This window comes from Planomonospora corallina (assembly GCF_042650625.1).
In the GTDB taxonomy this organism is placed as follows: Bacteria; Actinomycetota; Actinomycetes; order Streptosporangiales; family Streptosporangiaceae; genus Planomonospora_B; species Planomonospora_B corallina.
This window is the reverse complement of sequence record NZ_JBHSBM010000075.1, coordinates 55,096-110,620: the sequence shown is the minus strand read 5'-3', so window position 1 is coordinate 110,620 and position 55,525 is coordinate 55,096. Positions and strand designations below refer to the sequence as shown.

Here is a 55,525-nt window from a genome sequence, read left to right as displayed (position 1 = left end):
GCGGGGCCCCTGCCCCGGTCATGGCCGGTACGGCGACCCGGCCGGGCACGGGTGCGGGTGCGGGCGCGGCGGCGCGGGCGCTGCGGGTGCTGCGCGACGCCATGCGGACCGGGCCGTTCTGGCTGCTCGCGGGCGGGTTCGCGATCTGCGGCATGAGCACCAACGGGCTGGTCGGCACCCACTTCGTGCCCGCCGCCCACGACCACGGCATGCCGCAGACGACCGCCGCCGGGCTGCTCGCCCTGGTCGGGATCTTCGACATCGCCGGGACCGTGGCCTCCGGCTGGCTGAGCGACCGGGTCGACTCCCGGATCCTGCTCTGCGTCTACTACGCGCTGCGCGGCCTGTCGCTGCTGGTCCTGCCGAGCCTGTTCGCCGCGACCGCCGAGCCCAGCATGCTGGTCTTCATCATCTTCTACGGCCTGGACTGGGTGGCGACCGTACCGCCCACCGTGGCGCTCTGCCGCCAGATCTACGGCCCGGACGGCGGCGTGGTGTTCGGCTGGGTGTTCGCCTCCCACCAGGTCGGCGCGGCCGTCGCCGCCCTCGGCGCCGGTCTCGTCCGCGACCACGCCGGTGACTACGACCTCGCCTGGTACGGCGCGGGCGCCCTCTGCCTGGCCGCCGCGGTGATGTCGATCGCCATCGCCCGGCGCCGGCCGCGCTGACGACGGTGCTCGGCCACGCGCCGGGCACCGTGAACGCCGGCGAGCTGTGGGCCGCCGAGCATCCTGTCCACGGCGGCGAACAGGTCGTCCTGCTCTCGGGAGAGGTCTGCAACCGGCAAGCCGGAGCGGTGTCCGCGGCCCCGGTCCGAACCCTGGTGGACTCCCACGGGTACAGCGTCCCCCTGTCCGGTGGAGGATACGCGGCGATCGACAGCATGCGGACACCGGCACGCGAAGATTTGATCGAACAGGTCGGGCACCCGCACGAGATGGACGTGATGCAGATCGTCGTCCTCGCCGTGATCTCCGATCTGGACACCGATCGACCCCTGTCCCACGTGCCGGACCGAGCGATCCACCGCAACGGACGCTGTGGGTCCACGGATCCCACAGACCTACAGGAGGGCGCTCCCGCCGCGTAGAGTGGTGATCATGATGTCCAGCCGCGGGAAGGTCCTGAGCCGTCGCGAACTCAACCGGGCGTTCCTGGAGCGGCAGCTCCTGAGCGAGCGGGCGCAGTCCGGCGTGGAGGACGTCCTGCGCCACCTGGTCGGCCTGCAGGCGCAGCAGCCGGCGCCGCCGTACTTCGGGCTCTGGTCGCGGCTGAAGGGCTTCGAGCCGGACGACCTGGCCCGGCTGATCCTGGACCGCCGGGTGGTCCGGGCCAATCTCATGCGGTGCACCGTCCACCTCGTGACCGCCGACGACTGCCTGGTCCTGCGGCGGGTGACGGCGCCGATGATCGACCGCGCGCTCCGCGCGAACCCGGAGCGCGCCGCGGAGCTGGAGAAGATCCCCGACCTGGCCGGGTTCGCGGAGGCGGCCCGGGAACTGCTCGCCGAACCTCGCGGGATCAAGGAGCTGGGCGAGCTGCTCGCTCCGCGCTGGCCGGAGTGCGAGCCCGCGGAGCTCGCCCGCATCGCCCAGTTAGTCGTGCCCTCGCTGCAGACGCCGCCCCGGGGCGTCTGGGGCAGGAGCAGCCGGCCCGCCTGGGCCGCCATCGAGAGCTGGCTCGGCCGCCCGATCCCCGCCGAGGCGGATCCCGGCCCGCTGCTGCTGCGCTATCTGGCGGCCTTCGGTCCCGCGACGGTCGCCGACATGCAGCAGTGGTCGGGCCTGACCGGCCTGGCCGAGATCTGCGCCCGGCTGGAGCTGCGCACGTTCCGCGACGAGCGGGGCCGCACGCTCCTCGACCTGCCGGACGCGCCGCTGCCCGGTCCGGACGCGCCCGCCCCGGTCCGGTTCCTGGCGGAATACGACAACGCGATCCTGTCGCACGCCGACCGCTCCCGGATCATCGACAGGAGCCTGCTGGGCGCAGTCGTCACGAAGAACGGCATCGTCCGGGGCACGGTCCTGGTGGACGGCTTCGTCCGGGCGATGTGGAAGATCGAACGACCGGGCGCCGTGGTCGTCACCCCGTTCGCGAAGCTCTCCGGCGACGACGCCTCGGCGGTGGAGGAGGAGGGCATGCGCCTGCTCGCCTTCGCCGCCCCCGCGGCGCGCACGCACGACGTCCGCCTCGACCCGGTCGCGGACTGACCGGAGAAGCCTCCCGGAGCGTCCCGTCTCCGGCGGCAGAGCCTCCAGCGGTGGCGGGCCCGGTCGCCCCGGCCGGGGACGGGCTCACGGGTGGATCCGGCGGGTGAAGGCAGGGCCGGTGCTCGTGCGGCCCCATCGGGAGCACGGCCTCGCCGGAGAGGCACGGCGTCGCCCCCCTCCTCGATCCGTTGAGCTCACGGACCGGCAACCTGACCAGACGGCCGGAGGGCGGGCAAGGCCCGGTGCTTCCGCGCTATCCGATGGCCGCGACCCCCGGCAGGACCGGATCCGTGGGATTCGTGAGCGTGCCGGGGTAGCCGGCCAGCCGCCGGGCCTTGCCGGTCCTGACGTCGACCGCGTAGGTGCTCACTTCCTCGCCGTCGTAGACGATCGTGACCTCGGAGCCGCTCCGCCAGGTGGCGACGCCGGAGACGCCCCCACCCTTCGGCAGGCCGTGGATGGCGACCCTCCGCAGGATCCGCCCGCTCCGGGCGTCGAGGATGCTGAGCGTGCGCTTCTCCCGGCCCTTCGCCCTGAAGTCGAAGGCGGCCACCGTACGGCCGTCCGGGGCGAGCTCGCTGAACATGATGAACACGCCGTCGAAGCGCACCGGCGAGCCTCCACCGGTGACGGGCATCAGCCACAGGTCGGTCTTGACGTACCGGACCAGCGCGGCGACGCCGTCCTTGACGCTGACCACCTCGAACTTGCCGTTCACGGAGAGCTTCCTGCCGGTCCGCATGTCGATCAGCAGCCCGGGGTCCTTGGTGCCCTCCCGCGGGTCGAAGACCACGTAGCGGCCGTCGTCGGAGACCGCGAGCATGGAACCCCCGCCGATCCGTTCCTCCTTCACCGTCACGGGGGAGACCACCTCGGAACCGCTCACCAGGTCGCGGACCACGTGAGCCTGGGCCTGGCGGCTGTAGTAGGCGAGCATGCGCCCGTCCCTGCTGATCGCGACGGGCGCGCGCCAGCCCTTGGCGGTGCTGACGAGCGCCTGCGGCACCCGGTAGGTCGCCCCGGTGCCGGTGACCACCCGCCACTCGACGGCGCTGCAGTCCGGGGGCCGCAGCGGGTCCTCCTGGTCGACCTCGCACGGTGTCCGGTACGCGTGACTCAGCACTCCCACCCTGCCGCCGGGCAGGTCGGGCACCGCGTCCGCCCTCTGCACCCCGTCCGCCCTCTGCTGTGCGGCCGTTTCATCGCCACGCGGTCCCGGCAGCGCCACGGTCGTCGTCACCATGCCGATCATCGCGATCACCGCGGTCGCCGTGGCCGCCGCCGCGGTCGCCAGCGCCAGGGTGGTGCGCCGCCTGCGCCGGTGACCGGCGATGGCCCGGTCGGCCAGGTCCACCAGGGGAGCCTCGTCGGCGATGCCCCCCAGCGCCTCATGCAGTCTCGTCATCGGGCCACCTCCGTGATCTCGGGCTCGGACAGCAGGTGCACCAGCTCGGGCGCGAGCGCGCGCAGACGGGCCAGCGCGTGATGGGTCTGGCTCTTGACGGTGCCCACCGAGCAACCGAGGGCCTCGGCCGTCTGCGTCTCGGTGAGGTCCTCCCAGAAGCGCAGCACGACCACGGCGCGCTGCTTGGGCGTCAGCTTCGCCAACGCCTGGCGCAGCACGATCCGGTCGAGCACGGTCTCGTCGCAGGAGGTACCGCGGTCCGGCGGGTCGGCGCTCGGCGACTCGAGGCGTTGCCGGCGCCACCAGGAGATGTACTGGTTGACCAGCGCCTTGCGCGTGTAGGCCTCCGGATTGCCGTCCCTGGCCAGCTTGGGCCACTGCCCCACGACCTTGATCAGGACGCTCTGCAGCAGGTCCTCGGCGAGGTGGGCGTCTCCCGTGAGCAGATACGCGGTCCGCATCAGCGCCTGCTGGCGGGCGACCACGAACTCCCGGAAGCCGTCGTGACGATTCAATGTGATCTCCTCTCGCCCGGTCCCAACGCGACCCGTGGGGTGAATGGTTGTAGCCCTCCTCGTTTTTTCGCCGCGATCTCGTCTTTTTCGCCGCCGCCCTCGTCTCGCCGCCGTCTCGCCCTTCGCCACGGCGAGACCGTCCCCTGGCCCCTCAACACCCACCCGGGGGCGATCGGCCTGAAGCACCGTCACATGATCGGGTGAGCGGATGACCTGCGGAAAGGACCAGCACTCGTGCTTACATGACGACTCTGGGTAACGATCGCGGTGAGCGGGGGGACACATGACAGCAGTACGGACGGGCGGGACGATCGCCGCCCCGGCCGCCGGCCTCTTCGCGGCATCGGCCGTACCGGCGTCGGCCGACGCCTCCGGCTGGAGCGACACCTACGCCCACGGCAGAGTGAGCGTTCCCGCCGACCGGTCGGAGATCACGGTGTGCGACGGCAGGGCCGACGACCGCGCACCGCCCGGCGGCGCGCGCGGACACGATCCGGCGACCTCCCGTTCCCCAGGCAGGCCGCCGGAACATGTCCTGCTCAGGGCCGGCCGCCGCTCCCGCCGAGGGTGTTCTGGATGTCGGCCTGCTTCTGCTCCACCAGGGTTTTGATCAGGGCGGCCAGCCCCAGGGCGACGCCCGCGGTGACAGCGGTGATGATCACCCATTCGACGGCGGAGGCGCCGCGGGTCGGGGCCGTGCGCGCGCGGTGGGCCCGGACGGCCAGCCATGTCTGCAGGTAGACGATCCAAGGGTGGTTCACAGAGCTCGACATCCTCCGCTGCCGGGCGCGCGCGAGCCTGTGAGGCACGCTTCGCGTACCTTCACGGACCACGTCCATCCGTTACCGATAGAGACCGTGGATGCGCATATTGTGATCCGCCTTGCGGTGGGCCGCAGGGAGAACTGCTCCGGAATCCGGAGTTCCACATCGCCGTGACGGCCCGGTCCGGGTCGAGGCGCCACCGCCCGGCTCCCGAGGTCCTGCCCGGCTCGCCGTACCCGGCCTCCCACGACCCGCCGGATCCCGGGTCACCGATGAGGTGGATCGCCGCCGGCGGGTTGCGTCCACGGACATGGTGTAAGAGTTTCCCCAGCCCACAGGCGTGCCGCCGGAGTGACCGTGCCGGCCTGCCTCGCCGATCACATCGCCGTCACACGGAAGGCATCGAGATCATGCCCGTCCTCGCAGATGTCGTCGACGCGGCCGTCGGCGGTGACACCCACCGAGACGTCCATGCGCCCGAACTCGTCACCCCGGCCGACATCACCATCGTGACCTTGACCGTCGGCAACGACGAGAGGGGATACGCCGAGGCGCCGGTCCGGCAGCGCTGCCGGACCCACTACCTGCGGAATCCGCTGACGACCGTGCCGAAGTCGGCGCAGCCGTGGGTGGCCACCCTGGTGCGCACCATCTTCGACCAGCCGACGGCCGAGGCCGTGCGGGCCCAGCACGCCTGGGTCGTCGAGGCGCTGGAGGCGAAGCGTCCGGCCACCGCGACGCACCTGGACACGGCCCGGGAGGAGCTGCCGGCCTTCGCCGCCTTCCCCCACGAGGTCTGGCGGCAGATCTGGTCGAACAACCCGCAGGAGCGGTTGAACAAGGAGATCCGCCGCCGCACCGACGTGGTCGGCATCGACCAGGCGGCCGGGGAACGGACAGGCCCCGCCCCGTTCCGGTCCTCAGGGACGCGGCTCCCCGCCCCGGTCCGCCGTTCGCTGTCATGGGTGACATTGCTGCGAGTTGAGTGAAGAGTGTGGGTGCTGTTAGCTTCGTCCGGTGGACGACAGGCGTGCACGGGCGGAGGCGATCGAGGACTTCGCGGAGGTCCTGCGCGAACTGCGCCGGTCGGTCGGCGATCCGCCTTTCCGGGAGATGTCCGGCCGCTCAGGGGCGATCTCCCACACGACGCTGCACGAAGCCACGAAAGGCAACCGGCTCCCGAGCTGGGAGACCACCGTCGAGTTCGTCAGGGCGTGCGGCGCGGACCCGGCCGATTACCGCGAACGCTGGGAGAAGGCGAACCAGACGGTCAGGGGGACAGGCATCGGGGATCCTCCGGTCCTCGCGGACGCCTCCGTGGATCATCCGCCTGGTGCGGTCGCGACCTCCGCCGCAGGCGCCGCGGGACCCCGTACCGCGCACACCGCCATGACGCCGCAGGCGTCCGGACCGGCTGCCGAGACCCCGGCCTCCGTGTCCGCTTCGCGCCCCGGCGAGAGCACGGGCGGCATCCGGCCGGTCCTCCCCGCGCCGGGGGGCCGAGGGCGATTCCGGCGGACTCTCCCGACCGTGCTCACCGCGGTCGCGGCCGCGGCCGGCGTGGGCGCGGCGGTCCTCATCGTGACCGTCGCCGACCGCGTGTCCGGGCCCGCCGAACCCGGCCCGAGCCTGTCCGGAGGGCCACCGCCGTCCCCGGCCGGCTGCCCGGTGCAGCAGGCCAACCCGGCTTGGGCCCCGCCCGTGCACAAGGGCGACGCGGCCGAGTTCGTCGCGGACGTCACGCTGCCCGACTGCACGCGCGTCGGCGCAGGCGAGACCATGCCGAAGGTGTGGCGGCTCAAGAACGCCGGGACCGTGCCCTGGAAGGGGTACTCACTGCGCCGCCTCGACCCCCCGCAGCGAACCGGCCGGTGCCGGACCGCTTCCGCCGTACCGATCGGGGAGACGCGCCCCGGCGAGACGGTCGACGTCCGGATCGACATCACCACACCGCGGGAACCGGGCCTGTGCTACGTGCGGTTCAAGATGATGGACGCCTCGGGAAAGATCGCGTTCCCCGGAAGCCGGCCGATCAACTTCCAGATCATCGTCGACGCACCCTGATTCCCCGACGTGCCGTGCACGGCGGGGAATCGGAGCCGGACGGCCGGCGGGGTGTCAGGACTTGACGGCGATCCCCCTGTAGTAGGACTTGAGGATCCTGGAGTGGCTCCAGCCGGCCTTCGCCTTGTCGCGGGAGCCCGTCTGCGACATCCAGTCACCGTCGACCCACATGCCGCACTCCGTCGTCGTCGCGCAGTACTGGGCCTGGAAGATCTTCCCGTTGCGGGTCAGCCGGGTGCGCCACGTCGCGTCCACCGCGGCGTTCGTCGCCGCCGTCGCGGAGCCGGGCTTGTACACCTGGCTGAACGTGTGGTCGTAGACGTCGAAGCACCGGCCGTCCGACGTCTTGCGCGTCGAGTGCAGCGCCCAGTACCAGCCGTAGTTCTTGACGGCGACCGCCCCCGCCCGGAGGGACTCCCTCGGCCAGTGCGACCGCCACTCGTTGGGCAGGACGTTCTTGACGTAGGTCTTGAAGTCGACCCTCTCCACCTGGTCGATGGACTTGCGGTACACCAGGATCGTCGTGGGCGGCCTGCTGTGCGTGCCGTCGGTCTTGCACTTGGTCGGCGACGCCGAGTTCATGAACCGGTGCGAGGCGTTCTGGTTCTTGAGGGCGGGCTTGAGGTTGCCCCTGGCGCCGGGCTTGAAGTCCTGGTAGACGCTGCCGCCGTAGTTGCTGTTGAAGTAGACCCGGACGGTCTTGCCGCTGCGGTTCCACACGGAGGCGGCGGAGTTCTTGATGCACTTGCCCTTGCCGTTGCCCGGGCCCTTGAAGTCGTAGCAGGTGGGCTGCTGGGTCGCGTAGTTGGCGACGGACCCGGTGAAGTCGGAGACCGACCCCTTGTTGTTGCTGTTGAAGTAGTAGCAGAACTCACCGCTCTGGCACACGCCGTCACGGCCGGCCGCCGAGGCCGGCGGAGCGGTGGCGAGCACCGCTCCACCGAGCGCCAGCACGGCGGCCGCCGCGGCGAGTCGCGAGACCGGCCGTGCGATTCGGGGAGACACGGTTACCTTCATCTTCGTCAGAGGCCGGCGCTATCGGAGGTTGTAGCCCTGGGAGGCCCAGAACGAGGCCGGGTTCGAGTTGCTCAGGACCGGGTCGCCGACACTCTTGGAGGCGAACCTCTGCCGTCCGGACCGCACCTCGACGTGGGTGTGCGCGGCCCCGCTGGACCCCACCCCGCGCCACGCCTCGTCGGCGATGACCTGGCCGCGCTTGACCGTCTGTCCCACGCGCAGGGAGGACCGCGGAGCGGTGTGCAGGTAGATCACCGTCTTGTTCGACGCGGCGTTGTAGATGGAGATCGTGGAGAGCCCTCCGCTGCCGTTGCGCCCGCGCGCGACGTAGATGACCTGACCGCTCACCAGGTTGTGGACGTCCGCGCCCACACCGCGGACGAAGTCGATGCCCTCGTGCCGGCCGGGGGTGTTGGTGTAGCCGTCGAAGCCGCAGCTGATCTGGCCGCCGGCCCTGTACAGCCCGTACGTGATGTTGACACGCCCCGGCGACGGCGACGGCGCCGACGACGGGCTGAACTGGTGCGAGGCGTTCTGGTTCTTGAGGGCGGGCTTGAGGTTGCCCCTGGCGCCGGGCTTGAAGTCCTGGTAGATGCTGCCGCCGTAGTTGCTGTTGAAGTAGACCCGGACGGTCTTGCCGCTGCGGTTCCACACGGAGGCGGCGGAGTTCTTGATGCACTTGCCCTTGCCGTTGCCCGGGCCCTTGAAGTCGTAGCAGGTCGGCTGCTGAGTCGCGTAGTTGGCGACGGACCCGGTGAAGTCGGAGACCGACCCCTTGTTGTTGCTGTTGAAGTAGTAGCAGAACTCACCGGCCTCGCACACGCCGTTGCGGCCGGCCGCCGACGCGGGCGAGGCCGGGGCGAGCGCCACTCCGCCGAGCGCCAGCGCGGCGGCCGCCGTGGCGAAGATCTTGCCAAGCGTTCCCATGGTGTTCTCCTGTATCAGTACGGCTTATCGGTACGGCTTATCGGTACGGCTTATCGGTACGGCTTATCGGTACGGCCTGGGTGCCGGATTTTCGGCGTCACCCTGTACGGCCTGGATTTCGGACGGTCAGCGGCGCCGGTACTCCTCCCAGGTGCGGATGGCCACCTTCGGACCGTCGTCCGGGCCGCGGCGGGCGAGCCCGTTCAGGCCGAGGTAGTAGTCGCCGACCTGGTGCTGGGACTGGCTGGAGAGGTCGGTGTCGCTGATGGCGACGGCGTGGATGTGCCACGGCCAGTCGGCCTGGCCGGGGGTGCGCACCCATGCCGCGAAGCCGACGCGTCGCAACGCGCGGACGGCCGCGGTGCGGGCGGCGGAGTTCATCCCCTTGACCGAGATGTCGAGGGCGCCGCCGCCGTCGTGGGTGCCCGCGGACGTGGGATCGCCGCCGGGGTTGTACGACCCCTGCAGCACCAGGAGGTCGCGGCCGAGCAACCGCTCCGCCTCGGCCAGCATGCTCCGCGTGCGGGTGTTGACGATCGTCTTGTCGACGGACACCCGGGCGCCCGGGGTGATGGCGTGGGTGACCCTGAAACGGCCGGCGCCGAGCTTGGTGAGCGATGTCCTGCCCGGCAGGCCGTTGGCGGCGAGCCTGGTGTAGCCGAGCGACTTCTGGAACTTCGCGTAGGCGGTGACGGTCGTGCTGCCGAAGTAACCGTCGACCCATTTCGCGTCGAGCAGCCTCCGGTCACGCAGCGCCCGCTCGACGAGGAGCACGCTGGCCTTGGCGCCCGGGGTCAGCGTCTCGTCAGACCGCCGGGGGTCGATCTGGGCCGCCTTGACGACGGCTTCCATGTTCACGGTCGGAAGGGTCCTGGTGTCGGCCGCCTGCGCCGCCGGCATCCCGGACGCTCCGGTCACACAAGCGACCAGGGCGGCCGTCAGAAGGCCCGTGGCGCATGAGGTCGGCTTCATCGTTTCTCCTGGTTTCGGACACTGTGGGGGGGATGTCTGCGGCACGGATCACGTTTCCGGGTCCGGCCGTGCGTCCGCAAGGAGATCCTGTTGTCAGCCTGTCCAGCAGGCTCCCCGTACAGGTGCGCTACAGGTGGACGGCCGCCTTACAGGTGCGCTACAGGTCGGCGGGCCGCCGTACAGGTCTCCGACGACGGGCGGGACGCACGGCCCGCGCCTCCAGGCCTCGCCCCGGAAGAGATCACTCCCGCTTCCGGAGCCCTATAGTCACAGCGCTGGGGTCGGTCGTCGTGCGACGGATCGACGGCCGGTCCTCCGGTGCCGGTGATCCGGGCGGTGGAACCGTCACGGCGATGTGCGCCGTGCTCTCCGGAGGAGAGGCCTCGATCACGGGTACGGTCATCCTGACCCACCGGAGTACCGTTGCCGGACGCTCCCGGAAGAGAGCCGTCCACGGTGGCGTACGGCTACGCACCCCGGAAACGGCCAATGGCGCCCGGTCCAGGGAAATCCCCTGGTCAGGCGCCCTTTCTCAAGTTCAGCGGAGAGCGTGGGACTCGAACCCACGAGAACCGTCACCGGCCCCGGCGGTTTCCAAGAGGGCTGCGGTTCCGACAGCGACATGCCTTCCCATCAGGGCGAAAGCACCTCATGCACCCTTGGCCATCAAAGATCATCCCGCATGTATCCCATGCCCCGCCCGCTATCTTGGTGCTGTGCCAGACGACGAGCGTCGCCTATCAGCCGAGGAGCAGGCTGTCATTCTGGCACTGCTCGTACAGGACTTGCCCGGCGTGCAAGAACTTCGATCCCAGGTCTCTTCGGCGGTCGTTGCCGGACGCTGCGGGTGCGGATGTGCGACCGTGGATCTCCGCCCGGGAGCAGGACCTCCCGCCCTCGACGCCCCGGTGCAGGACGGCGTGCTCGTCTCCGCCCACACACGAACACGCGGTGACGGCGTGCTGCTCTTCGTCGAACACGGGCATCTCTCGTATCTGGAGGTCTACGCCACCGAAGACGAGCCGGCCCCGCTTCCCCGGCCGGAAGACCTCGTCGTGGAGCCCGTAGGTTCCTGGTAGTGACGCCTGCCAAGACGGTCACGAGGGAACCGATGCGCGGCTCCACCAGCCTGTACCGGCATGCGAACGGTGTGATCCGGGCCTTCCCTTGGACCATCCAGACCGAGATCAGATCTCTAGCCTGATCCCGAAGCCCGATCCCGAGCGGCACTGGATGGACGCGGCTGTGAGCAGCGTCGTTTGCCTCTGCTGCAGTACCTCGACACCGCAGAGGCAGAGTGAGTCCCATGCTCGAGATCGACGGTCCCTTCTACCGGGTCAGTGAGCCCGGCTTCGAGATGCTGATCCCTCGATGGGAGGGGCACGGGCCCGAGAGCGTGGAGGAAGCCGACGCGACCATCGTCCTTCCCGACGGCACTCATCGTTACGCCACCTTCATGACTCTTGATGTCGTCGGCAGAGTCCTGGACCGCTGGAAGAGCACGGGCGAGAACCTCAACGGCCGGTACTTCTGGTGTTCCGATCTGATCATCATTCGCGAGCCGGGCTTCACCTCAATGGTCGATGCCGTGCGAGACATGATCACGACAGGAGAGATCGACAGCGCTTGCAGCATGCTCCCGCCTGACAACGAAGAACAACACGCGGATTGAAGGAGGAGGGCCTTCAATCGCTCCGTCAGCCTTCCGACCTGCCGCTTCATGTGGTTTCCCGGCCGAGTGCACCGCGGGCGATCCGTACATGTCCCGGAGCTCGGGGCGGTCCTCACGGCCGAAGCTCTCGGCGACTTGGCCCGTCCCCCTCCTGCCAGAGGACGCCTTGCCCACCACGATGCTCGATGGGCCAGGGCTGAGGAACGAGGTCCCGGGCCGCCGATCCCCCCAGCCCCGTACGGTGACCAGATCGTAAGGGCGCAACCCCGCCGTGGAGCGTCCTCTGCCGGTGGGTACGTTCACAGATCGAGTGAGGCGAGTCATGCGAGGTGGAGATGTCCGCTCGTGATCGCAGGTTGGCACGCGGGGCGTCATGGCCATTGACCCGGACAGATCTGAGGGAGATCTTGGAAGAGGACTTCCAGCACGTTCGGGAGCTGGAGTTCGTGGATAAGGTGCCTCGGGACGGCGTTTTGACGGTCAATTGGCGTCCGGGGCGTGCGGGCGGGATCCATCCGGACGTCTACGGGATTGAGCTGTCGGTTTATCCTGTCCGGTCCGAAGACCGCTCCGAGATCCGGGAGGCGCTCCGCGATGGGGTCTTGCCGGAACTACGCAGGTGGATCGCTCATGCGGTGACGGCTCCCGAGACGTGGAAGGCCGCTTCCCATTGGCGATGGTGGCAGTGGACGGAGCACCGGGCGTTCGAGGCGGAAGAGACGTCATAAGACGTTCGGCTGTGTGAGTGAAGCAGGCCGGCGCCGATCCGGCGGGTGTCGTAGGCGCTGTGCAGCGGTCAAGGCCGTGGTGGAGCGACCATGCGGGCGGTGGTACGGACCTCGCGCGGTGGCGTGATCTCCATCGCGACCCGCTGCGAGGCGTGAAGGCGGCGCGGAGATCGCCAACCGCAGGATCGAGGACGCGTTGGCCGCGTGACCGTCCACATCATGAAGGTGCCTCGGGAACACCGGGCCCCTTCTCTTTTCGCCTCACCACGAGTGCAGGCACCCGGCTCCCCGCGTCAGCCGGTCTCTGTGTTCCAGCCTTCGTCGAGTCTGGCCAGCAGCAGCCTCACACCGGCTCGATGCCCTCCGCCCCCGGACGGGTCGTCGGCGACGCGGTGCAGCATGTCCGTGGCGTCGCGGACGCGCCTCATGATTCCTTCGATGAGACCGACAGACCCGGCCGACGGGTCCATGTAGGTCCCGAACCCCGGTTCCGGGTGGAAGCATCCCCACCAGTCCAGCAGCGCGTTCAACGCCTCCTGCCGGGGTGGTCCCGGCCGTTCCCCGATCGCCTCCAGCAGCACGCTCGTCGCGGGGACGGCGGCCGGGTAGAGAGTGCCGGCGTGGTCGTTCGCGACCGCGTACCGGAGATCGGCCAGCGCTCGGGCGGCCTGCCGAGCGTCTGCGGACCGGATCAGTGCTTCCATCGCCGCTCGGGCGTCCTCCGGGAGATACCAGGCCGGCCCCGGTATCCGGTCCCAGTCCATGTGCTCCACGGCTCCCCTCCCGATTCCCAGGGCAGGATTCCCGCGCGCGACCTGGGAGAACGTCTCAAGATCCATCCCGCATATATCCCGCGAACACCGGCCGAGAGCCGCTCACGGCGGCACACGGCTGCACACCCCGGAAACGATCAACGGCGCCTCACCGAGGTGGAACCCCTGGTCAGACGCCGTTTCGCGTGCTCAGCGGAGAGCGTGGGATTCGAACCCACGAGGACCGTCACCGGCCCTAGCGGTTTTCAAGACCGCCGCCATCGTCCACTAGGCGAGCTCTCCCGGTCGGCACGCCATGGAAGACGTACCAGATTGCACCTTAGTCTCTCATGACCCGATCCGCTGGCGTCTCGCATGGTCATCCAGCGAGACGCCCGCCACACACGGATCGTCAGGACTGCGGGACGGCGAAGCCGTCGCCCACCGAGGCCGCCAACCGCAGGTAGGCGTCACGGGTGCCGGGCAGGAGTCTGTCGAGGTCGATCTCCGCGCCCTCCTCCAGGTGCGGGTCGTAGGGGATGCGGACGACCGCCCGGCAGCGGGCGGCGAAGTGCGCCTCCAGCCGGTCGAGGTCGACGGTCGACTTCGACCGGGGGCGGACGTTGCACAGCACGACCGTGGCGGCGCGGACCAGGTCCTCGTAGTGGTGCGCCTCCAGCCAGTCGAGGGTGGCCGAGGCCGCCCTGGCGCCGTCCACGGACGGGGAGCTGACCAGGACGAGCTGGTCGGCCAGGCCGAGCACGCCGGACATCGCCGAGTGGAGCAGACCGGTTCCGCAGTCGGTGATGCAGATCGAGTAGAAGTTCTCCAGGACCTGGGCCACCGCCTGGTAATCGGCGGCGCTGAAGGCCTCCGACACCGACGGATCGCGGTCGGAGGCGAGGATCTCCAGCCGGGACGGCGCCTGGGAGGTGAAGGCCCGGATGTCGACGTAGCGCTTGATCTGGGCGCGCTCGTTCAGCAGGTCGCGGACGGTGGCGGCCGTCTCCAGCTCCAGCTTGTCCGAGAGGGTGCCGCGGTCCGGGTTCGCGTCGACCGCGATCACCCGGTCGCCGCGGGCCTGGGCGAGGGTGGCGCCGAGCCCGACCGTGGTGGTGGTCTTGCCGACACCGCCCTTCAGGCTGAGTACGGCGACGCGGTGGTGGCCGGTGGCGACGGGCGTCCGGGCACGGGCGAGCAGCTCCCGGCGGCGACGGACCTCGGGGGACTCGCCCGGCTTGATGAGGCCCGCCGACGCCTTGAAGACGAACTTGCGCCAGCCTCCGGAAGGGCCGTTGCGGCGGCCCCGGAGCAGGGAGTCGGGGTCGAGGCTGTCGGCCGACGGCCTGGGCGCGCCGGTGGTCTGCTGCCGGGCCGGGGAGCCGAAGGCGGGCTGCGGCGGCGCCTGCCGCCGACGCGGCTGGTACGGCTCCCGCACCGGCTCGGCCGTTCCCCGCTCCGGGACGGGTCCCAGGTCGGAGGCTGGTCCCCGGTCGGGCGCGAAGGTCGCGTCCCGGTCCGGGGTGAAACCTCCGTCGGCCCGCACCGGTGTGTCCTGGGTGGACGCGGACGCCCTGTCCCACTCGGCGGCAGGGACGCCTCCGTGGCCGGCCGCGGGCACCGTACCGGGGAAGGACGGCCGTTCCCCCTCCGCGCCGAGGGTCGTCTCCCTGCCCCTGACGAAGGCCGTGGGCCCGCCGGAGGCGTCCTCAGGAGAGAACATCGCCTCCGCGGGCGCGTCGACGGCCGGACGGTCGGAGCCGAAGGATTCGGGCGCCTCGAGCCGGAACGGCCCCATGGGCGCAGGCGGCTGCTCTCCCTGTACGGCGAAGCGGCCGTGACCGGGGTCGGTGTCCCCTCCGGTGAACCGGTCGGCGTCCGCGTCAGAGCCACCGGAGGCGAACCGGTCCACGTCGGAACCGCCGGACCCGGGCCGGTCCGCGTCGGAACCGGCGGACCCGAACCGGTCCGCGTCGGAACCGGCGGACCCGAACCGGTCCGCGTCGGAGTTTCCGAACGCCGACCAGCCGGTGCCCGAGTCCGAGCTTCGGAAGGCCGACCAGCCGGTGCCCGAGTCCGGACCTCCGAAGGAGGACCGGTCGGCGTCCGCGTCGGTGCCGCCCAGGACGAAGCGGCCGGTGTCGGAGTCGGAACCGGGGCCGAACCCGTCCAGCGCGTAGGAGCCCGAACCGAGCTCGCCGGGGGCCGGGTCGGCCTCCTGGCGGGGCAGCGGCTTGAGCGGGGTCAGGAAACCGTCGTTGTCCTTGGGGGGACGCACGGAGGGAAGGGTGAAGGAGTTCACCGCCTCGACCGCCTCGGCCCACTCGGCGGCGTCCGCCTCCTCGATCGGCCGGTCCGCCGTGTCCTCCGCCGGAGTGTCCGCGGCGGCCGAGGGCCCGGCCTGGGAGCCGTGCTCCGGGTCGGCGGCGGCACGGAACAGCGGCGAGGAGGCCGCGTCGGTCTCCGAGGGCACCAGGCTCCACGGGTCCTGCGGGTACGGAGAACCGGCGGCGTCGTCCACCCCGGCGGTCACCTGGGCGGACACCACCGCGGGCGGTGCCTCCTCCTGCTCCTTGATCGCGTCGAGCCAGGCGAGCTGTTCCTCGAGAGATTCCTCACGATCGTGTCTTGCCACCGTGTTTCCCCCTCGGGATAGCTAAAAGGGCAGCAAACACATTGAAGGTTAACGCCCTGTGTTCTCTCCAATGCAGGCAACCACGGAGTTGGCTACCCCGGTAGCGTTGGTTGCATGCACGCGATCGTGATCGACGAGCCCGGCGGGCCGGAGGCACTCGTCTGGCGGGAGGTCCCCGATCCCCGTCCCGGGCCTGGTGAGGTCCTCATCGACGTGGTCGCCTCGGCGGTCAACCGGGCCGATCTCCTGCAGCGGCAGGGCTTCTATCCTCCTCCCTCCGGCGCTCCGCCGTACCCGGGACTGGAGTGCTCCGGGGTGGTCGCCGAGGTCGGTGCGGACGTCGAGGGATTCAGGCCGGGCGACCGGGTCTGCGCGCTGCTGGCCGGAGGCGGGTACGCCCAGCGGGTGGCCGTTCCCTGGCAGCAGGTCATGCGCGTCCCCGAGGGGGTGGACCCGGTCGAGGCGGCCGGGCTGCCCGAGGTGGCGTGCACGGTCTGGTCCAACGTCTTCATGACCGCGCGGCTGCGCAGGGGCGAGACGCTGCTCGTCCACGGCGGGGCCAGCGGGATCGGCACGTTCGCCGTGCAGCTGGCGAAGGCGTTCGGCTCGCACGTCGTCGTCACCGCGGGGTCGGCCGAGAGGATCGCCCGCTGCCTGGAGCTCGGCGCGGACGAGGGGGTGAACTACCGCGAGGAGGACTTCTCGGAGAAGGTCCGGGCCGACGTGATCCTCGACATCATCGGCGGAAAGTACCTCGCGCGGAACGTCAGGGCCCTCAAGACCGGCGGCCGGCTCGTGGTGATCGGGATGCAGGGCGGGACGAAGGGCGAGCTGGACCTGGGGATGCTGCTGGTCAAGCGGGCGTCGGTGCACGGCACCACGCTGCGCTCCCGGCCGGTCGACGAGAAGGGCGTCATCGTGCGCGGCGTCGTCGGCGACGTCTGGCCTCTGTTCGACGCGGGCGCGCTCCGGCCGGTGGTGCACGCGCGGGTGCCGATGAGCGAGGCCGCGGAGGCCCACCGGATCGTTGAGTCCGGGGAGCACGTCGGAAAGGTCCTGCTGCTGACCTGACACCGGTCATGAGCGGGCGGGATTCCCGTCCGGTTCACGCGGCGGTCCGCGATGCACCGCCGGGCGGGACATCCCGATGCTCCGTGCCTGATGCTCCGGGATGTCCCGCCCGGCGGCGGACCGTCCCCCGGGTCGCCCCGGCCCCGGCGGGCCCGGCGTCCGTCCCCGCTCCGGCGGCCGGTTCCGGCGGCCGGTTCCGGCGGCCGGTTCCGGCGGCCGGTTCTTCCGCGGACTTTCGGTAAGTTGAAGCGTATGAACGCTGAGGAAAGCACTCCCCAGATCGTGGTCGTGGGTTCCCAGGGTGGTGTCCAGCCCAAGGACGGCAACGACGAGCGGTCGATCGCGGATCTGGTCGAGCAGCCCGCCAAGGTGATGCGCATCGGCAGCATGATCCGGCAGCTCCTCGAGGAGGTCCGTGCGGCTCCTCTGGACGAGGCGAGCCGCAAGCGCCTCAAGGACATCCACCGCAGCTCCATCAAGGAGCTGGAGGACGGTCTCGCACCCGAGCTGGTCGAGGAGCTGGAGCGCCTGTCGCTCCCGTTCACCGAGGACGAGACCGGCACCCCGCCGAGCGACGCGGAGCTCCGGGTCGCCCACGCCCAGCTCGTCGGCTGGCTGGAAGGGCTGTTCCACGGGATCCAGACCACTTTGTTCGCGCAGCAGATGGCCGCCCGTGCCCAGCTCGAGAACATGCGCCGGGCGCTGCCCGGCGGCGCGGCGCTGCACCAGGAGGGGCAGCACCACTCCAGTTCCGGCCCCTACCTCTGACACCTCCCGGCACATCTCCTCATACCGCGCCGCGAGCGTCTCCACCGGGGCGGTGGAGGGCGTACGCCCTGCCGGAGGCCGCGCCTCCGGCAGGGCGCGGCAGACTCCGGCGAGACTCTCCCGACCAAGTCAGAGCGGGAGCCTCTCAGCGGGTCGGAGCGGGAGCCTCCCGACGGAGTCAGAACAGTTCTTCGATGACCCGTGCCACCCCGTCCTCGTCGTTGGCGGCGGTCACGTGGTCGACCGCCGCCAGCACCTCGGGGTGCGCGTTGGCGACGGCGTACGAGGTCCCGGCCCAGCGCAGCATCGGCAGGTCGTTGGGCATGTCGCCGAAGGCGATCACTTCGGCCGTGTCGATCCCCTGCTTCTCGACGAACGTGGCGAGGGCCGAGGCCTTCGTCACCCCGTGCGCGCTCATCTCGATCAGCGCCCGGCCGCTGGAGTGCGTGGGCGTGACCTGGTCTCCGACCAGCTCGCAGACCGTCTCGTGGAGGCGGTCGGGATCCATCTCGGGGTGCAGGGCGAGGAGTTTGGCGCACGGCCGCGAGGTGAGAGCGGCCGTGCCGACGCTGAGTCCCGCGACCGCCTGCCTGTCCCAGCTGCCGGGACGAAAGTCCGACTCGTGGGCGAACCCGTCCTCGTATTCCGCGGAGAACGTCAGGTCGGGCATCTTTTCGCGGAGCCGGACGACGACCTCTTCGAGCACCTCCGGCTGGATCAGGTGGGATTTTACGATTTTTTCGGTGTGAAGGTCGTACACGAGGGCACCGTTGGCGCATATGGCGAGACCTCTGTGGCGTACGGCGCCCGCCACGGTGTGCATCCAGCGCGGCGGGCGGCCGGTCACGAAGACCAGGACGGCGCCGGCGCTCTCCACGCGGGCGAACGCGGCGGCGGTGCGAGGTGATACCGTGCCGTCCGAACGCAGAGCGGTGCCGTCGAGGTCGGTGGCGATGAGACGGAGGCTTCGCATAACAGGTTCCAGTCTGCACTGCGGAGGCCGGTCCGGCATCCTCGGGGAGCCTTCCGGGAGCCACCCGGACAGGAATCTTCCCCATCAAGGGAACACCCGCAGGCAGGATGGTGTTAGATATGATGGCGTTGTATTAGCTGATCCCGTAGTGCATAACCAGAACCTTGCAAGTCTGAGCCACCGGGGCCCCGCTGTACGACACACTGGGGTTCACGAGGTGTGAATCCCGAAGTTTCAAATCCTGAGGGAGAGCTTTAATGGCTCAGGGAACCGTCAAGTGGTTCAACGCTGAAAAGGGCTTCGGCTTCATCGCACCGGACGGCGGTGCGCCGGACGTTTTCGTTCACTTCTCCGAGATCGTCGGCAACGGCTACCGGAGCCTCGAGGACGGCCAGCGAGTCGAGTTCGAGATCACGCAGGGCCAGAAGGGCCCGCAGGCCTCGCAGGTCCGCGGCATCTGACCACTAGACGTCTGCACCACAGACCTAGACAGCACTAGATCCGGTTCCGGAGACCCCGCCGCAGCGGTGGGTCCGGGGCCGGATATGAGGGCGAGGCATGCTTCCGGCAGGCCTCGCCCTTGTGCGTTCCCGCCCCGTCGGGCGGGCTTCTCGCTCCCGTCCTGTCAGGCGGGCTTCTTCCGGCGGCCTCCCACCGCACGGCCGGCCACACCTCCTCCCGGCGCCGGATACGGCTTGGTCACGACGGCCGGTTCCGCCGAACCCCGTGGGGTTCCGGTGCATCGATCCCGTCATGAGGTATGCGCCCGGTTCCGCTCTGGTCTGGCTCGGTCACCCCGTGACCGTGACGGCCACCTTTCTGCTGCTCGTCAACGACCACCTGCTCAAAGCGCTCTGGCCTGGTCTGATCACCGGCAAACTCAGCGACTTCGCCGGGCTGCTGGTCGCCCCGCCCCTGCTCGCCCTGGCCCGCCTCCCCGTCCCCGCCGCCATCGCCGTCACCGGCACCGGCTTCACCCTGGTCAAGACCACCGAGGCCGGCGCGGCCCTCGCCTCCCATGCCTGGACGCTCCTCGCCGGCCCCTCCCGGGTCCTGGCCGACCCCACCGACCTGGTCGCCCTGCCCGCCCTGGCCGCCGCCTGGCTCGTCTGGAAACGCTGCCGCACCGAGCAGGCCGTACGGCAGGCCCGCACCCTGCTCATCGTCCCCGTCGCCCTGATCGCCGTCACGGCCACATCCGCGGCCCCGTCTCCTCCCTCCGCGACGGCGATCTCCGTGGACGACGGGATCATCATGGTCATCGGCCACTACGACGCCGCCCCGCTCGTCTCCCGCGACGGCGGGAGGACCTGGACCGTGGAGCAGGAGGCCTACGGCACGGCGATGGCCTTGGAGTCGTCCTCCCGGACCCAGGCGTGTCTCCCGAGCGAGCCCGCGCACTGCTACCGCGTCGTCCCGCCCCGCCTGGCCGTACACGAGTCCCGCGACGGCGGGAGGGCCTGGGCCACCGCGTGGGAGATCTCCCCGGGCCGGGAGGACGTGCTGCGGCGGTACTTCTCGGGTGAGGGAGCACTGGTGGGCTCGCAGGCCGTCGCGGTGCAGGAGAGAGCGGACGGCCACGTGGTGGTCGTGGCGAACGGCAGGGACGGCATCGCCGTACGGGACACGGGCGGGACGTGGCGGCGGTTCGGTTTCGCCGGCGAGAGCCTCTCCACCGAGGCGGCGGTCCCGCTCCACGACTCGGGCGTCGACCTGACGGCCGAGAGCTCTCTCGGGTTCTTCGCCGGTCTCGTCGCTCTCCTGACCGGTGTCGCCGTCAGCCGCCGCCACCGCCCGCCGGGCGGGCACCTCGCCATAGCCGCCTATACGCTCACTCCGCTCGGCCTCTCCGTCACCGCCGCCGCCGCCCTCGGGACGGACACCGTGATCACTCCCCTGCTGATCGGAGCGGGGCTCGTATTCGGCGTGATGGGCGGGGCGTTCGCGCTGGCCACGGCGGTCTCGGCCCGCGTTCCCCCCTGGGTGTGGGCCGGTCTTCTCGCCGTCGCCGCGGTCACCACGGCCACGGTGTGGATCGTCTTCTCCGGCTGGGCCTCGGGCACCCCCGACGACCACTCGACGGCGGAGGCGCTCTCCTGGCTCGCCGCAACCGCCGGCGTGACGGCCTCGGCGCTGATCGGCTGGAGCGCACGGGCACCCGAGGGGACGGCCGGGAGAGACCCGGCCGGGTGAACGGGCCGGAGATCAGGGATGGCTGTCCCCGGGCACCGGATCGCTCCGGAAGAGGGGGTCGGCAGGGGCCGCCCCCCTCTGTGCGGGGTCCTACTTGACCGGCTCCAGGACGTCGAGGCCGACGTACGGGCGCAGGGCCTCGGGCAGCACGACCGAGCCGTCGGCCCGCTGGTGGTTCTCCAGGATGGCGACGATCCAGCGGGTGGTGGCCAGCGTGCCGTTCAGCGTGGCGGCGGCCTGCGGCTTGCCGCCGGAGTCGCGGAAGCGCACGCCCAGGCGGCGGGCCTGGAACTCGGTGCAGTTGGAGGTCGAGGTCAGCTCGCGGTAGCGGCCCTGGGTGGGGATCCACGCCTCGCAGTCGAACTTGCGGGCGGCCGAGGTGCCCAGGTCGCCGGCGGCCGTGTCGATGATGCGGTAGGGCACCTCGATCTTGGCGAGCATCTCCTTCTCCCAGGCGAGCAGGCGGAGGTGCTCCTCCTGCGCCTCCTCCGGGCGGCAGTAGGAGAACATCTCGACCTTGTCGAACTGGTGGACGCGGATGATGCCCCGGGTGTCCTTGCCGTAGGAGCCGGCCTCGCGGCGGAAGCACGACGACCAGCCCGCGTAGCGCAGCGGCAGCGACGCGCCGTCGAGGATCTCGTCGGCGTGGTAGGCCGCGAGCGGCACCTCCGAGGTGCCGACCAGGTAGAGGTCGTCCTCGGGCAGGCGGTAGATCTCCTTGTCGTGGGCCACGTGGAAGCCGGTGCCCTGCATCGCCTCGGGCTTCACCAGGACCGGGGTGATCATCGGGGTGAACCCGGCCTCGACCGCCTGCTGCATGGCCATGTTGAGCAGGCCGAGCTGGAGGCGGGCGCCGACGCCCTTGAGGAAGAAGAACCGCGAGCCGGAGACCTTGGCCCCGCGCTCCATGTCGATGGCGCCGAGCAGCTCGCCGAGCTCCAGGTGGTCCTTGGGCTCGAAGTCGAAGACCCGCGGCTCGCCGATCTGCTCCAGCACGACGTAGTCGTCCTCGCCGCCGGGCGGGGCCTGCTCGTCGACGATGTTCGGCACGGTCTCCAGGACCGACTCCAGCTCGGCGGCGAGCTTCTCGGCCTCCGCCTCGAGGGACTTGACCTGTGCCGCGAGCTCCTTGGCCCGGTCCAGCAGCGCCGTCTTCTCCTCGCCGGACGCCTTGGACACGAGCTTGCCCATGTTCTTCTGCTCTGCGCGCAGCGACTCGAACGACGACAGCGCGGAGCGGCGGCGCTCGTCCAGGTCGAGCAGCGTGTCGACGACGGCGTCGTCCTCACCGCGGGCACGCTGCGACGCCCGTAGCCGGTCGGGATCCTCACGAAGGGTACGCAGGTCAATCACAGACCCAGGCTACAGATCCACACTCCGCACCCGCACACGGATGAGGAGTGTCCGGCGGATCTTCTCGTCCCGGGCACGCGAGGCCCGGGACACGCAGGGCCCGGGGATCTCGGACGATCGGCCCCGGACGGCCGCTTCCCGCCGCCCGGCCCGGTGTCCCGCGCGGGTCCCGGCCCGGTGTCCCGCCCCGGTGTCCCGTGGGCCCGGTCCCTCTAGAGCAGGCCGCTCCTGATCCTGGTCAGCCAGGACGCGGCCTCGGTGAAGTCGGTGTCGGCCGTACCGCGCCTGATCTGCGGGGCGAGGCCGTCGGCGCGCGGGTAGCTGCCGAGGAAGCGCACGCCCGCGCAGATCCGGTGGAGGCCGGAGATCGCCTCGCCGACGCGGGCGTCGGCGACGTGGCCCTCCAGGTCGAAGTGGAAGAAGTAGTTGCCCAGGCCGTCGCCGGTGGGCCGCGACTCGATGCGGGTCAGGTTGACCCCGCGCACGGAGAACTCCGTCAGCATCTCCAGCAGCGCGCCCGGGTGGTCGTCGGAGAGGAAGGCCACCAGGGAGGTGCGGTCGGCCCCGGTAGGCTCGGGCAGCGGCCCGGGACGGGCCACCCGGATGAACCGGGTGACCGTGTCGGAGCGGTCGCCGATGTCGGAGGCCAGCTCGACCAGGCCGTAGTGCTCCCCGGCGATGCGCGCGGCGATGGCCGCGTCGTACGGCGAGCCCGGCAGGGAGACCTCCTGGGCCGCCCCCGCGGTCGACGGCGCGGCGACGACCACCGCGTCGGGCAGCTCCCGGGCGACGTAGCCGCGACACTGGGTGAGGGCCGCCGGGTGGCTGTAGACCCGCTTGATGTCTCCGATCTCCTTGCCCGGCCGGGCCAGCAGGGAGAACGCGACGGGGAGCAGCACCTCTGCGGTGATCAGCAGGGGCTCGCCCCAGGCGAGCTCGTCCAGGGTCGAGGCGATGCCGCCCTCGAGGGAGTTCTCCAGCGGGACGACGGCGCCGTCGGCCTCGCCGTGCCGGGCGGCTTCGAGCGCCGCGCTGACGTTCACGCTCGGCAGGCGCTCGGCGTCCGGCGCCAGGATCCGCAGGGCCTCCTCGGCGAAGGTGCCCTCGGGACCCAGGTAGGCGAGTTTCAGCATGTTGACAGGCTATCCGGCGGCCGTCCGAAAGGGTGCGGAGACGTCCACATCCGGCGTGCGGAATGTCCCGGAGGGGAGGAAAGCGGCGCGCCGTCGCGGCAGCCAGGACCCGAGCAGCCAGACCAGGGCCAGCGCGCCGAGCCCGAACGCGTTCTGCACGAGCTTGCCCAGGACCGGGCTGAGCACCGGGATCTCCGCGGCCTTCAGCGCCACCCCCCACCAGGGGATGGGCACCACGTAGTAGAGCCAGACGCCGGCGGCCACCCGGACCCGCACCGGGTCCCGGCCGTCGCCGGCGACCGCGCCGAGCACCACGACCACCCAGGCCAGGTGGTGGATCCAGGCGACCGGGGAGAGCAGCACGGCCATCAGCCCGGTCAGCGCGACGGCGGTCGGGGCGTCGCCGTCCAGCAGCGCCCGGCGGGCCGCCCGGAAGCCGTACCAGCCGACCAGCGCCACCAGGGCCAGCCAGACGATGGTGGTCGGGGTCTCGGGCAGGTAGAGCCGGATGAGCATGCCGCGCATCGACTGGTTGGTGGTCGCGGCGTTGGCGCCGAGCCGCTCGGGGTCGAGCAGCGCGCGGAACCAGAAGTCCGCGGCGTCGGACGGGATCACCGCGAACGGCAGCAGGGTCAGCAGCGCGGCCGTGAACGCGGCCATGGAGAAGGCACGGCGCTGCTCGGCGCGGGCCCCGGGGCCGAACCCGGTGACGAGCAGGTAGACCAGGAAGACGCCGGGGGTGAGCTTGACGGCCGTGGCCAGGCCGATGAGCATGCCGCGCGGCCAGGCCGGCCGCCGGGCCAGGCAGTCGGCGACGCAGAGCGCGACCAGCAGGATGTCCACCTGGCCGAAGCGGACCTGGTCGCGGATCGGCATCAGGTAGGTGCAGGCGACCATCAGGAACGCCAGTGCCAGCGGCGTCCAGAGCGGGCGCGGCGGCCTCCAGGGCGCTCCTCCGCCGGCCGGGCCCCCAGCCGGGCCCCCAGCCGGGCCCCCAGCCAGGCTCCCGACCGGCCCGCCGGCCGGACCCGCGGCCCGCGGCTCGGCTCCCTCTGCCTCCGCGGACCGATCCGCCGACTGATCCGCCGACCGCCCCACGGGCCGCCCCACGGGCCGGTTCACGGGCCGCCCCATGGGCCGGTTCACGGGCCGGACGCGGTCCAGGCGCTCCCAGACGGCGCGGAAGCCGTGCCGGACGGCGACCGCCAGCGTCACGAAGATCCCGGCCGTCCACACCCACTGCGCGGCCGTCCACGACATGGCGGCCAGCGGCGTGGCCAGCAGCGCCGCGATCGGCGGGTAGGTGAACGGGAGCAGCTGCGGCGCCGGCGTCCAGAAGTCGTAGACCGGCCGGCCGCTCAGGACCATCTCCCCACCGGTACGGTAAACGTCCAGGTCGACCAGGCGCTGGTCGTCGGGGTTGCCCAGCCAGTGGAGCACCAGGGGGGCCGCCGCCAGCGCGACGAGCACCGGCACCGGCAGCCACGCCCACACCGGCCGCCGTCCGGTCCCGGTCGTCTCGTCGGTCCTCACGACCAGGCAGGCTACCGTGACGCGGGAACCGGCCGCCGACGGACGACAGCGAGGAGACACCGGATGGGCGTAGCACGCAGGCACCGCACACCGCCAGCGACGGCACGCGCCCGGACCCTGCTCCCCCTCCTGCTGCTCCTGACCGCCGTGGCGGTGCTCCTGCCCGGGACCGGTACGGCGCGCGCCGCCGTGGCAACGGCTCCGGCGGGGCTTCCGGAGCGGGTCGTGGTCGTCGGGGCGCCTGGACTGCTCTGGAGCGACCTGGACCCGGAGCGCACGCCGAACCTGTGGAGGCTGACCGGCTCCGGCGGGGCCGCCTCGCTCTCCACCCGGGCGAACCCCCCCAGGGGCCGGGGCTTCATCTGCCCGGTGGAGGGCTGGCTGACGTTCTCGGCGGGGCAGCGGGCGGGCACGTCCTCCATGGCGTGCGCCCCGCCGGCGGCCCCGGCGGTCTCCGGCGAGGGCGCGAGCGTGCCCGGCTGGGCGGAGCTGGTCTCCTTCAACGACGGCACCTCCTACAAGCCTCTGCTCGGGCAGCTCGGGCAGCTCGTGACCGGCTCCGGCGGGAAGGTCGCGGCGGCCGGGCCGGGAGCCGCCCTGGGCGCCGCCGACAGATCAGGGAAAGTCGCGAAATATGCGGATTCGGTGGAGCAGCTCGGCGACCTGACCCCGTACCGGCTGGTCGTCGTCGAGGCCGGAGACCTCACCCGGGCCTGGCTCGGGTCCGGTTCCGGCGACGCACCCGCGGCCCCGGACGGCCAGAGCGAAGGGCCGGGCGAAGGAGCGGGCGAAGGGCCGGGCGAAGGACCGGGCGAAGGGCCGGGCGAAGGACCGGGCGAGGAGGCGCGGCGCGCGGCCGTGGCCGGGATCGACCGCCGGGTGGGCGCGGTCCTCGACCGGCTCCCGCCGGGCACCACGCTCCTGCTCGCCGGCCTGTCCGACACCACCGACGTGGCGCACCTGCACACGGCGCTCGCCTCGGGCCCGTCCCCGGACGGCACGCCGTACCCGCGCGGCCTCCTGACGGCCGCCTCCACCCGACAGGACGGCCTGGTCACCACCACCGACCTGACCGCCACCGTGATCACCCTGCTGGGCCTGGAGGCCCCGAAGGGCGTCGTCGGGCGGGCCTGGACCGCGGGCGCCCCCGCCGACGGGCCCGTCGCCGAGACCGTGGCCGGCCTGGCCCGGGAGAACACCGCCAGCCGGGTGGTGAACCGGGTGCGCGGGCCGTTCTTCGGCGGGTTCGTGGCCGTGCAGATCCTCTTCTACCTGCTGGCCGCCGCCGCGTTCCGGCGAGGGTGGGGCGGGACGCGGACGCTGGCCGCGGTCCGGGCCGTCGCCGTGGTCGGCGGGTCGATCGCGGTCGCCACCTTCCTCGCCCAGCTCGTGCCGTGGTGGGCGTTCCCCGTCCCGATGGCGGGGGCCGTCCTGAGCATCCTCGGCATCGCCTGCGCGGTCGCCGCCGTCGCGTTGGCCGGGCCCTGGCGGGACCACATGCTCGGCCCGCCGGCCGCGGTCGCCGCGGTCACCTCGCTGACCCTGCTGGCCGACGTGATGACCGGCTCGACGCTCCAGGTCAACGCCGTCACCGGGTACGAGCCGGTGGCCGGCGGGCGCTTCTACGGGTTCGGCAACATCGCCTTCGCCGTCTACTCCGCCGGGACGATCCTCGCCCTGGCCGGGATCGCCCAGTGGCTGACGGCACGCGGGCGGCCCCGGCTCGCGTGGGCCGTCTGCGCCCTCTACGGCGGGCTGGCGGTCTTCGCGGACGGCTGGCCGGGCTGGGGGGCGGACTTCGGCGGGGTCCCGGCGTTCCTGACCGGACTGGCCGTCTTCCTGATCCTGCTGACCGGCCGCCGGGTCTCGGTGGCCAAGCTCGCCCTGGTCGGCCTGGCCGGGGTCCTGCTGATCGGCGCGATCGCGACCGCCGACTGGCTCCGCCCCGCCGAGCGCCGCACCCACCTGGGCGCCTTCGTCCAGCAGGTGCTCGACGGCGAGGCCCTGACCGTGGTGGCCCGCAAGTTCACCGCGATGGTCGGGATCACGGTCGGGAACTGGCCGCTGACCCTGCTCACGCTGGTCGCGCTGGCGTTCCTGTTCCTGGTGCTGGCCCGCCCCTCCCGCTGGGGCGCTCCGGCGCTGGGCCGGGCCTACGCCGCCGCCCCGGCGCTGCGGGCCGGACTGATCGGCGCGCTGACGTGCGCGCTCGTCGGATTCCTGATGAACGACTCGGGCATCGCGATCCCGGCCATGGCCCTCACGGTCGCGGTGCCGCTGACGCTGGCCGCCTGCGTGCACGCGCTCCGGCCCGCGCCGCCCACCATGCCAGAGCGGCCGTCAGCGCCAGCAGGGACCACGGCACCACCTGCTGCCTGACCGCGGTCTTCAGCCAGAGCAGGTCGTCGGGGCGCAGCGCCTCCCGGGCGGGGAGGTAGCCCAGCGACAGGATCGTCGTCCGGGCCACCACGAAGCCCTCCAGCGCGGGCCAGGAGGCCGTCATCGCCAGCAGGGCGAAGGCCAGGCCGTCGTACCAGGGCAGGGCGTACGGCGCGGCGAACAGCCAGGCGACGACGACCAGCGCGGCCACCGCCGGCGCGGGGACGTCCGCGCCGGGCGGTCCCCCCGGCAGGCCGCCCCCGGACAGGCTCCCGGACGGTCCCCCCGGCAGACCGCTCCCGGGCACCCCCGGTACGGCGGGCCCGCGCGGCGCGGCGCGCAGCAGCAGCCAGGCGAGGACCGCCAGCAGCAGCACGGACCCGGCCTGGATCCAGGCCGTGTAGGCGCCCGGCCCGAACAGCGTCTGGAGGCCGAGCTTCACCTGCTGCCACGGGGTGGCGAGGGAGACCTTCCGCCCGGCGGCGCCCACCTGGTCCAGCACGTGCGGCCCGGCCGCGGCGTAGACGGCCGCCACCGTGGCCGTCGCCGTGCCCGCGACCACGGCGAGCCTGCCGGGGTCGCGCCGCAGCGCCCAGGCGGGTCCCAGCGCGACCAGCCCGGCGTTGAGCTTGACCCCGATGCCGAGCCCCAGCAGCACCCCGGAGGCGGCGTGCCGGGCCGCCCGGCCGGTGGACAGGAGGGCGCACAGGGCGGCGGCCATGCAGGCCACGGCCATGGTGTCGACGTGCATCCCGGCGGACAGGTGGTAGATCATCAGCGGGTTGACCGCCCAGAGCAGCGCCGCCCGCCGCTGCAGACCGGGGTCGGCGGCGGTGAAGCGGTGCAGCAGCAGCGCGGTCCCGACGAACGCGGCGGCGTTGAACAGCGCCATCGCGAAGACGGTCAGCCGGACCGACTCTCCTCCCACCAGGCTGGACAGCGCCTGAACGGCGGTCGCCACCGGCCCGTAGACGCTGGTCACCCCGGTCCACTCCTCCACCGCCCCGGCGACCGGGTCGCCGGGGAAGGCGGCGGGCGCCACGGCGTACGGGTCGTGCCCCAGGGCGGCCAGCCGGCCGTAGGCGGCGTAGTTCAGGTGGTCGGCCGAGCCCGAGGGCGGCAGGAAGGCCAGCAGCCCGGCCACCGCGGACCCGGCCACCAGCAGCCGGCGGGGGTCCGGCCGCCACGCGGAGCGCAGCCCGGCCGCCAGGCCGAGCCCGCCCAGCACGATCGCCGCGCCGGCCAGGGCGATCACCAGGTGGCCGTCCGGCCCGGCCGCCAGCGAGTACGGCGGCTGCCAGGAGGGGCCCGGCAGGCGCGGCACCATGGCCGAGGGGCCCAGCAGGCCGATCAGGACCGTCAGCCCGACCGAGAGGGTGATCGCCACCGGGGCGAGCCCGGCCAGCGCGTCACGCGGACCGCGCCGCACGGGCCCGCCGGCCACCACCGTGTCCTGAGTCACCCGCAAATTCCAGCACATCCGGACCGGTGCCCGCCGCGCCGTCACCGGGCCGCCCCGGAGGGGTCCGGACTCCCGAACCCGGCGCCCGGGACCGCGGACACCCGTCCGGCCCGGCGGGCGGCTCGGGCCCTCCGGCCCGGCGTCTCAGGCGCCGTCGCCCGTCCACCTCCGGCGGGCGGCTCAGACCCGCAGGGCCCTGCGGGCCAGCAGGGCGCGGGCGACGTCGCGGAACTGCCTGGTCCGGTGGAGCTGGGCCCGCCAGTCGGTGCCGGTGGCGCGGTGCGCCATCTCCACCTCGACCTCGCGGACCCGGAACCCCTTGCGGAGCAGGTCGATCGTCAGGCCCGTCTCCACCCCGAAGCCGTGCGCCAGGGGCCGGGCCGCCTCGAAGGCGGCCCGGGTCAGGCAGCGCTGTCCGTTGAGCGGCTGGGCGGGCGTCCAGCCGGTGGCCCGCTGGATGCCGTCGCGTGCCAGCCGTACCACGAAGCCGTGGCCGCCCAGTTTGACCCGGGTGGCGAAGACCGCGATGGTCATGTCCGCCTCGCCCGTCCTGACCGGCTCGATCAGGGGGGCGGCGGTGTGCGCGGTCTCGCCCAGGTCGGCGTCGAGGAAGAGCAGGTGCCGGGGCTCGGCGCCCTCAACGTCGAGCAGGCGCACGACCTCGGCCCCGCTCTCCATCGCGGCGGCCTTGCCCCGGTTGCGGCCGTGCCGCACGACGCGGGCCCCCGCGGCCCTGGCCACCAGGCCCGTCCGGTCGGCCGAGCCGTCGTCCACGACGACGACCAGGTCCACGTACGGCAACGCCCTGGCCGCGGCCACGGTCGCGCCGATCCGGTCGGCCTCGTCCTTGGCCGGGATGATCACCGCTGTGCCGGTCATGCAGCCTTCTTCCGCAGATCGCCTCGTCCGCCGGTCGGCGCGGACGCGCCCGGTGCCCGTCCCGCGCCCCGGCGGGGCGGCTCACGCCTGCGGCTCGGCCGCCAGCAGTTCCTCGGGCACCGCCTCGTGGATGGTGAACACCGAGTCGAGACCGGTGACCTGAAGAATCTTACGTACGGCGGGCCGGGGCCCGGCCATCTCCAGGACTCCGCCGCGCTCGCGCAGCCGCTTGTGGGCGGAGAGCAGGACGTTCATGCCGGTGGAGTCGCAGAACTCCACCCCCGACATGTCGATGACCATGAGGGTCGTGGTGCTCTCGTCGAGGATCCGGGTGAACTCGGACTGCAGACGAGGCGCGGTATATAGGTCGATTTCTCCCACAATGGTCACAATTGTGTGATCACCGTGAGATCGAGATGAGACTTTTAGCTCCACAGCGGGCACACTAGCGGCGCGACGGCCCCGGGTCACGTTCTCTCGCTCCAGGGGGTGTCCTGTGCGAGGTTTTGCCTGTCGGGGCTATGACTTCCCGGCTCTTTGTCCTCCGTTCTCCCCTCACGCGGACCCTCGGTGCGGGAAGCTTGACCCTGTGCAACACCGGCTCAGCCGGAGAGGGGGGAGGCCCGGAACCTCCCGACCGTCGATGCACCGTGTACGACGACGGACGCCGAGTAGAAACGGGCCAGCGGTTTCGATGAACAACGATCTTCCTGAGGATCCCCAGCGAGAGCGACTCCGGGCGCGCCTGGAGTCCACCCTCACCCGCGCCACCAGGTCCACCTCGTGGCACGACGCGACGCACTCCCTGCGCGGCCTGGTGAACCGCGAGGGGTACGTGCCGATCCGGACCCGCCTGACGAGCGCGGACCTCGACTTCCTGGAGGGGGCGCGCCAGGAGCTGCTCGACTTCGCCTCGCTCGGCATCCGGCTCCTCGACCTCCACCAGCCCCGGGACGCGGGCGGCATCACCAGCGACGCGGCGCACCCGATCCTGCGCTGCCGGAGCTGCATGTGGCGCTGGCCCTGCCCGACCTTCCGCGCCATGGTGGAGACCTTCGGCACCCTGCAGGATCCCCCCTCCGACGGGCCCGCCGCGCCGGCGGGCGCCTCCCCGGGCGAGATCCAGGTGACCCTCATGGTCCCCGCCCAGCCGGAGGGCGAGGCGCCCACCCTGACGGTCTCCCGCAGGGTCGTCGGGGACATGCCGGTCTGACCGCCGGCCGGAGACATGCCGGTCCGGCCCCGGCGACGTGCCGGTCCGGCCGGAGGACGCGCCCGCCGGGAGTCCGGCGGGCGCCCCTCACGACGCAGGCGCCGCGGGCTCGTAGCGGTAGCCGACGCCCCAGACGGTGACGATGCGCCGGGGAGCGGCCGGGCCGGATTCGATCTTCTCCCGGAGGCGGCGGACGTGGACGGTCACCGTGGAGGAGTCGCCGAAGGACCAGCCCCACACCTGGTCGAGCAGGGTGGCGCGGCTGAAGACCTGACGGGGGTTGCGCATCAGGTGGGCCAGCAGGTCGAACTCACGGGCGGTCAGCGTGACCGGCGCACCGGCGAGCCGTACCTCGTGCGCGCCCATGTCGACCAGCAGCTCACCGTCCCGCAGCACGCCCGTGCCGCCGGGCGGGGCGGCCCCGCGCGAGCGCCGCAGCACCGACTGGACGCGCAGCGCCAGTTCGCGGGGGCTGAACGGCTTGGTGACGTAGTCGTCGGCGCCGGTCTCCAGACCGGCGACCCGGTCGATCTCCCCGTCCGGCGCGGTCAGCATGATCACTGGGACCGGCCGGTGCTCCCTGAGCTTCCGGCAGATCGTCAGGCCGTCCGCCCCGGGCGGCGTCAGGTCGAGCACGAGCAGGTCGGGCGGGTCCGCCAGCGCGTGCCGGAGGGCCGCGGCGCCGTCCCCCACGCACTCGACGCGGTGCCCGTCGCGTTCGAGGTAGCGGGCCACGACCTCGGCCACCCCGGGGTCGCCCTCCACCACCAGAATCCGCGCGCTCATGCCTAAACGGTAGGCCCGGACGGCGCGCTCCCGTGAGGTCCGTCACCGCTTCCTCGGAATCCGGCCGGACCGCTCCGGAGGATCCGGCCGGGGAGCGCATCGTTATACGCCGGAGCCCGCACCGGGCCGCCGCCCGGCGTACGGTGGGGCCATGGGTCGTATCGTGATGGCAGTCCTGGGCGTCCTCCTCGCGCTCTACGTGGTGTTCGGGCTCGTGCTGCCCGCCCTGTTCGGGCTGTTCAAGCTCCTGCTGGTGCTGGCCCTGGTGGCCTTCGTCGTCGTCGCCCTGGTCACGGTCGCGGGCAAGTTCTCCAAGTGACCGGTCACGGCGGCGGCCGGGCCCTCCACGTGACCCGCGGATGAACCCCCTCCTCGTCCTCCAGACGCTCTCCGTCTGGATGCTGTCCGACGGCGGCGCCCTGACGGCGACCGCCGTGGCCGGGCTGGGCGTTCTCCTCCTCGCCTGGGCGCTGCGCGCGCTGCCCTCCTCCGCCGCGGCCCGCACGGCCCCGCGCCCGCAGGGGGGCGGCCGTGCCACCCGGCCGGCCCTCGTACGGCAGTGCGACCCCGGCGCGCCCGGGCGGTCCCTGCCGCGTGCGCCATCGGCGGGCCCGGCGCCCGCGTGATCCCCTCACGGGTCCGGCGAGTCCCCGTGACCGCCGGGGTCCTCAGGGTCCCGGCGAGTCCCCGTGACCGCCGGGCTCTTCCGGTCCGTCCCGGCGAGTGTCTCCGTGACGCTGGAGCCTCCCGGCTCCCTCGTGACTTTCCGTGACCCGCTGAGGGCCTCTCCGTCCCACGCTCCGGGACGGCGTGCCGCGGGCGTCTTCTGCGCCGGTTCCGTTCCGCTCAGAAGGGCTCTCCGCAGATGTTCGATCCCATCCTGGCGTTCACCGCCGACCTCATCACCGCGCTCACCGGGCCGCTGGGCTCCGCCGCGGCGGCGATCGCGCTGTTCACCGTCGCCGTCCGGCTCCTGCTGCTGCCGCTCAGCGTCATGCAGGCCAGAGGCGAGCGCACCCGCCGGCGGCTCGCACCGCGGGTCGTCAGTCTGCGGGAGCGGTACGGCCGCGACCCCGAGCGGCTCAGGCGGGAGCTGACCGCCCTCTACGCCGCGGAGAACGCCTCTCCCGTCGCCGGCTGCCTCCCGGGCCTCGCCCAGGCGCCGTTCTTCATGGTCATGTACCAGGTCTTCGTCTCCTCGGCCATCGCGGGGAAGGCGAACGCGCTGCTCACCCACGGGCTGTTCGGCGTGCCGCTGGGGCAGCAGTTCGCGGGCACGGTCGCCGGGGCCGGGCTGATCAGCGCTCCGGCACTGGTCTTCGCCGGGCTCTTCCTGCTCCTGCTGGCCGTGGCGGCGGTCACCTCACGCCGGATCCGGCGGACGATGGGGGAGGAGGTCCAGCCGGAGGCCCTGCGCAGGATCATGCCGCTGCTGCCGTTCGGGACGGTCCTGGTGGCGGCGGTGCTGCCGCTCGCGGCGGGTGTCTATCTCCTGGTCACGACCGCCTGGACCGCCGCGGAGAGGGCGGTGCTGTACCGTCCCGCCCTCTCGGCCGCCTGATCCCCGTCCGGCCGCCCGCTCCGGCGGGCGCCGGTGCGCTCCCGTTCCTGAGCCCGCCCTGCGGTCAGATGCACTCCCGCAGGGCGGGCTCAGGGAGGGAGGTGCGGTCGTCGCCCAGCGGGGCGAGGATCGTGACCAGTGCCCAGACCGTGGTGATGTCCCCGTCGTGCCTGACCCCCCAGTTCTCCGCCAGATACTCGACGATGCCGAGCCCCCGGCCCCCCAGCGAGGAGAGCGCGGCCCTCCCCGCGCGGGGCTCGGTGGCCGACCCTCCGTCACTCACCGCTACCTCGACGTGTCCGTCAGTGCACTGCCACGCCACTTTGATCTGCCCGGACGGCAGGGGGTGCGCATGCCGGAGCGCGTTACTCAGCAGCTCGCTCACCACCAGCACGGCGTCATCGATCGCGGTCTCGCAGACGCCCCATTCCTGCAGGTCAGAGCTGAGGTACTGACGTGCGACGGCCACACTGGACGGTGCATACGGCAACATGACGACGCTCGACGGACTCACCTCCCCCTATCCCTGTTCCCCCTGAGGAGCACACCCCAGTACGACCGAAATGCCCCGTTAGATAGCCATAGAAACCGCGTGCCGGTTACAGCTTGTGCACGCTCGACAATAGATCGGCGCTTCCATTGCCGCCGTCTTACCGCTCCGGCGTGTCACGCACGGTAATGGGGGCCGGGCGTGTCGCACCTTACCGGGGCGTACCTGCCCAGGTGAGGCGTCCGATACGCTGCCGTCACCACACGCCTGGAGGAGGGAAGGGCGGGCCATGTCATCCGGGTCATCCGAGGATCTCGACGCGCTGCTCCGGGTGACCTCGCCCACCTACGTCGGCGACCGCCATCCCGACATCGCGTTCGGCACCCATGACGGGCCGGTGGGGCGGTTGATCCTCGCGGTGACCGGCCGGGGTGTGGTGGCCTGCAGCTACGAGGACGAGAACGTCGTCTTCGAGCGCGTCTCCCGGGGCGTCGGCGCGTTCATCGGGCCCGATCCCCGGCGGCTCGACCCCGTCCGCCGGGAGCTGGACGCCTACTTCTCCGGGCGGCTGCGCACGTTCACCACCACGGTCGACCTCCAGCTCGCCACGCCGTTCGCCAGGACCGTGCTGCAGATGATGCTCGCCGTGCCGTACGGGACGACGACCACCTACCGGGAGATCGCCGAGCGGATCGGCCGGCCGCGGGCGCTGCGCGCGGTCGGCAACGCGCTCGGCTCCAACCCGGTGTGCGTGATCGTCCCCTGCCACCGGGTGGTCGAGAACGAGACCGTGCTCGGCGGGTACGCGGGCGGCCCGGTCGCCAAGGAGCGGCTGCTGCGCATCGAGGGCCGCAACCGCCCGCGGGGGGTCTGAGGCTCCGCCGGGACACCCGGGGAAGGCCCCGGGGCGTCCCGGCGGCGTGTCCCGGCGGCGCTCGGGAAGAAGGTCCCGGGTGTCCGCCGGAGCCCGGGAAAAGGGAACGGCGAACGCCCCGGCGGGCGGATCGCCGCTCAGCCGCTCAGTCGTTCAGTCGTTCAGTCGTTCAGTCGTTCAACCGCTCAGCCGCTCAGCGGCGGCGCAGGGCCCCCGTGCCCAGGGTGACCAGGGCGGAGACGCAGAACGCCGCGACGGCCGCGCTCATCCACGGCTGCGGGACGAGCCCGACCAGATCCCGCGCGCCCGTCCAGAACGCCGTCCACCACGCCAGCTCCGGCGCCGCCGGCAGCGCGGCCAGCATCCACCAGGCGGCGAAGCCGAGCACCCAGGGGACGACCATGAGCCAGCGCGAGGGCGCGTCCTCGGAGGTGTTCCAGCGCTCCCTGCCGCCGAGCAGGAAGTAGTCCACCGCGAGGACGGCGAACATCGGGACGAAGACGGCGCCGATCAGCCCCAGGAACGCGGTGTAGGTGTCGGCCTTGACGTAGATCGCGAGCAGGGTGACCACCACGCCGGTGACGACCGAGATGATCCTCCGGTCCAGCCGGGGCAGCAGGTTCTGCAGCGACACGGCGGTGGAGTAGACGTTCACGAACGACTGGTCGGTCTCGCGCAGCACGAGGATGCCGAAGAACAGCCAGCCGAGCGAGGCCGCCACGAACGGGTCCCACACCCGGTCCGGGTCGTTGCCGACCAGCGCGAGCGCCGCGATGCCGAGGACCAGGCAGGCCACCTGGGCGATGGTGTAGCCGCCGACCACGCCGGTGAAGGCGGCCCGGCCGGAGCGGGAGAAGCGCGCGAAGTCCGCCGCGACCGGCACCCACGAGACCGAGAGCGCGATCACGTAGTCGACGGACGGGGCGAACGCCTCCCAGGTCCCCGTGCCGATCGCCGGGTCCTGGCTGAAGAGCGCGTAGGTGAACCAGACCATCGAGACGACCACGCCGGCGGTGACGAAGCGGCGGAGCAGGCGGACCGCGCCCAGCGGCCTGATGGTCAGCGCGGTGGTGATCACCCCGCCGAGGACCACCCAGACGGCGTAGGGCACCTCGGCCCCGAAGGAGCCGGCGATGGCCTGGGCGCCCTGGGCGATGACCCAGAGCTCGAAGGCCCCCCAGCCGATCATCTGGATGACGTTGAGCACGGTCGGCACGTACGACAGCCGGGCGCCGAACAGGCCGCGCAGCAGGACCATCGCGGGCGCGCCCGTCTGCTGGCCCGGGAGGGCGGCCAGCGCCACCATCGCGGTGCCGACGAGACTGCCGACGACCGCGGCCGTCACGGCCGCCAGGAAGCTCAGCGGCCGGTCCCCCAGCGGGTCGATCAGCGCGATCGCGCCGGAGAAGCCGAGCAGGCTGACGCCCAGGTTGGCCCAGAGGGCGCCCTGGTCGAGCACGCCGAGCGCCTTCGGCGGGGCCTCGTCGAGGGTGAGGGGGGCCTCGGCACGCCTGTCGGCATGCGCGGAATCGGTGACGTCGGACGCCATCAGCGCGCTCCCTACGCCGGCATTACCCGGACAGGTTCATGCGGTCGGCGGCGCGAGGGAGGACCGTCCCGGTCCTCCGTGTGGTTCCGCCCTCTCAGCCCGGTTCCGCCCGAGCTCCCGCGGTAGACACTTTCGCCCCGAATTATGCCATCGACCTCATCCCCGCGAGGACCGTGTGAGCCCTCACCCCCGTATCCCCGCGAGGACCTGTGAGCTCTCACCCCGTGCTCCGCCTCCGCGGCGCCCGCACACCGGCGGGCGCTCCGGGCTCCGGGGGCGTCCGCGTCCCCCGCCCGAACGACCCTCAGGCCACGAACGGGTCCTGGCCGGTCTCGCTCACCATCGGACGGCCCGCCCCGGCCCAGGACCGCATGCCGCCCTCGACGTTGAGCGCCTCGCGGCCCACGTGGTTGAGCCAGGCCGCGGCGTGCGCGGAGCGCCCGCCCACCCGGCAGACCACGTAGACGGGCACGTCCGCGGGGACCTCCTCCACGCGCGCCTGCAGCTCGCCGAGCGGGATGTGCACGGCCGCCGGCGCGTGCCCGGCCCGCCACTCGTCGTGCTCGCGCACGTCCAGCAGGAACGCCTCGTCCGGTACGGCCCGCGCCTCGACCTCAGGAACATTCATGCCCCTCATGATGCCCGGTCGGCGGAGCGCCGGAGCCGCCGACCTGGGAAGCCGCCCGGACGGGGTGAACCGGCCCCGGCCGAGCCGCGCGCCGGCGGGGAAGGCGGGCAGCCGCCCGGGCCGGGACGGCTCCGCCGGCAGGCGCTCAGGACGCGGCCCCGGAGAACGGAAGGGACCTCAGGGCACGTCCCAGAAGGCGAGCTCGTGCTCCATCCCCCGGGTGAACAGCTCCTTGGCCCGCTCCGGGTCCGGAGCCGCCTCGTCGATCATCACGGCGATGCGCCGGGTCAGCGCCGCGAAGTCCGGGTGGGCGTAGGTGTCCACCCAAGCGCGGTAGCGCGGCTCGGCCGGGGGATTCTCGGCCAGGATCCGGCCCAGCGTGGAGTAGCCCCACATGCAGGGGTAGAGCGCGGCCAGTCCTTCGGCGTAGTCGGCGGCCGCCTCCAGCAGGAACGCGGTGTAGGCGGTGCACGCCGGCCCCTTCACGGCCCCTTCCAGGTCGGCGCCGAACTCGGCCGACAGGGAGCGGTGCAGACTCAGCTCCTCGTGGAAGGTGGAGTGAGCCAGGTCCACCAGGTCGCCGAGGTGCCCGTCGGGCGCCTGCCAGGCCAGCCGGGAGAACACCCGCACGTAGTCCAGCAGGTAGAGATAGTCCTGCTCCAGCCACGACCGGAACACCGGCTCGGGAAGGTCTCCCCGCGCGATCCCCCGCACCGTGGGGTGGGCGAGCTGCGCGTCGAGCAGGGGTCGGCCGATCGCGTGGAGTTCCTCAGAGATGCTCATAAGCGGAGGATTCTGGCAGAACTTGATCCGTCCGGCGGTCCGTGGCACCGCCCCGGACGGGGCCGCTCAGGCCAGGGCGGCCGCGCCGAAGGAGACGCTGAAGCGCCTGCACCAGATGGTGACGGTCCTCAGGTCGTCCAGGTCCGCCCCGGCCGGGATGGCGTAGTTGGCGTCGCCCTTGTTGCCCTTGAGCTCGCCCAGCTCCAGGTGCTCGCCGTCGTCCAGGTTGAACCACCCCTCCTGCCCTTCCTTGACCGGCTGGTCGCTCAGCCAGACCCGCAGGTCCGGCCCGTCGGAGGTGTCCAGGTCCTCGATCCTGAGCACCCGGCTGCCGTCGGCCAGCTCCAGGACCTTCGCCGTTCCCGCCGTGTCGTGTTCGTGGGAGACGAACGTGCCGGTCGCCAGGGTCTTCGGCGCCCCGGCGGCCTCACCCGCGGGCCCTGCGGCGGACCCGCCCGGCCGGTCCGGCGCCGGGGTCCCGGGAGCGCCCGCCGCGACCGGCGGCGCCTCGTTCACCTCGACGGTGGTGAACAGCCGCCACGGCTGGAACAGGTACAGGGCGACGGCGAGCCCGGCCGCCCCGGCCCCCAGGACCACCCAGGCGACGGGGTGGCGCAGCAGCTTCCTCATCCTCGCGTTGCCCACGGTGTCCTCCGCGTCCTGACGTACGGCCTGCCGGGTTCCGGCGGACGGCCCGCCGGGGATCCTGATCCGACCGTACGCCGCGCCCCGGCTCCGAGGGGGTCATGTAACGCTTACGGTCTCACGCCCGGACATGTCCCGGCATAGGGTCGGGACCATGACCACCATCGCCGAAGAAGTCCTCCTCCTCGCCCACGAGGAGAGCACGGGCAAGCCCCTGGTCAACTCGACGCAGCTGGATCCCGCGCTCGGCGGCGCCCTCCTGGCGGAGCTGGCGATCACCGGCCGCATCGACCTCGCCGGCAAGAAGGTCGTGGTCAGGGACACGACGCCGCTCGGGGACGAGGAACTGGACGCGACGCTCGCCCGGATCGCCGGAGACTCCAAGGAGCGCAAGCCCGAGTGGTGGGTCTACCGGCTCTCCTCCGCCAAGCTCCGCCGGCGCCTGCTGACCGGGCTGGCCGAGCGCGGCGTGCTGGACGCGGAGCACCGCAAGGTCCTGGGGGTCTTCCCCGTCACCCGCTATCCCGAGCGTGACCCGCGCGTCGAGCGGGAGATCCGGGAACGGGTCCAGAGCGTGCTGGCCGGGTCCGACCCCGACGAGCGGATCGCCGTGCTGCTCGCCGTACTGCACGCGGCGAAGATCGACCGCAAGGCGTTCCCGGGGGTGCGGAAGGAGCGCGTCAAGGAGATCGTCGAGGGCGCGTGGGTCGGCGACGCCGTGGCCAAGACCATCGCCTCGATCAACGCGGCCATCCTCGCCGGGGGCGCCGCGGCCGCCGGAGCGGCCGGAGCCTGACGCCCGGCAGAGCCTGACGCCCGCCGGAGCCTGACGCCCGGCGGGCCCGGCGCCGGAGGGCGTACCCGCTACCTACTTCAGGACGTCCTTCGGGACCGGCTTGTCCTCGGCGAGGGCGTCGAACAGGCGCAGGGCCTTCTCCCGGTCCCACTTGACGACGGACTGGCCGTTGACGGTGGGGAAGGAGCCGACCGGCACGACCGTGGTGATCGGGTCGTCGCCCATCGCCAGGGCGAGGGAGAGCAGGTCGGTGGCGCCGCTCTCCTCCCCGACGGCGACCGAGTCGGTGGCCGCGAAGGCCAGCGGAACGGACGTGAAGGGGTTGAGCAGCACGCCGGGGCTGGCGACCTTCTTCACCACGGCGGCGAAGAACTGGCGCTGGCGCTGGGTCCGGTCGAGATCGGGGATGGCGCCGGTGGCGCGGGTGCGGACGTAGCCGAGGGCGGTGGCGCCGTCGAGCGTCTGCACGCCCTTCTTCAGGTCGATCCCGGCCTTGGGGTCCTTGATGTCCTGCTTGACGTTGATCTCGACGCCGCCGACGGCGTCCACGATGCCGACGAAGCCGGCGAAGCCGATCTCCATGTAGTTGTCGATCCGGATCCCGGTGACCTGCTCCACCGTCTTCGCCAGCAGCTTGGGGCCGCCGTCGGAGTAGGCGTAGGCGGCGTTGAGCTTGTCGCTGCCGTGGCCGTCGATCGGCACGTAGGAGTCGCGCGGCAGGCTGACCAGGGTCGGCCGGCCGTCGCCCTCGGGGATGTGCAGCAGCATCATCGTGTCGGTGCGGCGGCCCACGGAGCTGCCGGTGGCGAGCTTCCTGCGCTCGGCCTTGGACAGGCCCTCGCGGCTGTCGGAGCCGACCAGCAGCCAGTTCGTGCCGGGCGTGTCGGCGGGCCGCCCCTCGTAGTCGCCGAGCGCGTCGATCCGCTTCAGCCGCCCGTCGAGCGTGAAGTATCCGCCGACGGCGAGCACCAGCAGCGCGGCGACCAGTCCCGCCAGGATCCGCACGGCCAGCCGGCCCGGCCGCTTCGGCCGCCAGGCCGTGCCCGCCGCGCGCGGGCCCCCCTTCCCGCCGGACGGGCCGCCCGGGGAACCGCCCCAGGGACCGCCCGGAGGACCGGCGGGGGCGCCGGACGCGGGGGCGCCGGACGCGCCCGGGAGGGGCTTGACGGGGCCGCCGCCCGAGCGCGCCCTGCCGTACACCCGGGACACGGCCCGGGGCGTGGTCTCCTCCCGCGCCACGGGGGTGGGAGCGGGTGACCTCATCGCACGAGTGCGCTCGTCGTCCTTCTGCCAGTCACCCACGTCGCATCTCCGCCACTGCTCGAAGCCACTTCCCACTCGCGTCTCCGGCGTGCGGCGGAAACGGGGGAATCGCCACCATCGACGCTACTTCTTGGCTCTCACCCGCGTAGAGACGACGTCAAGGTTTCCCCATGGAAAAAATCCACAGAAGGGTACTGGACCGTTGCGAACGCGATCGTCGGGCGGGCCGGAAACATCGATCACGTCCCGATCGTTACCGTAGAGGACGACAACCGCTCGAAAGGATGATCGTGTCCAGTCCGGACCCGTGGAGTACCTGCCCGTGCGAGCGCACGGGCCCCACTGATCTGATCGGGAGAGCCGCCCGGTGAACACGGCTCTCGGCCTGCTGGCCGTACTGCTTCTCACTCTCGCCACCGGCTACTTCGTCGCCCAGGAGTTCGCCTTCGTCGCCGCCGACCGCGGCGTGCTGCGCGAGCAGGCCGACGCCGGCGACGCCGCCGCCGCGCGCGCCCTGGAGGTGACGGGGCGCCTGTCGTTCATGCTCTCGGGCGCGCAGCTCGGCATCACCGTCACCGCCCTGCTGGTCGGTTTCATCGCCGAGCCCGCCATCGCCACCGTGATCCGCCCCGGCCTGGAGGCCGCGGGCGTGCCCGCGCCCGCCGTGCCGGGCGTCGCGATCGCGCTGGCCGTCGCGGTCGCCACGGCCATCCAGATGGTCTTCGGCGAGCTGGCCCCCAAGAACCTCGGCATCGCCAGGCCGGAGCCGGTCGCCAAGTTCCTGGCCGGCTCGACCCTGGTCTACCTGAAGATCGCCGGTCCGGTCATCCGCCTGTTCGACTCCGCCGCCACCGGCCTGCTGCGCAGGGTCGGCGTGGAGCCGGTCGAGGAGGTCGAGCACGGCGCCAGCCCCGAGGAGTTGTCCCGGATCATCGCCGAGTCCGGTGAGACCGGCGACCTCCCGCCGCGCCTGTCCGAGCTGCTGGAGCGCGCGCTGGAGTTCGGCGACCGCACCGCGGAGGACGTGATGGTGCCGCGCCCGCGCGTGGTGCTGCTCCGTCACGACCGGCCCGTCTCCGACCTGCTCGACGCCGTGCGCGAGCACGGCCACTCCCGTTACCCGGTGCTCCGCGGGGGCTCCGGCGACGACGTGGCAGGCGTCACCGGAGTGCGCGAGCTGCTCCGCTCCGGCCTGTCCGACGGCCCGCTGGAGCGGATCACCCGCCCGGCCCTGCTGGTCCCCGACTCGCTGCCACTCCCGGTCGTGCTGGACCGCATGCGCGCCGCCCGCGACGACCTGGCCTGCGTCATCGACGAGTACGGCGGGCTGGCCGGCGTGATCACCGTCGAGGACCTCGCCGAGGAATTGGTCGGCGAGCTGGTCGACGAGAACGACCCGGAGCCCGCCGAGGCCGTCGCGGACGGCGACTCCTGGAAGGTGCCGGGCACGCTCCGCATCGACGAGGTCGAGCGGGCCACCGGCCTGTCGCTCCCCACCAGTGACGGCTACGACACCGTCGCGGGCCTGGTCCTGGCCGTCCTGGGCCGGATGGCCGAGCCCGGCGACGAGGTGACCGTCACCCTGACGGTGGACGACGACCCGCTGGAGGGCGACGGCCCGGCCGAGGCCGACGCGGTCCTGACGGTGCTCTCGGTGCACCGCAGGGTCCCCGAGTGGGTACGGCTCACGCCGGCCGGCCAGGCCGGCCCCGCCGCCGGGGAGGCCGGTCCGGGGACGGCCGCCGAATCCTCCGGGCACGCCGCCGGTGAGCCGCCGGCGCGCGCCATGGCCAGGGCCGGGCGGGAGGGGCGGCGATGAGCACCTCCGGAGCCCTGATCCTCGGCGTGGTCCTCCTGATCGGCAACGCCTTCTTCGTCGCCGCGGAGTTCGCGGTCATCTCGGCCCGCAGGCACCGCCTGGAGGAGCTGGGGGCCAAGGGCGGCAGGTTCACCCGGGTGGTCGCCCGCACCGCCGTGCGGAGCGGCAGGGAGCTCTCCCTCATGCTCGCCGGCGCCCAGCTCGGCATCACCCTGTGCTCGCTGGGCCTGGGCATGGTCACCGAGCCCGCCATCGAGCACCTGCTGGAGCCGGTCTTCGGCGCGGCGGGGGTGCCCGAGTCGCTGCGCGTGCCCATCGCGCTGGTGATCGCGCTGGCGCTGGTCACCTTCCTGCACATGGTGGTGGGCGAGATGGCGCCCAAGTCGTGGGCGCTGACCCATCCGGAGACCGCGGCGATGGGCCTGGCCCTGCCGTTCCGCGGCTTCACCCGGCTGGTCCGGCCGGTGCTGGCCGCGCTCAACGGCATGACCAACGCCATTCTCCGCCTGTTCGGCGTGCACGCCCGCGACGAGCTGGCCACCACCAGGACGCCGGTCCAGCTGGCCATGCTGGTCGGCGAGTCCGGCCGGATGGGTCTGCTGGACCGCGACGAGCACGACCTGCTGACCCGGGCCCTGCGGGTCCACCAGCAGCCGGTCGAGCGGATGATGCTGCCCATCGCCGAGGCCGTGCGCGTGGCCGCCGACGCCGACGGGGCGCAGGTACGGCGCACCGCCGCCGACAGCGGTCATCTGCGTCTGCTGGTGGGCACCGGTGACCCGTCGGGCATCGTGGGCGTCATGCACGTCAGGGACGCGCTGGTGCGGCCCGAGGCGAGCCCCGCGGAGCTGGCCCGCCCGGTGCCGCGCCTGACGGCGGCCACGACCGTCTCGGAGGCGGTGGCGGCCCTCCAGGACGCCCACGCCCATGTGGGCCTCGTCACGGACGCCACGGGCGCGGTCGTCGGCATGGTGAGCCTCACCGACCTGCTCGGCGAGCTTCTGGACGTCCGGGTCCCCGTCGCCCGCTGACGGCGGCCGCGTCCCGGATTTACGGACGGGCCGGAGGATTGACTCCTCCGGCCCGTTTTTCACTGAGAGCGTAAGAAGCCCAGCTCCGGAGCCCCTGCAAGCCGTCCGAAAGCTCCCGGCAAGGGACCGCGGATACACCTGCGGGCAGAGCAGCACCCCTTGAGAGAGGAGCAGCGGGCCCGCATCCCCGCGCGAAAGCACATGACCTGTCCGCGAGGCCTCGGAATCCCGCTGCCGCTGCCCCCGCCCCACGGCGCCCCCGGGGACCCGCCCCGGACGCGGGATCACCGGATCGCCGCCCGGGAAGAAGATTTTCCGGCCCTTTGCCGGAACCCGTGCGGGAGCCCTCCGCCTGGAGCACCCTGGGACCCGCCCCGGCCGCCGAGAGAAGGACCCGCCCCAGATATCGGAAGAAGAGACCCGCCCCCGCTCCGGGCGCAGCGGGGGTGTGGGGGCTCCGCCCCCACACCGGGGGTTCCAGGGGGTCGTCCCCCTGGAGCACACAACGAGAAAGCCCCGGCGGAAGCGGATAGAAGATCCGCGACCAGCCGGGGCCACTTTCGAGTGGGCGAGGAGGGATTTGAACCCTCACGTCCTTTCGGACACACGGACCTGAACCGTGCGCGTCTGCCGTTCCGCCACCCGCCCTTGTTTGGGTGCGCACGAAACATTAGCACGGATCAGCCGGTACCTACGAACCCGGATACGATCCTTGTAGATGACGGAGGAAGGGAGGTACCCGGTGGGAGTCCTTCAGCGCTTCGAGCGGAGGCTCGAAGGCTTGGTTGAGGGGGCCTTTGCGCGGGCGTTCAAGTCTGACCTTCAGCCGGTCGAGGTCGCCAGCGCGGTTCAGCGGGAGATGGACGAGCGGGCCGCGATCGTCGCCCAGGGGCGGACCCTCGTCCCGAACGACTTCGTGGTCGAACTGTCCACCACCGACAGCGAGCGCCTGCAGGTGTACGCCGACAGCATCGGTCACGAGCTGGCCAACCTCGCCCGTGAGTACGCCAAGGAGCAGGGCTACTCGTTCGTGGGACCGGTCCGGGTGCGTTTCGAGACCGCCGACGACCTGGCGGTCGGACTGTTCAGGATCCGCTCCGGGGTGATCCGCGGCGCCACGGTCGAGCAGGACGAGATCCGCAAGCCGGCGACCGACATGCCGGCCCCGCGCGGGCGCGCCTTCGAGGGCCGGCCCCGCCTGCTGGTCTCCACCCAGGATGACCCGCAGGGCCAGCGGTCCTACGATCTGACCACGCCGGTGACCCTGCTCGGCAGGGGAACCGACTGTGATCTACGGCTGGTCGACCCGGGCGTGTCCCGGCACCACGCCGAGCTGCGCGTGGAGGGACCGCAGGTCGTGCTCGTCGACCTCGGCTCCACGAACGGCACTTTCGTCAACGGCCAGCCGGTGCGCCGGGTCGAGCTCCAGAACGGTACTCGCGTGACTCTGGGGCGCACGACTCTGGTTTTCCGGCGCGATTAAAGGTAAACAGACGGTCCATGTCCGAGCTCACGCTGCTGCTGATCCGCCTCGCGTTCCTCGCGGTGCTGTGGTTCTTCGTGATTGCCGCGGTCGGTGTGATCCGGACAGACTTGTTCGGTTCCCGCACGCCCGCCACGGCCCCCGCGCGCAAGGCTCCCAAACCGGCCAAGCCCGCGGTCAAGTCCAAAAAGGGGGAGCCCCGGCAGATGGTCGTCACCGGTGGCCCCCTCCAGGGCACCACCATCACCCTCTCGGAGTCACCCATCACCATCGGCCGGGCGCCCGACGCCACACTGGTGGTCACCGACGACTACGCCTCCAGCCGGCACGCCCGGCTCTTCCCCCAGGACGGTCAGTGGATCGTGGAAGACCTCGGTTCGACCAACGGCACCTACCTCGACCGCTCCAAAGTCACCCGTCCGACTCCGGTGCCGCTCGGCGTTCCGATCCGCATCGGTAAGACCGTCATCGAATTGCGCAAATGACCATCGCACTCCGTTACGCCGCCCGCTCGGACGTCGGCCTCCTCCGCGAAGGCAACGAGGACTCGGCGTACGCCAGTGGCCGCCTGCTCGCCGTCGCCGACGGCATGGGCGGACACGCACACGGCGAGGTGGCCAGCTCGGTCGCCATCGCCGCCATGTCGTCCCTGGAGGACGACGCCGGCGACAACCTGCTCAGGGCCATCGAGGCCGCGGTCCGCGACGCCAACCGCCGCCTCCACGAGATGGTGGGCCGCGACCCCAGCCTCAAGGGCATGGGCACCACGCTGACCGCCATGTTCTGGTCCGGCACCCAGGTCGCCCTGGTCCATGTCGGCGACTCCCGCGCCTACCTGCTGCGCAACGGGGAGCTCTACCAGATCACGCACGACCACACCCTCGTGCAGTCGCTGGTGGACGACGGCCGCATCACCGCGGAGGAGGCCGCCACCCACCCCCAGCGGTCGATCCTGCTGCGCGCGCTGGACGGCAGCGGCGAGGTCGACCCCGACCTGTCGCTCCGCGAAGCCCAGGTGGGCGACCGTTACCTGCTCTGCTCCGACGGCCTGTCCGGCGTCGTGAGCGCCGAGACGCTGCACCACACGCTCTCCACGATCGACGATCCCGAGCTCGTGGTCCGCACGCTCGTCGACCTCGCCAACCGCGGCGGCGGCCCGGACAACATCACCTGCGTGGTCGCCGACGTCGTCGAGGTGGGCGAGGGAGCCGCCTTCCCGGTCACCGAGGCGGCCGTGGTGGGCGCGGCGGGCTCCACCCTCGGCCGCCCGCCGTCCCCGGACGGCGTGTCCCCGGGCGGCGCGGCCCAGGCCACCATGCCGCAGCCCGTCATCACGGACGACGACGACGGGCCGGTCGCCAGGGCCGCCCCGGCGCGTCCGGCCCGGCGCCGCCGGATCTGGCCGCTCCTGGCCTCCCTGGGCAGTGTCGTCCTCGTCGGCGGCGGCCTAGGCTGGTATTTCGGGAACCAGTGGCTGGAGGACCAGTACTTCGTGGGAGTGCGGGGTGACGAGATCGTGGTCTACCGCGGGGTGAACACCACCCTGGGGCCCTTCGAGCTCTTCGACACCGCCTACAACACCACGGTGCCGGTCTCGAGGCTCGGCGCGTTCCAGCAAGGACAGGTCCGCGACGGCATCCCGGTCGCGAACGTCGACGCGGGCAAGAAGAAGGTCGAGGAGCTGGCGGCCTCCGCGCGGGGCCCCGGCGACGGCACCGAGGACAAGGCCCCCGACGGGGCCACGCCCAGCGGCGAGCCCGCGGCGACCACCGGTCCGCCGCAGGGCACCGCCACCCCGCAGCCCACAAGGTCACGATAGAGACATGAGCACCCCTAGCGTCGAACCCGTCCCCCTGCCGTCCAAGCGGCGGTTGGCGCAGCTGGCGATGCTCGCCTTCGCGGTCCTGATCACCCTGGGGGCCTACGCCAACGTGGGCATGGCCATCGACGGCCGGGTCCCCTCCGGCATGCTCACCTACGGCCTCAGCCTGGGCGGCTTCATGCTGGCCGCCTACCTGGTGCTGGCGAAGTTCGCCCCGTGGGCGGACCCGCTGATCCTGCCGCTGGTGACGCTGATCAACGGCCTCGGGCTGGTGATGATCTATCGGTTGGAGGAGTCCGACGCGTTCGGCGCCTCGGCCAACACACAGCTGCTCTGGACCGCGGTCGGGGTGGTGCTGTTCGCCGTGACGCTGGTCGTGCTCCGCGACCACCGGGCGCTGCAGCGCCTGACCTACACCGCCGGGGCCCTGGGCCTGTTCCTGCTGGTCTCGCCGCTGATCCCGTTCCTCGGCCAGGAGGTCAACGGCGCCCGCATCTGGATCGGCATCCCCGGCGTGGGGCAGCTCCAGCCGGCCGAGTTCGCCAAGCTCGCGCTGATCGTCTTCTTCGCCGGCTACCTGGTGGCCAAGCGCGACGTGCTGGCGCTGGCCGGGCGGCGGCTGCTCTTCATCGACCTGCCCCGCGCCCGCGACCTGGGGCCGATCCTCGTCACCTGGGGGCTCAGCCTCGGCGTGCTGATCCTGCAGAAGGACCTCGGCTCCTCCCTGCTGATCTTCGGCACGTTCATCGTGATGCTCTACGTCGCCACCCAGCGCACCTCCTGGGTGCTGATCGGCGTCCTGCTCTTCCTCGGCGGCGCGGTCCTCGCCGGCATGATCTTCACCCATGTGCAGGCCCGCTGGGAGATCTTCCTCAATCCGGAGGACCCCGTACTCTACGAGCGCTCCCCCGGCGGCAGCGCCCAGCTCATGCAGGGCCTGTTCGCCATGAGCGAGGGCGGCATTCTCGGCACCGGGCTCGGCCAGGGCCAGCCCAAGGTGATCCCGCTGGCCATCTCCGACTTCATCTTCGCCGCCATCGGCGAAGAGCTGGGCCTGACCGGGCTGATGGCCCTGCTGATGGTCTACGCGCTGCTGGTCGAGCGCGGCCTGCGGACTTCGATCGCGGCTCGCGACCCGTTCTCCAAGCTGCTGGCGGGCGGCCTGTCGTTCCTGCTGGCCTGGCAGGTCTTCATCATCGTCGGCGGCGTCACCAACCTCATCCCGCTCACCGGCCTGGTCACGCCGTTCATGTCGCAGGGCGGCTCGGCGCTGCTGGCCAACTGGATCCTCATCGCCCTGCTGGTGCGGATGTCGGACGCGGCACGCCGCCCCGCGCCCCAGGCCATCCAGGACGAAGGAATGACGCAGGTGTTCCAGCGATGAACAGCCCACTCAAGCGTGTCGCCCTGGCCTGCATGGTCATGTTCGGCCTGCTCATGCTCAACGTGAACTACCTGCAGGCAGTGAAGGCCGAGGGTATCCGGGAAGACTCCCGGAACGAACGGAACTTCTTCGAGCGCTACCAGGTGCAGCGCGGCCGGATCACCGCGGGGAACAAGGTGCTGGCCGAGTCGATCGAGACCGACGACAACACCTACAAGTACGAGCGGCGCTACCCGGAGGGCAAGGTCTACGCGCCCGTCACCGGGTTCTTCGCCCCGGAGAGCGAGCATGCCATCGAGCAGGCGGAGAACAGCCTGCTCGACGGCTCCAGCGCCGACCTGCTCATCCGGCGCAGCCTCGACCTGTTCACCGGCGCCCAGACCAAGGGCGCCAACGTCGAGGTGACGATCGACCCCAAGGCGCAGGAGGCGGCCTACAAGGCGCTGGGCGCCAGCGGCAAGAAGGGCGCGCTGGTCGCGATCGAGCCGAAGACCGGGGCGATCCTGGCCATGGTCTCCATCCCGACCTACGACCCGAACGAGCTGTCCAAGGCGAACAAGAAGGTGGTCAACAGCGCCTACGCGAAGCTTGAGGAGAACGAGGACCAGCCGCTCGTGAACCGGGCGATCAACCGGACCTACCCGCCGGGCTCGACCTTCAAGGTCGTCACCATGGCCGCCTACCTGGCCAGCGACGACGCCCTCGGCCCGCAGAGCCAGGTGGCCGCGCCGAAGGTCCTCGACCTGCCGAACACCACCGCCGACCTGCCGAACTACGGCGGCGCGGCGTGCGGCTCCGGGCAGGTGACGCTCTCGTTCGCGCTGGAGCGGTCCTGCAACACGCCGTTCGGCAAGATCGCCATCGACCTCGGCTACGACGCGCTGAAGGAGCAGGCCGACGCCTTCGGCATCGGTGAGCCCGTCGAGATCCCGATGGCGGTCTCGCCCAGCAGCATCGGCCCCGAGGAGGACGCGGCCGCGCTCGCCCAGGCCTCGATCGGCCAGCGCAGCAACCAGATGACGCCGCTGCAGATGGCCATGATCGCCGCGGGCATCGCCAACGACGGCGTGGTCATGAAGCCGTACCTCGTCGAGAAGGTCGCCGACGCGGAGGGTACGGAGGTCGAGGCCGCCGACCCCGAGGAGCTCACCGAGGCGATGAGCGAGGAGAACGCCGCCAAGCTCAGGGAGATGATGGTCAACGTCGTCGCCGAGGGCACGGCGGGCGCCGCGCAGATCCCCGGCGTCACCGTCGCCGGCAAGACCGGCACCGCCGAGACCGCCGAGGGCCGCGACCCGCACGCGTGGTTCATCTCCTTCGCCCCCGCGGGTCCCGGCCAGGAGCCCGAGGTCGCCGTCGCGCTCATCGTCGAGTCCGGGAGCGCCGGCAGCGACGCCTCCGGCGGGCAGACCGCCGCCCCCATCGCCAAGAGCGTGATGGAAGCGGTGCTGAACAAGTGACGTCGCTCCTCGGTGACCGCTACCGCCTGCTGGGGCGGGTGGCCGCGGGCGGCATGGGTGAGGTCTGGCGGGCCAGGGACGAGCTGCTCGGCCGCGAGGTGGCGGTCAAGCTGCTCCACCGGCACGTCGCGGCCGACCCGGCCTTCCGCGGGCGGTTCCGCACCGAGGCACGGATCGCGGCCGGGCTGGCCGCCCCCGGGATCGCCCAGGTCTACGACTACGGCGAGGCCGACGACGTCGCGTTCCTGGTGATGGAGCTGGTCCCCGGCGAGTCGCTGGCGGCCATCATCGCGCGCAACGGTGCGCTGACCCCGGGCGACACCCTCGACGTGGTGTACCAGACCGCCATGGCCCTGAACACCGCGCACAGCGCCGGGATCATCCACCGGGACATCAAGCCCGGCAACCTGCTGGTCACCGGGACCGGCGCCGTGAAGATCACGGACTTCGGCATCGCCCGGGCGCTGGAGGCCGCGCCCGTCACCCAGACCGGGACGATCCTCGGCACCGCCCAGTACGTCAGCCCCGAGCAGGCGTCCGGCACCGCGCTCACCCCGGCCACCGACCTCTACTCGCTGGGCGTCGTGGCTTACGAGTGCCTGGCGGGCCGTCCGCCGTTCACCGCCGAGAACCAGGTGGCGATCGCGCTGATGCACCTCAACGAGGAGCCTCCGCCGCTGCCGGGGAGCGTCCCGGCTCCGGTGCGCGAGCTGGTCATGGCGTGCCTGGCCAAGGATCCGGCGCGCCGCCCGTCCGGCGCCCCGGAGCTGGCGGAGCGGGCGTACGCGCTGCGTGAGTCGCTCACGGGCGCGGCGGGTACGACGGGTGCGGTGATCTCGGCAGGGCTCGGCACGCTGACCGACCCCGCCGGGTGGCGGGTGGACCCCTCGGCTGTCCCGTTCTCCCCGGCCCGCCCGCAGGATCCCACCGTGCCGGGATCCGTACCGGCCATGGACCCGGGCATGGACCCGGTCACGGGTGGTCCGGCCGTACCCCGGGGGACGGCCGCGTCCTCCGGGGCCCTGGCGGCCGGCACGGGTCCCGGACGGAACCGCACCTCACCGGCCGGCGGCACGCGGGCCGCCCGGGGCCGTCGCGACGTACGGCGGGCCGGCGTCATCACCGCGGTGGTCGCCGGCTGCGCCGCCGCCGTCGGGCTGGGCGCGCTGGTGGTCCAGCGGATGGACGGCCCCGGCGACGCGAGGGAGTCGGTGAGACCGCCCGCCTCCGAACCCCCCGCCGCCACGTCGCCGTCGGCCACCCCGAGCAGGAGCCGGCCGTCCGCGACCAGGACGACCGTCACTCCGACCACGTCGCCCCGCCCTACGCCGTCGCCGTCGGCTACGGTAAGTAGGTCGGCCACGCCCAGCGCCCGGCCGACGAAGTCACCGACCCCGAGCCCCACACCGACCACCCCGACCCCGACACCCCCGCCCCCGACGGTGACGCAGACCCCCACCCCGACCGTCACCACCGAACCCGGCGAGACAGTTCCCCCGGACGGGGAGACGTGATGCGGCAAGGGGCCGATGATGGACACCGGTGGACTGAGAGATCACCGGCACCCAAGATGAACGGTAAGGGACAGTGCAGGAAATGACTCAGCCTCGACGCCTCGGCGATCGCTACGAGCTTGACGGCGTCGTCGGGCGTGGCGGCATGGCCGAGGTCTATCGCGCCCGAGACATCCGGCTGGACCGGGTCGTCGCGATCAAGACGCTCCGTGCGGATCTGGCCAGGGACCACACGTTCCAGGCGCGTTTCCGCCGGGAGGCGCAGTCCGCCGCCTCACTGAACCACCCGGCCATCGTGGCGGTCTACGACACCGGTGAGGACGTCTCCGAGGGCGCGCCCGTGCCGTACATCGTGATGGAGTACGTCGACGGCAGCACGCTGCGCGACATCCTCCGGGCCGACCGGCGGCTGATGCCGGAGCGCGCGGCCGAGCTGGTCGACGGCATCCTGCGGGCGCTGGACTACAGCCACCGCGGCGGCATCGTCCACCGGGACATCAAGCCGGCGAACATCATGATCACCCGCAACGGCGACGTGAAGGTGATGGACTTCGGCATCGCGCGGGCGATGGCCGACTCCGCCGCCACCATGACGCAGACCGCCCAGGTCATCGGCACGGCGCAGTACCTCTCTCCGGAGCAGGCCCGGGGCGAGCGGGTCGACTCCCGCAGCGACATCTACTCCACCGGTTGCGTGCTGTACGAGCTGCTGACCGGGCAGCCGCCGTTCACCGGCGACTCCCCGGTGGCGATCGCCTACCAGCACGTCCGGGAGAACCCGGTCCCGCCGTCGCAGATCGACCCCGACATCCCCAGGTGGGCCGACGCCATCGTGCTCAAGGCCATGGCGAAGGACCCCGGCCAGCGCTACCAGAGCGCCGGGGAGATGCGGGCCGACATCCAGCGGGCCCTGTCCGGCATGCCGATGGACGCCCAGACGATGGCGCTGGCCGAGGGCGGCTACGGCGGGGCGACCCAGATGATGCAGCCGACGATGGCCGGCCAGTCGGGGCCCGCCACGCAGCGCACCACCGCCGTCCCACCCTACGAGTACGGTCCCGAGGACACCGGTACGGCGGTGCGGGGCGCCGGTGGCCGCCGGCGGGCGCAGAACGGCGGGAACACCGCGCTCAAGACCGCCGCGTGGATCGTCATCCCGCTCCTGATCATCGGCGCGTTCATCGGCGTGGGCTACATGTTCCTCAGCTCCCCGGGCACGCCCACCGGCGATACGCAGGTGACGATCCCGACTCTGACCTCGCAGACGGCGGAGGCCGCGACCAAGCGGCTCGAGGACCTCAAGCTGAAGGTCGAGACGGTCGAGGAGTTCGACGACGAGCAGCCGGCCGGCGCGGTCATCAAGACCGATCCGGCGAGCGGCACCAAGGTCGCCGAGGGATCCACGGTCAAGCTCCACGTCTCCAAGGGCGTGGAGAAGGTCGCGGTGCCCGACGTGGTCGGCAGGCCCCAGGATGAGGCCACCCAGATCCTCCAGGACGCGGGCTTCGAGGTGAACGTGGGGACCAAGGCGTCCTCCCGCCCGCAGGGCACCGTCCTGGAGACCGACCCGGCGCCGGGCAAGAAGGCCGCCAAGGGCAGCAGCGTCCGCATCTACATCCCCAAGGAGGCCGTCGAGGTCCCCGGTGTCGTCAACCTCACGGTGAAGGACGCGACCGCGATGCTCAAGGAGGCGGGCTTCAAGGTGAAGACCGTCGAGCAGGAGAGCGACCTGCCGGAGGGCACCGTCCTCAGCCAGGCCCCCGAGCCCGGGACGCGGCTCCAGCCGGGCACCACGATCACCATCGTCGTGTCCAGCGGTCAGCCGCCGGTGCCGACCGAGAGCCCCGACTACCCGACCGACCAGCCGACGGACCAGCCGACCGGCGACACGCCGACCGGCGACGTGCCGACCGAGGAGGAGGACCCGTTCTTCGACGAGCCTCCCGGCGACCAGGGCTGACGCCCGTCCGGAGCACGACAGGAGGCCCCGCCGTCCGGCGGGGCCTTCCGCGTGCCGGGGGCCGGTGGAGGCGTCCTGCCGGGCCTTCCGCGTGCCGGGGAACCCGAAGGGCGTCCGGCGGAGCCTTTCGCGTGCGGAGACCGCGCGGGGCACGAGAAGAGCCCTTCCGCCACTCGGGGGCAATGGCGGAAGGGCTCACTGGTCAATCGTCCGGCGGGGAGGAGGCGTTACACGGCCCGTCCGGAATCCGGCCGAGCCAGTTTCCGAGCAGCCGGTGGCCGTGCTCGGAGATCACCGACTCGGGGTGGAACTGCACACCCTCCACCGGGGCCGTGCGGTGGCGCAGCCCCATGACCACGCCGTCGGCGGTGGCCGCGCTGACCTGGAGGATCTCCGGCACCGTGTCGGGCCGTACGGCCAGCGAGTGGTAGCGCGTCATGGTGACGGGTGAGGGCAGCCCGGCGAAGACGCCGCGTCCGTCGTGGAGGATCTCACTGGTACGGCCGTGCATCAGTTCGGGGGCGCGGGCCACGGTCGCGCCGTAGGCGAGCGCGATGGCCTGGTGCCCCAGGCAGACCCCGAGCAGCGGCAGTCCCCGGGCCGCGCAGTGGGTGACGAGCTCCACGCTCACCCCGGCGTCCTCGGGGGCGCCGGGCCCCGGACTGACCAGGACCCCGTCGAACCCGGCCGTGTCGCGGACCGTCACGTGGTCGCGCGGTCGCACGTCGCAGAGCGCGCCGAGCTCACGCAGGTACTGCACGATGGTGTGGACGAAGCTGTCGTGGTTGTCCACGACGAGGACGCGTCTCACCGCGCCACGAGCGGGTGCTGGGAGAGGGCGCACGGCCCGGACCGCGGGAACGACCATGGAGACGACCAAGGGAACGAGCAGGAGGAGGAGCAGAGAAGCACGGCATATCAGAATATGTCCGTCGGCGGGCCGTACGATCCCCTGGCAGGGGAAAGCTCCCGCCCGTGGGATCGCCATGTCCCATCTGCGCCGACTATCCTTGCTCACCAGCGACTACGCTGACCGACAGAGAGCCTGCGCACGATCCGGACCGCGCAGGGTTGACGCAGGAGAACCCAGTGCCCAAGTCCAAGACTCGTAAGAAGGCGGTCTACACCCCGCCGAAGACCGCCGAGCAGCCCAAGGTGAGCCCCCGCTGGCTGGCGCCGGTCATGGTGGCCTCCTGGATCATCGGCATCCTGTGGATCGCCGTTTACTACGTGGCGCCGCAGGCTCCCGTCCTCGGCCCTCTGCAGAACTGGAACCTGCTGATCGGGTTCAGTTTCATCATCTTCGGTGTGATTCTCTCCACCCGCTGGCGTTAGTTCTTTCCACAGGGCTGTCCACACCCTGGGGATTTCCCAGGGTGTGGGTCAGCCGATCAGGCTTCTCGCGGCGTCATAGGCGTTTCTCGCGGCCTCGAAGGCGTACGGCGGGAGCAGCGCCACCATGGCGACCAGGAGCAGCAGCACCGCCGCGCAGCCGGCGACCTGGACCGCGGTGCGGTTCTTCGCTGGCGCGTAGACGAGGACCGCGGAGACCACCGCGCCGGTCACCAGGCCGCCGAGGTGGCCCTGCCAGCTGATGCCGAAGCCCGCGAAGGTGATCACCACGTTGATGGCGATCAGCCAGAGCACGCCGCGGGCGTCGTAGCCGAGCTTGCGGGAGACCACGAAGAGCGCGGCGAACATGCCGTAGATCGCGCCCGAGGCTCCCACCGTGTACGACGCGGAGAGCAGGTAGACCGCGACGGAGCCGCCGAGCGCGGAGAGCAGATAGAGCGCCAGGAAGCGGATCGAGCCCAGCCGCCGCTCCAGCTCGGGACCGATGACGTACAGCGCCCACATGTTGAACAGGATGTGGGTGAGCGCGAAGCCGCCTCCGCCGAGCGGCGAGTGCAGGAAGGCCCCGGTGATCAGGCGCCACCACTCACCGCCGTAGGCGACGAAGCCCGCGTGCATGGCGAAGTCGCCCAGCACCCATTGGAAGACGTTCTCCGCGACGTAGGCCAGCACGTTGAGGGCGAGCAGCCCCCAGGTGACGTAGGGCGTGGTGACGTGCCGGCCGCCGAAGACGGTCTGCGCCTGCCGTACCGTCTTGTTGCCCTGCGCCACGCACTCGGGGCACTGGAAGCCGACCGCCGCGTCGCGCATGCAGTCGGGGCAGATGGACCGGTCACAGCGCTGGCAGCGCACGTAGGTCTCGCGGTCCGGATGGCGGTAACAGGTGGGGACGGCCTGGGTGCCGGACTCGCCGGGAGGCTGGGTGGTCATGGCGCGACGGTGGCCCTTTCGACCGTGCTCGGAAATCCTCCCCCAACCCTATGCAGGTTTCCGCACGGCCGTGCGCGGCGGACGGGGCCGGTACCGGAGGACCGGGCGGCGGACGGGCTCGGCGCCCTCTCCGGACGCCCTCGTCCGGTGCCCTCTCCGGACGCCCTCGCGCGGCGGCCGCGGCGGGCGGCCGCCACGCGGGCGGGCGGGCTCAGCCCTGGACGCGGTCGATGGTGACGCTCTCCAGCACGACCGGGTCGACCGGCCGGTCCGCGGGGCCGGTCGGGGTCTTGGCGATGGCGTCGACGACCTCCTGGCCCTCGACGACCTCACCGAAGATGGTGTGCCGGCCGTTCAGGTGCGGCGTGGGCACCACGGTGATGAAGAACTGCGAGCCGTTGGTGCCGCGGCCCATCTGGATGCCGGCGTTGGCCATGGCCAGCAGGTAGGGGCGGTTGAAGTAGAGCTCCGGGTGGATCTCGTCGTCGAACTTGTAGCCCGGCCCGCCGATGCCCTGGCCGAGCGGGTCGCCGCCCTGGATCATGAATCCGTCGATGACCCGGTGGAAGATCGTGCCGTCGTAGAGCTTGGCGGTGGTCTTCTGGCCGGTCTCGGGGTGCGTCCACTCCCGGGTGCCCTCGGCCAGCTCCACGAAGTTGCGCACGGTCTTGGGCGCGTGGTCCGGGAAGAGCTGGACCTTCACGGTGCCGCGGTTGGTGTTCAGGGTCGCGATGAGCTTCTCAGCCACAGTGGGCTGCCCCCTTCGAATCATGCAC

Annotated in this window: 52 protein-coding genes, 2 tRNA genes and 1 pseudogene (1 of these 55 cut by a window edge); 28 read left to right on the top strand and 27 right to left on the bottom strand. The window is 72.0% G+C overall.

What is annotated here, in order from left to right:
- The 3 genes in view from ACFOWE_RS32440 to ACFOWE_RS32430 are tightly spaced (at most 10 nt apart) and all read left to right on the top strand, a layout consistent with a single transcriptional unit that may run on beyond the window.
- Window positions 1-668, top strand: partial view of an MFS transporter gene (locus tag ACFOWE_RS32440; protein WP_377294804.1) — the end only. It extends 733 nt beyond the left edge of the window; only the last 668 of its 1,401 coding nucleotides appear in the window; its start codon lies off the left edge, out of view; the stop codon is at window positions 666-668.
- Between the two features lie 5 nt (window positions 669-673).
- Window positions 674-1,090, top strand: coding sequence for a hypothetical protein (locus ACFOWE_RS32435; protein ID WP_377294636.1), 417 nt, complete (start codon window positions 674-676; stop codon window positions 1,088-1,090).
- 10 nt (window positions 1,091-1,100) lie between these two features.
- Complete coding sequence (locus ACFOWE_RS32430; protein ID WP_377294634.1) at window positions 1,101-2,210, top strand: winged helix DNA-binding domain-containing protein; 1,110 nt, start codon at window positions 1,101-1,103, stop codon at window positions 2,208-2,210.
- A 253-nt stretch (window positions 2,211-2,463) separates the two neighbouring features.
- Here ACFOWE_RS32430 and ACFOWE_RS32425 read toward each other — a convergent pair whose 3' ends face one another.
- The 3 genes from ACFOWE_RS32425 to ACFOWE_RS32415 form a co-directional block, all read right to left on the bottom strand.
- Complete coding sequence (locus tag ACFOWE_RS32425; protein WP_377294632.1) at window positions 2,464-3,615, bottom strand: hypothetical protein; 1,152 nt, start codon at window positions 3,613-3,615, stop codon at window positions 2,464-2,466.
- Window positions 3,612-4,130 carry a SigE family RNA polymerase sigma factor gene (locus ACFOWE_RS32420; RefSeq protein WP_377294631.1) on the bottom strand — a complete coding sequence of 173 codons (519 nt, stop codon included), beginning with the start codon at window positions 4,128-4,130 and terminating at the stop codon, window positions 3,612-3,614. The genes ACFOWE_RS32425 and ACFOWE_RS32420 overlap by 4 nt, the downstream gene beginning before the upstream one ends.
- A gap of 539 nt (window positions 4,131-4,669) precedes the next feature.
- A complete protein-coding gene (locus ACFOWE_RS32415; RefSeq protein WP_377294629.1) occupies window positions 4,670-4,891 on the bottom strand; it encodes a hypothetical protein in 222 nt (73 codons plus the stop codon).
- 566 nt (window positions 4,892-5,457) lie between these two features.
- On the opposite strand from ACFOWE_RS32415, the pseudogene ACFOWE_RS32410 reads away from it, so the two are divergent.
- Together ACFOWE_RS32410 and ACFOWE_RS32405 are read left to right on the top strand one after the other, a co-directional pair.
- A pseudogene (locus ACFOWE_RS32410) lies at window positions 5,458-5,769 on the top strand (transposase); the annotation flags it as partial.
- A 142-nt stretch (window positions 5,770-5,911) separates the two neighbouring features.
- Window positions 5,912-6,958, top strand: a complete 1,047-nt coding sequence (locus tag ACFOWE_RS32405; protein ID WP_377294627.1) for an NBR1-Ig-like domain-containing protein — start codon at window positions 5,912-5,914, stop codon at window positions 6,956-6,958.
- A 54-nt stretch (window positions 6,959-7,012) separates the two neighbouring features.
- Here the strand turns inward: ACFOWE_RS32405 and ACFOWE_RS32400 are convergent, their stop codons facing one another.
- The 3 genes from ACFOWE_RS32400 to ACFOWE_RS32390 all read right to left on the bottom strand — a co-directional run bounded on the left by ACFOWE_RS32400 (window position 7,013) and on the right by ACFOWE_RS32390 (window position 9,754).
- Window positions 7,013-7,963 carry a SpoIID/LytB domain-containing protein gene (locus ACFOWE_RS32400; protein ID WP_377294625.1) on the bottom strand — a complete coding sequence of 317 codons (951 nt, stop codon included), beginning with the start codon at window positions 7,961-7,963 and terminating at the stop codon, window positions 7,013-7,015.
- 30 nt (window positions 7,964-7,993) lie between these two features.
- Window positions 7,994-8,902 (bottom strand): peptidase inhibitor family I36 protein, encoded by a 909-nt coding sequence (locus tag ACFOWE_RS32395; RefSeq protein WP_377294623.1) that lies wholly within the window; start codon window positions 8,900-8,902, stop codon window positions 7,994-7,996.
- 126 nt (window positions 8,903-9,028) lie between these two features.
- Window positions 9,029-9,754, bottom strand: coding sequence for a peptidoglycan-binding domain-containing protein (locus tag ACFOWE_RS32390; RefSeq protein WP_377294802.1), 726 nt, complete (start codon window positions 9,752-9,754; stop codon window positions 9,029-9,031).
- An 836-nt stretch (window positions 9,755-10,590) separates the two neighbouring features.
- On the opposite strand from ACFOWE_RS32390, the gene ACFOWE_RS32385 reads away from it, so the two are divergent.
- Both ACFOWE_RS32385 and ACFOWE_RS32380 read left to right on the top strand, forming a co-directional pair.
- Window positions 10,591-10,953, top strand: coding sequence for a hypothetical protein (locus ACFOWE_RS32385; protein WP_377294621.1), 363 nt, complete (start codon window positions 10,591-10,593; stop codon window positions 10,951-10,953).
- A gap of 227 nt (window positions 10,954-11,180) precedes the next feature.
- Window positions 11,181-11,546 (top strand): hypothetical protein, encoded by a 366-nt coding sequence (locus ACFOWE_RS32380; RefSeq protein ID WP_377294619.1) that lies wholly within the window; start codon window positions 11,181-11,183, stop codon window positions 11,544-11,546.
- Between the two features lie 1,021 nt (window positions 11,547-12,567).
- Here ACFOWE_RS32380 and ACFOWE_RS32375 read toward each other — a convergent pair.
- From ACFOWE_RS32375 to ACFOWE_RS32365, 3 genes are all read right to left on the bottom strand, one after another.
- On the bottom strand, window positions 12,568-12,978 hold the full coding sequence (locus ACFOWE_RS32375; RefSeq protein ID WP_377294617.1) for a hypothetical protein: 411 nt from the start codon (window positions 12,976-12,978) through the stop codon (window positions 12,568-12,570).
- 262 nt (window positions 12,979-13,240) lie between these two features.
- Window positions 13,241-13,329, bottom strand: a tRNA-Ser gene (locus ACFOWE_RS32370).
- 109 nt (window positions 13,330-13,438) lie between these two features.
- Window positions 13,439-15,661 (bottom strand): nucleotide-binding protein, encoded by a 2,223-nt coding sequence (locus ACFOWE_RS32365; protein WP_377294615.1) that lies wholly within the window; start codon window positions 15,659-15,661, stop codon window positions 13,439-13,441.
- Window positions 15,662-15,775: 114 nt separating this feature from the next.
- Between ACFOWE_RS32365 and ACFOWE_RS32360 the strand changes: the two genes are divergently transcribed.
- Both ACFOWE_RS32360 and ACFOWE_RS32355 read left to right on the top strand, forming a co-directional pair.
- Window positions 15,776-16,732: an NAD(P)H-quinone oxidoreductase gene (locus ACFOWE_RS32360; RefSeq protein ID WP_377294613.1), complete on the top strand. Its 957-nt coding sequence runs from the start codon at window positions 15,776-15,778 to the stop codon at window positions 16,730-16,732.
- Window positions 16,733-16,984: 252 nt separating this feature from the next.
- Window positions 16,985-17,500 carry a bacterial proteasome activator family protein gene (locus tag ACFOWE_RS32355; protein WP_377294611.1) on the top strand — a complete coding sequence of 172 codons (516 nt, stop codon included), beginning with the start codon at window positions 16,985-16,987 and terminating at the stop codon, window positions 17,498-17,500.
- A gap of 178 nt (window positions 17,501-17,678) precedes the next feature.
- On the opposite strand, the gene ACFOWE_RS32350 is transcribed toward ACFOWE_RS32355, so the two are convergent.
- On the bottom strand, window positions 17,679-18,473 hold the full coding sequence (locus tag ACFOWE_RS32350) for a Cof-type HAD-IIB family hydrolase (RefSeq protein ID WP_377294609.1): 795 nt from the start codon (window positions 18,471-18,473) through the stop codon (window positions 17,679-17,681).
- 257 nt (window positions 18,474-18,730) lie between these two features.
- On the opposite strand from ACFOWE_RS32350, the gene ACFOWE_RS32345 reads away from it, so the two are divergent.
- The gene (locus tag ACFOWE_RS32345; RefSeq protein ID WP_184937277.1) at window positions 18,731-18,934 is read left to right on the top strand and encodes a cold-shock protein; all 204 of its coding nucleotides are present in this window, start codon (window positions 18,731-18,733) and stop codon (window positions 18,932-18,934) included.
- Between the two features lie 343 nt (window positions 18,935-19,277).
- Window positions 19,278-20,666, top strand: coding sequence for a hypothetical protein (locus tag ACFOWE_RS32340; protein WP_377294607.1), 1,389 nt, complete (start codon window positions 19,278-19,280; stop codon window positions 20,664-20,666).
- Between the two features lie 90 nt (window positions 20,667-20,756).
- Here ACFOWE_RS32340 and serS read toward each other — a convergent pair whose 3' ends face one another.
- From serS to ACFOWE_RS32325, 3 genes are all read right to left on the bottom strand, one after another.
- Entirely contained in the window at window positions 20,757-22,019 is a 1,263-nt protein-coding gene (serS, locus tag ACFOWE_RS32335; RefSeq protein WP_377294605.1) for a serine--tRNA ligase, read from the bottom strand.
- Between the two features lie 212 nt (window positions 22,020-22,231).
- On the bottom strand, window positions 22,232-23,152 hold the full coding sequence (gene pheA, locus ACFOWE_RS32330) for a prephenate dehydratase (protein WP_377294603.1): 921 nt from the start codon (window positions 23,150-23,152) through the stop codon (window positions 22,232-22,234).
- A 9-nt stretch (window positions 23,153-23,161) separates the two neighbouring features.
- Window positions 23,162-24,685, bottom strand: coding sequence for a glycosyltransferase family 87 protein (locus ACFOWE_RS32325; protein WP_377294601.1), 1,524 nt, complete (start codon window positions 24,683-24,685; stop codon window positions 23,162-23,164).
- Between the two features lie 63 nt (window positions 24,686-24,748).
- Here ACFOWE_RS32325 and ACFOWE_RS32320 point away from each other — a divergent pair, with 63 nt between their 5' ends.
- Window positions 24,749-27,064, top strand: coding sequence for a hypothetical protein (locus ACFOWE_RS32320; protein WP_377294599.1), 2,316 nt, complete (start codon window positions 24,749-24,751; stop codon window positions 27,062-27,064).
- Here the strand turns inward: ACFOWE_RS32320 and ACFOWE_RS32315 are convergent.
- The 3 genes from ACFOWE_RS32315 to ACFOWE_RS32305 all read right to left on the bottom strand — a co-directional run bounded on the left by ACFOWE_RS32315 (window position 26,946) and on the right by ACFOWE_RS32305 (window position 29,840).
- Window positions 26,946-28,526, bottom strand: coding sequence for a glycosyltransferase 87 family protein (locus tag ACFOWE_RS32315; RefSeq protein ID WP_377294597.1), 1,581 nt, complete (start codon window positions 28,524-28,526; stop codon window positions 26,946-26,948). The two genes, ACFOWE_RS32320 and ACFOWE_RS32315, sit on opposite strands and share 119 nt — an antisense overlap.
- 180 nt (window positions 28,527-28,706) lie before the next feature.
- Entirely contained in the window at window positions 28,707-29,405 is a 699-nt protein-coding gene (locus ACFOWE_RS32310; protein ID WP_377294595.1) for a glycosyltransferase family 2 protein, read from the bottom strand.
- 81 nt (window positions 29,406-29,486) lie between these two features.
- Window positions 29,487-29,840: an STAS domain-containing protein gene (locus tag ACFOWE_RS32305; protein ID WP_377294593.1), complete on the bottom strand. Its 354-nt coding sequence runs from the start codon at window positions 29,838-29,840 to the stop codon at window positions 29,487-29,489.
- A gap of 259 nt (window positions 29,841-30,099) precedes the next feature.
- Between ACFOWE_RS32305 and ACFOWE_RS32300 the strand changes: the two genes are divergently transcribed.
- Window positions 30,100-30,618, top strand: a complete 519-nt coding sequence (locus tag ACFOWE_RS32300; protein WP_377294591.1) for a hypothetical protein — start codon at window positions 30,100-30,102, stop codon at window positions 30,616-30,618.
- An 87-nt stretch (window positions 30,619-30,705) separates the two neighbouring features.
- On the opposite strand, the gene ACFOWE_RS32295 is transcribed toward ACFOWE_RS32300, so the two are convergent.
- The gene (locus tag ACFOWE_RS32295; protein ID WP_377294589.1) at window positions 30,706-31,404 is read right to left on the bottom strand and encodes a response regulator transcription factor; all 699 of its coding nucleotides are present in this window, start codon (window positions 31,402-31,404) and stop codon (window positions 30,706-30,708) included.
- A gap of 151 nt (window positions 31,405-31,555) precedes the next feature.
- On the opposite strand from ACFOWE_RS32295, the gene ACFOWE_RS32290 reads away from it, so the two are divergent.
- The 3 genes from ACFOWE_RS32290 (at window position 31,556) to ACFOWE_RS32280 (ending at window position 32,965) form a co-directional block, all read left to right on the top strand.
- Window positions 31,556-31,723: a hypothetical protein gene (locus ACFOWE_RS32290; RefSeq protein WP_377294587.1), complete on the top strand. Its 168-nt coding sequence runs from the start codon at window positions 31,556-31,558 to the stop codon at window positions 31,721-31,723.
- A gap of 40 nt (window positions 31,724-31,763) precedes the next feature.
- On the top strand, window positions 31,764-32,030 hold the full coding sequence (locus ACFOWE_RS32285) for a DUF6412 domain-containing protein (RefSeq protein WP_377294586.1): 267 nt from the start codon (window positions 31,764-31,766) through the stop codon (window positions 32,028-32,030).
- Between the two features lie 239 nt (window positions 32,031-32,269).
- Window positions 32,270-32,965 (top strand): YidC/Oxa1 family membrane protein insertase, encoded by a 696-nt coding sequence (locus ACFOWE_RS32280; protein WP_377294584.1) that lies wholly within the window; start codon window positions 32,270-32,272, stop codon window positions 32,963-32,965.
- A 64-nt stretch (window positions 32,966-33,029) separates the two neighbouring features.
- Here the strand turns inward: ACFOWE_RS32280 and ACFOWE_RS32275 are convergent, their stop codons facing one another.
- Window positions 33,030-33,458 carry an ATP-binding protein gene (locus tag ACFOWE_RS32275; protein ID WP_377294800.1) on the bottom strand — a complete coding sequence of 143 codons (429 nt, stop codon included), beginning with the start codon at window positions 33,456-33,458 and terminating at the stop codon, window positions 33,030-33,032.
- Between the two features lie 286 nt (window positions 33,459-33,744).
- Here ACFOWE_RS32275 and ACFOWE_RS32270 point away from each other — a divergent pair, with 286 nt between their 5' ends.
- On the top strand, window positions 33,745-34,329 hold the full coding sequence (locus ACFOWE_RS32270) for a methylated-DNA--[protein]-cysteine S-methyltransferase (RefSeq protein WP_377294582.1): 585 nt from the start codon (window positions 33,745-33,747) through the stop codon (window positions 34,327-34,329).
- Between the two features lie 193 nt (window positions 34,330-34,522).
- Here the strand turns inward: ACFOWE_RS32270 and ACFOWE_RS32265 are convergent, their stop codons facing one another.
- The 4 genes from ACFOWE_RS32265 to ACFOWE_RS32250 all read right to left on the bottom strand — a co-directional run bounded on the left by ACFOWE_RS32265 (window position 34,523) and on the right by ACFOWE_RS32250 (window position 37,934).
- A complete protein-coding gene (locus tag ACFOWE_RS32265) occupies window positions 34,523-35,878 on the bottom strand; it encodes a purine-cytosine permease family protein (protein WP_377294580.1) in 1,356 nt (451 codons plus the stop codon).
- Window positions 35,879-36,182: 304 nt separating this feature from the next.
- Window positions 36,183-36,515 (bottom strand): rhodanese-like domain-containing protein, encoded by a 333-nt coding sequence (locus ACFOWE_RS32260; RefSeq protein WP_377294578.1) that lies wholly within the window; start codon window positions 36,513-36,515, stop codon window positions 36,183-36,185.
- 168 nt (window positions 36,516-36,683) lie between these two features.
- Window positions 36,684-37,289, bottom strand: coding sequence for a TenA family protein (locus ACFOWE_RS32255; protein WP_377294576.1), 606 nt, complete (start codon window positions 37,287-37,289; stop codon window positions 36,684-36,686).
- A 66-nt stretch (window positions 37,290-37,355) separates the two neighbouring features.
- Window positions 37,356-37,934: a DM13 domain-containing protein gene (locus ACFOWE_RS32250; RefSeq protein WP_377294574.1), complete on the bottom strand. Its 579-nt coding sequence runs from the start codon at window positions 37,932-37,934 to the stop codon at window positions 37,356-37,358.
- Window positions 37,935-38,088: 154 nt separating this feature from the next.
- Between ACFOWE_RS32250 and ACFOWE_RS32245 the strand changes: the two genes are divergently transcribed.
- A complete protein-coding gene (locus tag ACFOWE_RS32245; protein WP_377294573.1) occupies window positions 38,089-38,730 on the top strand; it encodes a GOLPH3/VPS74 family protein in 642 nt (213 codons plus the stop codon).
- Between the two features lie 72 nt (window positions 38,731-38,802).
- Here the strand turns inward: ACFOWE_RS32245 and ACFOWE_RS32240 are convergent, their stop codons facing one another.
- The gene (locus ACFOWE_RS32240) at window positions 38,803-40,032 is read right to left on the bottom strand and encodes an LCP family protein (RefSeq protein WP_377294571.1); all 1,230 of its coding nucleotides are present in this window, start codon (window positions 40,030-40,032) and stop codon (window positions 38,803-38,805) included.
- Window positions 40,033-40,360: 328 nt separating this feature from the next.
- Between ACFOWE_RS32240 and ACFOWE_RS32235 the strand changes: the two genes are divergently transcribed.
- Window positions 40,361-41,812, top strand: coding sequence for a hemolysin family protein (locus tag ACFOWE_RS32235; RefSeq protein ID WP_377294570.1), 1,452 nt, complete (start codon window positions 40,361-40,363; stop codon window positions 41,810-41,812).
- The gene (locus ACFOWE_RS32230) at window positions 41,809-42,843 is read left to right on the top strand and encodes a hemolysin family protein (RefSeq protein ID WP_377294569.1); all 1,035 of its coding nucleotides are present in this window, start codon (window positions 41,809-41,811) and stop codon (window positions 42,841-42,843) included. Before ACFOWE_RS32235 ends, ACFOWE_RS32230 begins: the two co-directional genes overlap by 4 nt.
- Before the next feature lie 565 nt (window positions 42,844-43,408).
- On the opposite strand, the gene ACFOWE_RS32225 is transcribed toward ACFOWE_RS32230, so the two are convergent.
- A tRNA-Leu gene (locus ACFOWE_RS32225) sits at window positions 43,409-43,491 on the bottom strand.
- 94 nt (window positions 43,492-43,585) lie between these two features.
- Between ACFOWE_RS32225 and ACFOWE_RS32220 the strand changes: the two genes are divergently transcribed.
- From ACFOWE_RS32220 to pknB, 7 genes are all read left to right on the top strand, one after another.
- Window positions 43,586-44,326, top strand: coding sequence for an FhaA domain-containing protein (locus ACFOWE_RS32220; RefSeq protein ID WP_377294567.1), 741 nt, complete (start codon window positions 43,586-43,588; stop codon window positions 44,324-44,326).
- Between the two features lie 17 nt (window positions 44,327-44,343).
- A complete protein-coding gene (locus tag ACFOWE_RS32215) occupies window positions 44,344-44,811 on the top strand; it encodes an FHA domain-containing protein FhaB/FipA (RefSeq protein ID WP_377294565.1) in 468 nt (155 codons plus the stop codon).
- On the top strand, window positions 44,808-46,145 hold the full coding sequence (locus ACFOWE_RS32210) for a PP2C family protein-serine/threonine phosphatase (RefSeq protein WP_377294563.1): 1,338 nt from the start codon (window positions 44,808-44,810) through the stop codon (window positions 46,143-46,145). Before ACFOWE_RS32215 ends, ACFOWE_RS32210 begins: the two co-directional genes overlap by 4 nt.
- Window positions 46,146-46,149: 4 nt before the next feature.
- A complete protein-coding gene (locus tag ACFOWE_RS32205) occupies window positions 46,150-47,532 on the top strand; it encodes an FtsW/RodA/SpoVE family cell cycle protein (protein WP_377294561.1) in 1,383 nt (460 codons plus the stop codon).
- Window positions 47,529-48,992 carry a peptidoglycan D,D-transpeptidase FtsI family protein gene (locus tag ACFOWE_RS32200; protein WP_377294559.1) on the top strand — a complete coding sequence of 488 codons (1,464 nt, stop codon included), beginning with the start codon at window positions 47,529-47,531 and terminating at the stop codon, window positions 48,990-48,992. The genes ACFOWE_RS32205 and ACFOWE_RS32200 overlap by 4 nt, the downstream gene beginning before the upstream one ends.
- On the top strand, window positions 48,989-50,506 hold the full coding sequence (locus tag ACFOWE_RS32195; protein ID WP_377294557.1) for a serine/threonine-protein kinase: 1,518 nt from the start codon (window positions 48,989-48,991) through the stop codon (window positions 50,504-50,506). Before ACFOWE_RS32200 ends, ACFOWE_RS32195 begins: the two co-directional genes overlap by 4 nt.
- Window positions 50,507-50,588: 82 nt before the next feature.
- Complete coding sequence (gene pknB / locus ACFOWE_RS32190; RefSeq protein ID WP_377294555.1) at window positions 50,589-52,466, top strand: Stk1 family PASTA domain-containing Ser/Thr kinase; 1,878 nt, start codon at window positions 50,589-50,591, stop codon at window positions 52,464-52,466.
- Window positions 52,467-52,668: 202 nt separating this feature from the next.
- Here the strand turns inward: pknB and ACFOWE_RS32185 are convergent, their stop codons facing one another.
- Window positions 52,669-53,277 carry an anthranilate synthase component II gene (locus ACFOWE_RS32185; protein WP_377294553.1) on the bottom strand — a complete coding sequence of 203 codons (609 nt, stop codon included), beginning with the start codon at window positions 53,275-53,277 and terminating at the stop codon, window positions 52,669-52,671.
- Between the two features lie 278 nt (window positions 53,278-53,555).
- Between ACFOWE_RS32185 and ACFOWE_RS32180 the strand changes: the two genes are divergently transcribed.
- Window positions 53,556-53,801 carry a cell division protein CrgA gene (locus ACFOWE_RS32180; RefSeq protein WP_377294551.1) on the top strand — a complete coding sequence of 82 codons (246 nt, stop codon included), beginning with the start codon at window positions 53,556-53,558 and terminating at the stop codon, window positions 53,799-53,801.
- Between the two features lie 48 nt (window positions 53,802-53,849).
- Here ACFOWE_RS32180 and ACFOWE_RS32175 read toward each other — a convergent pair whose 3' ends face one another.
- Together ACFOWE_RS32175 and ACFOWE_RS32170 are read right to left on the bottom strand one after the other, a co-directional pair.
- On the bottom strand, window positions 53,850-54,749 hold the full coding sequence (locus tag ACFOWE_RS32175; protein ID WP_377294549.1) for a rhomboid family intramembrane serine protease: 900 nt from the start codon (window positions 54,747-54,749) through the stop codon (window positions 53,850-53,852).
- 211 nt (window positions 54,750-54,960) lie between these two features.
- Window positions 54,961-55,497, bottom strand: coding sequence for a peptidylprolyl isomerase (locus tag ACFOWE_RS32170; protein WP_449301238.1), 537 nt, complete (start codon window positions 55,495-55,497; stop codon window positions 54,961-54,963).
- Window positions 55,498-55,525: the final 28 nt, after the last annotated feature.

What these genes read in the sequence shown, in the direction of transcription:
- ACFOWE_RS32360 (WP_377294613.1), top strand. Translation starts at nt 15,776, where the DNA reads ATGCACGCGATCGTGATCGACGAGCCCGGCGGGCCGGAGGCACTCGTC.
- ACFOWE_RS32350 (WP_377294609.1), bottom strand. Translation starts at nt 18,473, where the DNA reads ATGCGAAGCCTCCGTCTCATCGCCACCGACCTCGACGGCACCGCTCTG.
- ACFOWE_RS32355 (WP_377294611.1), top strand. Translation starts at nt 16,985, where the DNA reads ATGAACGCTGAGGAAAGCACTCCCCAGATCGTGGTCGTGGGTTCCCAG.
- ACFOWE_RS32295 (WP_377294589.1), bottom strand. Translation starts at nt 31,404, where the DNA reads ATGAGCGCGCGGATTCTGGTGGTGGAGGGCGACCCCGGGGTGGCCGAG.
- ACFOWE_RS32425 (WP_377294632.1), bottom strand. Translation starts at nt 3,615, where the DNA reads ATGACGAGACTGCATGAGGCGCTGGGGGGCATCGCCGACGAGGCTCCC.
- ACFOWE_RS32175 (WP_377294549.1), bottom strand. Translation starts at nt 54,749, where the DNA reads ATGACCACCCAGCCTCCCGGCGAGTCCGGCACCCAGGCCGTCCCCACC.
- ACFOWE_RS32260 (WP_377294578.1), bottom strand. Translation starts at nt 36,515, where the DNA reads ATGAGGGGCATGAATGTTCCTGAGGTCGAGGCGCGGGCCGTACCGGAC.
- ACFOWE_RS32300 (WP_377294591.1), top strand. Translation starts at nt 30,100, where the DNA reads ATGAACAACGATCTTCCTGAGGATCCCCAGCGAGAGCGACTCCGGGCG.
- ACFOWE_RS32265 (WP_377294580.1), bottom strand. Translation starts at nt 35,878, where the DNA reads ATGGCGTCCGACGTCACCGATTCCGCGCATGCCGACAGGCGTGCCGAG.
- ACFOWE_RS32395 (WP_377294623.1), bottom strand. Translation starts at nt 8,902, where the DNA reads ATGGGAACGCTTGGCAAGATCTTCGCCACGGCGGCCGCCGCGCTGGCG.
- ACFOWE_RS32280 (WP_377294584.1), top strand. Translation starts at nt 32,270, where the DNA reads ATGTTCGATCCCATCCTGGCGTTCACCGCCGACCTCATCACCGCGCTC.
- ACFOWE_RS32285 (WP_377294586.1), top strand. Translation starts at nt 31,764, where the DNA reads ATGAACCCCCTCCTCGTCCTCCAGACGCTCTCCGTCTGGATGCTGTCC.
- ACFOWE_RS32210 (WP_377294563.1), top strand. Translation starts at nt 44,808, where the DNA reads ATGACCATCGCACTCCGTTACGCCGCCCGCTCGGACGTCGGCCTCCTC.
- ACFOWE_RS32345 (WP_184937277.1), top strand. Translation starts at nt 18,731, where the DNA reads ATGGCTCAGGGAACCGTCAAGTGGTTCAACGCTGAAAAGGGCTTCGGC.
- ACFOWE_RS32205 (WP_377294561.1), top strand. Translation starts at nt 46,150, where the DNA reads ATGAGCACCCCTAGCGTCGAACCCGTCCCCCTGCCGTCCAAGCGGCGG.
- ACFOWE_RS32310 (WP_377294595.1), bottom strand. Translation starts at nt 29,405, where the DNA reads ATGACCGGCACAGCGGTGATCATCCCGGCCAAGGACGAGGCCGACCGG.
- ACFOWE_RS32200 (WP_377294559.1), top strand. Translation starts at nt 47,529, where the DNA reads ATGAACAGCCCACTCAAGCGTGTCGCCCTGGCCTGCATGGTCATGTTC.
- pknB (WP_377294555.1), top strand. Translation starts at nt 50,589, where the DNA reads ATGACTCAGCCTCGACGCCTCGGCGATCGCTACGAGCTTGACGGCGTC.
- ACFOWE_RS32375 (WP_377294617.1), bottom strand. Translation starts at nt 12,978, where the DNA reads ATGGAAGCACTGATCCGGTCCGCAGACGCTCGGCAGGCCGCCCGAGCG.
- ACFOWE_RS32290 (WP_377294587.1), top strand. Translation starts at nt 31,556, where the DNA reads ATGGGTCGTATCGTGATGGCAGTCCTGGGCGTCCTCCTCGCGCTCTAC.
- ACFOWE_RS32270 (WP_377294582.1), top strand. Translation starts at nt 33,745, where the DNA reads ATGTCATCCGGGTCATCCGAGGATCTCGACGCGCTGCTCCGGGTGACC.
- ACFOWE_RS32245 (WP_377294573.1), top strand. Translation starts at nt 38,089, where the DNA reads ATGACCACCATCGCCGAAGAAGTCCTCCTCCTCGCCCACGAGGAGAGC.
- ACFOWE_RS32255 (WP_377294576.1), bottom strand. Translation starts at nt 37,289, where the DNA reads ATGAGCATCTCTGAGGAACTCCACGCGATCGGCCGACCCCTGCTCGAC.
- ACFOWE_RS32275 (WP_377294800.1), bottom strand. Translation starts at nt 33,458, where the DNA reads ATGTTGCCGTATGCACCGTCCAGTGTGGCCGTCGCACGTCAGTACCTC.
- ACFOWE_RS32380 (WP_377294619.1), top strand. Translation starts at nt 11,181, where the DNA reads ATGCTCGAGATCGACGGTCCCTTCTACCGGGTCAGTGAGCCCGGCTTC.
- ACFOWE_RS32230 (WP_377294569.1), top strand. Translation starts at nt 41,809, where the DNA reads ATGAGCACCTCCGGAGCCCTGATCCTCGGCGTGGTCCTCCTGATCGGC.
- ACFOWE_RS32430 (WP_377294634.1), top strand. Translation starts at nt 1,101, where the DNA reads ATGATGTCCAGCCGCGGGAAGGTCCTGAGCCGTCGCGAACTCAACCGG.
- pheA (WP_377294603.1), bottom strand. Translation starts at nt 23,152, where the DNA reads ATGCTGAAACTCGCCTACCTGGGTCCCGAGGGCACCTTCGCCGAGGAG.
- ACFOWE_RS32215 (WP_377294565.1), top strand. Translation starts at nt 44,344, where the DNA reads ATGTCCGAGCTCACGCTGCTGCTGATCCGCCTCGCGTTCCTCGCGGTG.
- ACFOWE_RS32390 (WP_377294802.1), bottom strand. Translation starts at nt 9,754, where the DNA reads ATGGAAGCCGTCGTCAAGGCGGCCCAGATCGACCCCCGGCGGTCTGAC.
- ACFOWE_RS32320 (WP_377294599.1), top strand. Translation starts at nt 24,749, where the DNA reads ATGGGCGTAGCACGCAGGCACCGCACACCGCCAGCGACGGCACGCGCC.